We start from the raw sequence: 57,671 nt of genomic DNA, 5'->3' as shown, positions 1-57,671 counted from the left end.
CGTGAACGCCACGTCCGGCTGCGGTCCGTCGCGAAACCACACCTGCCGGATCGTGTCGGCCAGTTGCGCCTGCGCCAGCAACGTGGCGCTTCCATGGGCGCCGTCGCGGAAGGTCCAGTTCGCACCGCCGGTGTCCACGGACTTCGCGAGCGTCTGCCGGAAGAACGCGTCGAAGCGGCCGCCAGGGCCGAACAGACGGCTGAAATCCTGCAAGGGCACGTCGTTGCGGCTTCCCGCCGTGAAGGGATAGCGCCCCTGCACGACCATCGCGCAATCGTTGCCCGCCGCCTGACGGAAACCGTCGTTCAGGGCACCGCTGGCGTCCTTGTCCACCAGCGACTGACTGCTGCCGACCAGGCCACCGAGCCACTCCGAGAAGGGCGCCGGCAGTTGCGCGGCTTCCTGCCGGGCCGACATGAGCGACGGGTCGCCCTGCCCGGGCCCGTCGGTGCCCGGTCGCTGGGCGAGCAGCGCCTTGCTGACCTGGTCCAGCGACGCCAGCACGCGATCCAGCGGCGTGGCACCGGCCGTGCCGTCGGTGAGCTGGTTGATCGGCGCGAAGTGCTCGACGATCGGCGCATCCGGTCGATCGGTCGATGGGCGTTTCGCCGTCGGCCCCGCGGCCTCGGCGGCGATGCGCGCGACTTCGCTGCGCCGCTTCACGTCGTCGACGGCGCGTTTTTCCGCGTTCGCCGCCACGCGATCGCCCACGTCGGTCGCGTTCTGGCGCAGCAGGTCGGTCGTGTTGTCGCGGATGAGCATCAGCAACGCCTTCAGCGGCGAGCCGGGCCCGGACAGGCGTGACGCCATGCCACTGGCCTGCTGCACGTTGGCCACGGGCTGCAAGGCCAGGTCGCCGATGAGGTCGTCCCACGCGCGGATGTAATCGGCCACGTAAAGCGTGCGCACCTGTGCCGCCAGCGAGGCGCGGCGCAACGGGTCGTCCGCTTTCGCGCCGAATACCCAGTCGTCCTTGACGAAGCGCGACACGGCCGCGGCGATCCCGCCGCCGTGACCGATGCCCGACACCGGCGCATCGCTGACCATCTCGGCGAATACCGGACGCGTGTAAAGGGCCGGCAAGGGACGCGACAGCGGCGCGCCGCTGCGACGGCGAAACACGTCGCCGAGCAGGCCCAGCGTGCGATCCAGGCGCACGGGTGCGTCCTGCCGGGTTTCCGCGGTGAGCTTCAACCCGCCGTAGATCAACGTGGCCAGGTCCGCCGCGCGCAACGAGGCGCGGGCGGCGTCCACCAGCGACGCGTCCATCGGCAACGCGCGCAAGTGGTCGCCACCGTCGAACAGCATGCGGACGTGGCCCTGCAATGCATCGACCAGCGCGTCTTCGTGGGGAAACACCTCGCGCCAGCGCTCGGCGGCCAGCAGCACGAGCTCGTCCACGTCGCGATGTTCCGGCTCGCCGAGCATCAGGTAACCCTTGAGCACGTCGTAGAGGCGCTGCGGTGCGTCGGCCGACGCACGCAGGCCGTCGCGGAACTGCATGGACAGGCCCGGTATCACGCTCGCGTTGATCTCGCGTTCGTAGGCGCCGCGCACCTGCGCTTCCACGGCGTCGCCCTGGAACAGGCCGAAGCGCATCGACAGCGGCCGTTCGTCGCGTACGCCGGCCGCCGCCAGGTCCGCGCGCGCCAGCACGTCCAGGCGCTGCAAGGCCTGGGCGTAATACGGACGCAACGCCGCGGGTTGGCCCGGCTCGCCGGGGAAATCGCGCAGCACCTGGTCGACGCGGGCGACGAAGTCCGCGTTGCGCCCGTAGCTGGTCGCCATGCCCACGAGCAACGCGGCCGTCAGCGTACCGACGCCGGCGATGGCCGCCGCCTCCAGTATCCGGCGACGACGAAGGGCGCCCGGATCGGCACCGACGAACCCGGCTTCGGGCAGGATCGTTTCGCGGAACAGGCGCTCCACGAAATACGTGCGACGCGGCGTGCGCTCGATGGTCGAGGCACCGGGCCGCACGCCGAAGGCTTGGCCCACCACCGACAGCACGCGGTCGATGGGCGTGCCCTCCTGCGTGCCCGAGGTGAGGTACACACCGCGCAGCACCGGCGAACGGCCATAGGCATGGCGGGCGAACACTCCGCCGACGAGGGGCCGCGTCGCATCGCGCAAGGCACGCAACTGCTGCGGGAACGAAAGGATGCGTGTGCGCCGGCGCACGTCGCGCTCGGCGTGCATGCGTTCGATGAGCCGCGCGTCGACGCGCTCCAGCAATGCGTCGAACTCGTCGCCGAACCGCGACGGCGCGCTGCCGTCGACGCTCTGCGAGGCGTCGAAGGTCATGCCCCACACCTGCGAGCGCGACGAGGGGTCCAACGCGTCGAAGAACTCGCCGAACCCCGAGGCGAGGTCGACCTTGGTCAGCACGAGGTAGACCGGCACCGCGATGCCCAGCCGGGTGCCGATCTCGTCGAGGCGCTCGCGTAGCGTGCGGGCATGCCGGTCCCGTTCGCGGTCATCCATCGCCAACAGTTCGGCCACGCTCATCGTCAGCAACACGCCGTTGACCGGCCGACGGCGGCGATGGCGGCGCAGCAGGTCGAGAAAGGCGTCCCAGGCCTTCGCGTCGGCCAACGGATCGGAATCCTGCGTCGCGTAGCGCCCCGCGGTGTCGAGGAAGACGGCCTGGTCGGTAAACCACCAGTCGCAGTGGCGCGTACCACCGATACCGCCCACCGAGCGTTTGCCGGTGCCCTGCATCAATGGAAAGTCGAAGCCGGAATGTTCCAGCAGCGTGCTCTTGCCCGAACCCGGCGCACCGATCACGAGATACCACGGCAGGTCTTCGAGGGTGCCCCCGCCGTCGCGCCGCTTGCGCAGCAAGGCAAGCGCCTCGGCGAAGCGCTTACGCAACGCCTCGCGCTCGGCGTGGGCCCGCGCGTCCGCATCGGCGCGCACCGGATCGGCCTGCGAAGCCAGTTCGTCTTCCATGCGACGCGCGCGGCGGCGGGCCAGCGCATGGCGCAAGGCCAGCACGCCCAGCCAGACGGCGGCGATGAACACGATCGCGGCGATGCGCGCGCCGACGCCCGCCAGCGGCTGGCTGTCGCCGAGGCCGAGCCAGGGGCCGCCGAACCAGACGATCAGGCCGCAGAGCACGATGCCCAGCGCCGCATGGAACCAGGGATTGCGAAACACGCTCTTCATCCCGCCTCCGGAACGAACAGGATGTCCACGCGACGGTTGCGCGCGCGGTTCGCGGGAAGTCCAGGGGGCGTCGCCACCGGTTGTGAATCGCCCGCGCCGCTGGTCTCGACGCGTCGCGGATCGTCGAGCTGCTTCACCAGGATCGCGCCGACGTTGCGCGCACGCGCCGTGGACAGCTCGAAATTGTCCTTGAAGCGCAGCGAACGGATCGGCTGGTCGTCGGTATGCCCCACCACCACGATGCGGCCGCGCACCCGGTTCAACGCCTTGCCCACGCGCTCGATCAACGCCGCCTGCACGGGCGCCACGTCGGCACCGCCGGAGGGGAACATCTCGGTGGCCGCCAGCCGCAGCACCGTCTGGCCATCGGGCCGCTCGTCGATCGCCAACGCGCCGTTGCGCGCGTCGTCGCCGAGCAGGTCGCGCAGGCTCACTGGGGCCGGCTTCGCCACGACCGCCGCCGCGGGCAGCGGCACGCCACGCAAGCCGATGGCGGCAAGACGCGCATTCACCGGCTCGCCGATGCCGTTGAGCCTTTCGTGCAGGTAGATCCAGGTCCCGAGCAGGATCATCGCGGCGGCGAGTCCCGCGATCCATACCGGCAAGCCACGGCGCGGCCGCAGCGGCCGGTCGAGTCCGCGCCAGCGGAGCGACAACTCCGCCGGTGCGGCCGAGCGATACGCGGCGATGCGGCGGTAAAGGTCTTCGCGACGGTCGGCCAGCCTGGCCAACCCACCCGACTCCACGAGGTAGCGGCCGCCGAAACCCAGCGCGAGGCACAGGTACATCATCTCGACCAGGTCGATGTGCCGGACCATGTCCTGGCACAGGCGATCGAGGATCACGAAGAATTTTTCGCCGCCGTAGGTCTCGTCGTGGAACGTCACCAGAAGCGTCTGCCGTTGCCAGCCGGTGTGTTCGCCCCACGGCGAATCGAGCACCGCCTCGTCGAGCATGGTGCACAGCACGTAGCGCGCGGCGACGCCGGTCTGCGCATCGACGCCGGCCTGCGAGGCCATGGCGTCGAAACGCCGGATGCCGGCGACGGCACGCTCGCGCAGCAACGCCATGTCCGGCATCTCCGCGCTGGTGCGCAACTGCGCGGCCAGCAGGAGCAACGGATTGGCGGCACGCACCAGCGGATTGCCGCCGGCGGCCGGCAACTCGCGCGCGGGTTCGGGGATCGACGGCGCGGTTTCCCGCGTCGCGCGCGGCATGCTCTCGCCGGGCGTCGGCGCGGCCGCGCGCACTACCGTGGCGTCATCGTCGCGAGGGAGCCTGGGTTCGATGGACATCGTCAGTTCCTCACCGCCCACAGTTCCAGCGCCAGCCCGTCGAAGCCGTTGCCGAAGTGCAGGGCCACGCCGCCCGACGTGCGCAGCGTCTTCCACATGGGTGAGCGGGTATCGAGTTCGAAATACTGGTAACCGGACTGGTACGGAATCTGTCGCGGCGCCACGGGCAGCGAGGCCACGGCGATACCCGGCAGTTGCAAGTTGACCAGGTCGCGAATCTTCTCCACCGGTCCGATCTTCGACTGCGTCGGCAAGCGTCGGCGCATGTCCGCCGCCGGGATATCGGCCTTGGCCGCGAGTACGAACGACGCGCCATCGAGCAGGGTCGGATCGGGCACGGTACCGACCCACACGCCGAACTTGCGCTGCTGCAACGGCACGGAAATGGCCGTCTGTTCGAGCACCGCGCTGAGGCTCGCGCGCAGCGAGGCGAACACCGGCTCGAAGCTCTCGCGCAGGCGCTCGTGGCGGTACGGCGGAAAGCTCTCCGCGCGCTTGCCGGGCGCGGTGAACGTCGCCAGTTCGCCCGCCATGCCGAGCAACAGGCGATACAGCTCCTCCGGGTGCAGCAGGGGCGCTTCGGCCAGGTGCGCGAGTACGGGCTGATGACGGTTGATCAGTTGCAGCATCAGGAAATCGGCCAGCTCCGCCGTGCTCGTGCGATCGGTGCCGGCCACGCGCCCGGCGAGCGCTTCGCCACGCTGGTGCAGCAGGCCGAGCAGTTCGGTGAGGAACAGCGTGAGCCGCTGCGACGCCCGGCTCGACAGGGCGCTGGGCATGAAGCCTTCGTCGAGCACCACGCGCCGGTCGGCGCGGCATTCGACCAGATGGGCCAGCGGCAGTTCGACCAGGCCTTCGCGCGGCTGCGACGCCACGATCAGGCGCGCCGCCAGCCCGCCCACTTCGAGTACGACCGTGCCGCTCGTGCTGCCGGAGGCATCGTTGACTTCGGCTTCGCGCACGGCGAAACGCGAGAGCTGGCCCGGGGTCGCCTGTTCCGGCCAGAGGCTTTCGGCCTGCGTCGGCGAGCGCAACGGCAGGGTGAGGTAGACGACCTGGTCGCGCCAGTTGCCGTCGATGTCCAGCGGCGGCGGCAATGGATCGCGATCGGGCATCGAGAACGGGGTGCCGTCGGGAAAGACGCCACGCGCGCTGCGGATACCGAGCTTGCCGATCGCCAGCAGGTCGCGTTCCAGCTCCAGCTCGTCGAAACCCCAGGGATGGGCGCGCAGCGTCGCCGCGCGCAACTCCACGTAGCGTTCGACATAGCGATCCTGCTGCTGCATGTGCTGGGGACGCAGGAACAGGCCTTCGCTCCACACCACCTTGTTGAATGCACTCATCGTCCGTCGTCCATCGGCTTGCCGCCGCGCTTGTGGCTGGCGAGCTGGTCTTCATAGGCCCGTGCGAATTCGTCGCCGAACAGGCGGCGGAAGCGTTCGTCGGGATCACCGGCAAGGCCGTCGAAGTGCGCCCGGTAGCGCTCCCACGCGCCCTTCCCCGTGCCGAAACCGAAGCGCGATCGCTTCGCGCCGTCCTCGAAGCGGTCCGGGTCGAACTGCGCCACGAGGTCGTCGAATGCCGCGCGCACCCCGGCCAGCAAGGCCACCTGGTGCAGGCGGATGTCGTCCATCGCATCGACGATGGCGGCCTCGCCGGACAGGAAGGCATCGCCCGGCGGGGCAAGCAGGCGGGACATCGCCTCCCGCGCGCTGGGCGCGAACTTCAGCGGATTGTTCTCGGTGCGGCGGATCAGCGTCGCGGGCATGCGGAAGCCGTTCTTCAGTTCCGCACGTGCGCGCAGCACGTCCATCACGCCGTCGAGCATGCGCAGGAAAAGGGGCTCCAAAGCATGGGCCTCCGTCGTCGGCCGAACCGGTTCGGCCACCGGCGCGGGTGCGGCCACGGGTGCCGCCACGGGTGCCGCCACGGGCGGTTCCATGACGGGAAGCGGCTCGGGGGCCGACGGCTCGACCGTCTCTTGCGCGGCAGGCATGGCGAAGAGGCTGCGCGTGCGATCCCAGTTTTCCGGCAACACCGCCGCCACGGGCCTGGCGCGCGCGTCCACGGCGGGCGGCTCGAAGTGCTCCGCCATCGGCGAGGCATGGTTCCAGCCCGGCGAAGGCTCCTCCCCTCCCGACGATTCATTGGACAGGAGGGGCGTCGAGGCGGACAGCCAGGCCAGCGGATCGAGCGACCGCGCGTCGCCCGCGGCGACGGGCATCGACGCCGGGCCGACCGGTTCGGACGCGCGCGCGGCCTCGAAGGCGACGGGTGCGATGGTATTCGCCGTGACGTCGTCCGCGGCGCGTGCGCGCGGCGCGGTCGCCGGTGCCGTCCGGTCGGCGGGGACCTGGATCGCGACCTCGATGTCGAAGGTGTCGATGCGCAGGCGATCGCCATGGCGCAACATGGCGGGCTCGCCGTTGCGCATGGGCGCGCCGTTGAAAAGCATGCCGTTGGTGCTGCGGTCCTCCACGAAATACATGCCGTTGAGGTAGCGCACCTGGGCGTGCAGGCGCGAGACGCCGCGTGCCTGCAACACCCAGTCGCACTGCTCGGCGCGGCCGATCGACAGATCGCGTCCCTCCACGCGCATGCTGGCGTCGGCACCGGGTACACCCGCCGCGTCGGCGGGCACGGTCAGGACCAGGATCGGTCCGGCATCACGATTCATGCGGTTTCCTCCAGGGGAAGCAGGTCGAGCGCGGCGGAGGCATAGGCCCGGCAGCGTGCGTCGAAGTCGTCGGCCATGGCAGCGATAAGCAGCAGCGCGGCCGCGGCGGTGCGTGCCATGAGCGCGACGGGCACGGGACCGATGGGCTGGCCTTCGCCGTCGAGCATCCGGCCCTCGGCCCACGCGGCGCTGGCCGCGACGAGGGCCCCCACGCCGTTGAAGTCGCGCGCCATGGCGTGCGCGAGCGCGTCGCGGCGCCGCGGTTCGTCGCGTTCGCGCATCCAGGCTTCGGCCACGGCGATGCCGGCGAGTTCGCGCTCGTCGTCCACCGTCGAGCGAACGCACTGGCAGAGCCACGGCACCACGTAGCCGCGTGGCATCAACCGCACCGCCAGGCGAAGGGCCGCCGCGGCCAGGTCCGCGTCGAGCAGCGCATGCACCGCCCGGCGCGGCGACATGCCGTCGCGGAGCACGGCCTGTTCGGCATCCGCCAGGGCCATGTCGCGCGCGGCCAGCACGGGAGCGATCGGCGTATTCACAGGAGCAGCGGCGGCGTGCCCTTCAGCACGGCCGGCCCCAGGGTGGATTGCAACATCAGCGCCGCGCCCGCCGTCACCGTCACGGCGGCGGTGGCCGTCATCGTGACGGCCGCGCCGGAGGTCAGGGTGAGCGCCGCGCCGGACACCAGGTTGATGGTGGCGGCCGCGTTCACCCGCAGCATGCTGCCGGTGATCTGGATCTGCCCGTCGCGGCGCATGACGATGCGCGCCATGCCGGTCACCAGCTCGATTTCCTCGCCGGCTTCGATGCGCAGGCGGCGGCCGACGTGCAACGTGTCGTCACGGCCCACGTCATGCGTGCGGTCCCGCTTGACCTCTTCGGTCTCGTCGCGGTCGATGGTGCTGAAGTGGTCGTTTTCGGCCTCGTGGCGCAGGTCGCGTTGCGCGTGGAAGTACAGTTCTTCCGCGCCCTTGCGGTCTTCGAAGCGGATCTCGTTCGCCTCGCCGGGGCCGCCGAGCAGGCTGCGGCTGACCACGCCGCTGCGCGTGCGTTCGTCGGGCAACGGGTACGGCGGCATGTGTTCCTGGTTGTAGACGCTGCCGATGATGAGCGGCCGGTCGGGGTCGCCCTCGAGGAAGCTCACCACCACCTCCTGTCCCACGCGAGGGATCTGCACCGCGCCCCAGCGCTTGCCCGCCCAGTGCGAGGCCACGCGCACGGGGCACGACTGGTCGGCCTTCGGCTTGGACGGCGGATTCCAGAAGAACTGCACCTGCACGCGGCCGTACTTGTCCACGGCGATGTCCTCGTCGGTGGCGCCATGCACCACCGCGGTCTGCAGGCCGTGGATGCGCGGCCGGGGCGTAAGCTGTGCCGCACGGAAGGCCTGGCGACTGCGTATGGCCTCGAAGTCGCACGTGAACGGTTCTTCGCCCGCATCGGGCTCGATGCCACCGGCCTGGTAGTCCACCTCGACGAGACGGATGCGGCTGGCGATCACGAGGTATTCGTCGTTGGCCGCGCCCAGCGGAAAATCGGTGAGCCGGAACAGGTTGCCGGTGGCCATGCCTACCGCGTCGGTGACACCCGACGACGTGGCCTGCGCCACGTTGGCCGCTTCGATGCGCGTGCGCGCGAAACGCCTGCCGTCTTCCGTGCGTTGGGCGTGGTCGGGGCCGACGTAGGGGTAGTCGTAGATGTCGAGGTCGCCCGCGGCGGGCGCGGACGCGTCCGCCACGGGTTCATCGGCGAGCAGGGACGCGCGTGGCCGCAGGTAGTCGTAGTCGTCCAGGCGCACGCGGGTGGATTGCACCGAGCGCGCCACCGTCCATTCCGCCACCGAGGCCCGCATGCGGTTGCCACGCTCCGTGGGCGGCACATAAGGCACGGTCTCGAAACCCGGTTCGGCACGGTGCGCGCCCAGCGAATCGCACAGCACCATGGTGTGCACGCCGTCGGCATGGGTGAAGTAGTAGTAGATCCCCTCCTGTTCCATCAACCGGCTGATGAAGTCGAAGTGCGTCTCCCGGTACTGCACGCAGTACTCGCGCGGGGGATAGTTGCCCGTCAGGGCCAGCCGCACGTCGCCGTACCCCGCTTCGGAAAGCACCGTGCGGACGATGTCGGGAACGGAACGGTTCTTGTGGATGCGACAGTCCACCGTGCGACGCAGCAGCCACGGACGCGGTACCAGCTGGAACCGGTACACGGCGTAGCGCACGTTTTCGACCATGACGAAGCCGGCCTGCTCGGCCTCGGCGACGATGCCGTCGAAGTAGCGCACGTAGCCCTGTGGCGTGGTGACCTTCACCGTCATCCGCGTGGCCAGCACCGCACGCAGGTCGATCGAGACCTCCTTGCTGACCGCTTCCACGCGAAAGGAGAACAGGCGGCCCAGGGCTTCCTCGGCCGTCATGTTGGCGAAGCGGAGCGCATCGCCCCGCGTGCTGGTGAGCGTGATCGCGTGAGCCATCGCGCTATGCCCGGTCCGGCCCGCTGGCCCTGAACCGGTCCAGGACATGCACCGCCTCGTTCATGCCGAAGCGGAAGGGATCGCCGGGCAGGTCATCGAGAAGCCTCATGCGCCGATCTCCACCGCATCGTCGAACCGATAGACGAAGCCGGCGTCGGCCACGTCGACGTCCACGCGCTCCATCGAGGCACCCGTCATCGTGCGTGTGAGAAACGCGCGGCTCACGTCGGGCAGCATGGTGTTGGTGAGGATGGCGCCGATCATGCGACCGCCGGACTCGCTCTCCGTGCAACGGGACACGACGTGGTCCACCACCGCCTCGGTGTACGCGAAGGTCACGCCATAGCGGGACTCCACGCGCCGACGGATGCGCTCGAGCTGCAGCCGCACGATGCGGCCGAGCATCGGGCCGCTCAACGGGTAGTACGGCACGGTGACGAGGCGACCCAGCAAGGCCGGGGGAAAGACGTCGAGCAACGGCGCGCGCAGCGCGGCGGCCATGGTGTCCGGGTCGGGCTGGGTGGCGCTCCCCGCGCACAGGTGCGCGATCGCCTCCGTACCCGCATTGGTCGTAAGGATGATCAGCGTGTTGCGGAAGTCGATGGAACGACCTTCGCCGTCTTCCATCACGCCCTTGTCGAACACCTGGAAGAAGATCTCGTGGACATCGGGATGCGCCTTCTCCACTTCGTCGAGCAAGACCACCGAGTACGGCCGGCGGCGCACCGCCTCGGTCAGCACGCCGCCCTCGCCGTAGCCCACGTAGCCGGGAGGCGCGCCCTTGAGCGTGGAAACGGTATGCGCTTCCTGGAATTCGCTCATGTTGATGGTGATGAGGTTCTGCTCGCCGCCGTACAGCGCCTCGGCGAGCGCCAGCGCAGTCTCCGTCTTGCCCACGCCCGACGTGCCCGCGAGCAGGAACACGCCGACCGGTTTCGATGGGTCGTCCAGCCCCGCGCGCGAGGTCTGCACGCGGCGGGCGATGGCCTGCATCGCATGATCCTGTCCGATCACCCGCTTGCCGAGGGTATCGGCCAGGTGCAGCACGGCATCCACTTCGCTGTGCAACATGCGGCCCACCGGAATGCCGGTCCAGTCGGCGAGCACGGCCGCCACCGCCTGCGCGTCGACCCAGGGATGGATCAGCGGACGTTCGCCCTGCAGGTCGGCGAGGTTGGCCTGGAGCGTCCCCAGTTCGATGCGCACGGCATCGGCGTCGAAGGCGTCGCCTTCGTCGTCGCCGGCGGCGACCGTGGCGACGCTCGCCTCGCGCAGCTTGGCCCGCAGGCCGAGGATGGATTCGACCAGGCCCTTTTCGTCGTGCCAGGCCTGTTCCAGCTCCGCCAACGCCGCCACTTCGAGGGCCGTGGCGGACTCGACCGCGGCGGCGCGTGACGACGTATCCATGCCCACCGCCGATTCCCGGCGAATGATCGAGGCCTCCACTTCCAGCGCCTCGATGCGGCGGCGCGTATCGGCCACGGCGGCAGGCACCGCATGATGGCTTACCGCCACGCGCGCGCAGGCCGTGTCGAGCAGGCTCACCGCCTTGTCCGGCAACTGGCGCGCGGGAATGTAACGATGCGACAGCTTCACCGCCGCCTCGATCGCCTCGTCGAGCACCTGCACGCCGTGGTGCGATTCCATGACGCCCGCCACCGTGCGCAGCATCAGCACGCCACGGTCTTCGTCGGGCTCGCCGACCTGCACGGTCTGGAAGCGGCGGGTGAGCGCGGGGTCCTTCTCGATGTGCTTCTTGTATTCGGCCCAGGTGGTGGCGCCGATGGTGCGCAGCGTGCCCCGGGCGAGCGCGGGTTTGAGCAGGTTGGCCGCATCGCCGGTACCGGCCGCGCCACCGGCGCCGACCAGCGTATGCGCCTCGTCGATGAACAGGATCACCGGCTTGGGCGAGGCCTGCACTTCGTCGATCACCTGGCGCAGGCGGCTTTCGAATTCGCCCTTCATGCTCGCGCCCGCCTGCAACAGGCCCACGTCGAGCACGCGCAGTTCCACCTCGCGCAACGCGGGCGGTACGTCGCCGGCGACGATGCGACGCGCGAAACCTTCGACCACGGCGGTCTTGCCCACGCCGGCCTCGCCGACCAGCATCGGGTTGTTCTGGCGGCGGCGCATGAGGATGTCGACCACCTGGCGGATCTCGTCGTCGCGGCCGACCACCGGGTCGATGGCGCCGTCGCGAGCCTGCGCGGTGAGGTCCACGGTGAAGCGCTGCAAGGCCTCGCGCTTGCCGAGCGCGGCCGGTGCCGTATCGCCCGGCGTGCCTTCGCCCGCGCGGAAGCCGTCGCTCGCGGCGAGGCGATCTTCCGGCGAGCCCGCGACGATCCCCGGCAGTTCGTCGACGAGGCGCTCGGCCTGGAAGGTGCCGAACTCGGCGGAGATGTCGAGCAGCACGTGGCGCAGGCGCCGGGTGCGCAGCATGGCCACCAGGAGGTAACCCGTGCGCACCTGCGATTCGCCGAAGGTGAGCGTGGCATACACCCACGCGCGCTCCACCGCCTCTTCGATGTCGGCCGACAGATCGCTCACCGACGAGGCACCGCCCGGCAGCCGCTCGAGCGCGGCGGTGACGTCGCGTGCCAGTCGCGACGGGTCCAGTCCCGCGTGGCGAACGAGGCGATGCAGGTCGGAGTCGGCCAGTTCGAGGATCTGCTGCAGCCAGTGCGCGAGTTCCACCTCGCGATGACCGCGCAGGCGGCAGGACACGGTGGCTCCCTCGATGGCCTTGTAGGCCACGGCGTTGAGTTTTCCGAACAGGGCGGTACGGCGGATGTCGCTCACGATGGCGTCCTCGATCGATTCGGTGCGATGGCGGAAAAAGCGTTCAGGACCAGGTCCTCGGCGTCGCCGGGCCCGGGATAGCGCCCCATCCAGGTGGACAGCCCCATGCGCGCGCCGCGCCCGAGGTGCGCGGACGGCACCTCGTCGCGCAGCAGCACCACCTGGAGATCCCAGTCGATCTGGTCGGAGGCGTAGAAACGGACGATGGCGCCGAGTACGTCGAGCGCGTCACCGCCAGGCAGGAAGCGGCGATAGTCGGCGTACCCGACCGGACCGACGCGGATGCGGATGCGATGCTGCGCGTCGCGAACGGCCTCGCCCAGGACGGCGGTGGTGCCCAGCCCCGCCATGCCGCCACCCATGCGCAGGCGGCCTTCGTCGGGCAAGGGCAACCAGCCCGGCGAGAATTCGTCGAGCCGCACCGGCAGGCCGAAGTAGGCCGAGACCATGGCGCGCAAGCCCTCCGCGGGACGGGCCTGCGCGACGAGGCGCCCGGCCATGAAGCGGCGGAAATCGTCCGGCAGCGCATCGCGATCGCGCAGGGCCGCGGCGTGGATGCCGACGAAGGCGCCGAGGTATCCCTCAAAGGCATCGTCGTGCGGCCGGTCCATCTGCACCGTGGGCTGGGACTCGGCCCACGCGCGGTAGAACAACGCCAGCATGCGGTGGTGGAAGGTGTCGGCGAAGGCCGTGAAGGTGCGATCCTGCGCGCTGCGCTCGCGCTCGAGCGTGTATTCGGTCAGATGCAGCGGCAAGGCGCCATGAGGTCCCCACAGTCCCAGCATCAGGCTGTGCACACGTGGCGTGTCGCCGACGCGATCCACGCGGTCGATGGTGCGCGACGCGAAACCGAGCGAAGGCGTATGCGCCAGGCGCACGGCATCGTCGACAGGGCGCAGCGACCGGCCGATGCGCGGATGCCGCGGATACGCGCACTCCGCCCGGCGCAGCGCGTCGTACCAGTCGTACGCGCCCGGGTCGGCCTGCACCGCCTCGAACAGCGCTAGAGGATCGGGCGCGTGCCGGATCGTGCCGTCCACCGGGCCACCTCGTTGCGTTCAAGGGTATGCAACACCGTCTCGGCGAACGAATTCAGCGAGACGTAGCGTGCGAAGAAATGGCGCATCACCGCGCCGAACAGGTAGGCGCCGGTGCCTTCGAAGGCGCGGTCCTCGCAAGTCAGGGCGATCTCCAGCCCGCGTCCGTAGGTCACCGGTCCGCTCAAAGGCAGCCGTCGCACGATGGGCGTGGAGCGCACCTCGCGCACGCCTTCCACCAGGCGGCGTGCCGTCGCGTCGAATTCGTCGCTGTATAGCGACAGCATCTCGCGGATCGCCGCGGCGCCGTCGGCATGGTCGAGCAGCGACAGGTAATTCAGTTGGAGGTGGCTGATGAGCTTCCACGCGCCTTGCGTGTCGGCCATGGCGTCGCGCGGCCGCGTGGGGCCGGCCAGGCAGCGGATGGCGCGTACGGGCGCATCGGTATCCAGATGGAAATCGGTGGCGCCCTTGCCGACCGGCATGTGCAGCGGCAGGTCGCGGTTGCTGCAGGTGAGCTGCATCCCGAGCTGGCGGAGCTGGCTGGCATACGGCGCCTGCGCACCGTCGACCAGCGCGATGAACACCTCGCCACCCACGTAGCTCGAACGCGGGCCGTCGTCGCGCTGTCGCTGCGACAGCACGCGCGGCTCGCGCCGCACCGTGTAATAGGCCGAGGCTTTTCGGTGCCAGGTGCGTGCATCGCCGCCATAGAACGGGAAGAAGGCCTGCTCGGGTTCCTGCCGGTCACCGAAGCCCTGCACGTCGGCAACGTCGAAGACCTCGAAATCCATCGGACGCGTGCGGTCGGCCAGCACGTGGTAGTCGGCCAGGCCATCGCGCAGGTGGATGCGGTCGGAGCGGCGCGTGAACAGGTTGATCGCAGGCGTGCAATGCAGGCGGAAGTGGCTCGCGTCCACCGTATTCTCGAGCCGGGGCACGGCACGGTCGAGCCAGACCACCAGGTCGAATTCGCGACGCGGCGTGCGCGGCAACGCGCGGGCCAGGCCGGCGAACGTCACGAAGAGGAATCGTTGCGGACAGGCGAAGTATTCCTGCAACAGCCGGTAACCGCTGAACGTGCGATCGCTGACGGGCAGCAAGGCCTCGTCGTCACCGAAGCCGGCCTCGCGGATGGCCGAGCGATCCAGGTGCGCCACGTGCTCGCCCGCCAGCAACGACACGCCCAATCCGTTGCCCAGCACCTGTTCGTGCAACTGGCTCGGCAGGCCATCGGCGCCGCCGAAGAACACTTCGAGGGAATCGGTGGAGAACGCATCGAGCTGCGCGCCGCCGGTGAGCACGACGCGCAGGCGCAATGCGGCCCGGGGACGCGTATGGGCGGGCACCGGCAACGATGCCGCGGCGATGGCGGCGGGACTGGCGAAGTAGCGCGCCTCGCCGATCGCCAGTGGCCGCAACGTCACGTCGTGGGCGGTGCGGTATTCGCAGGCGGTGCGGTCGCCGAAGCCGATCTGCCCACGCAGGCTGCTGCCACGCGGCACGCGATGGCCTTCCACCGGAAGGCTTTCCGCATCGTCCACCGTCAGCTCCACCACCGCCATCGACGGCACGGGCTTGAGGAACGCGGGATACAGCATGTTCAACAGGTGCCCGGTGAACACCGGATGCTGCGCGTCGAGCTTCATCTGCACGCGTGCCGCCATGAAGGCGAACCCTTCGAGCAGCCGTTCCACGTAGGGGTCCGCGCACTCGATGCCCTCCATGCCCAGGCGGCCGGCGATCTTCGGATAGGCCGCGGCGAACTCCGCCCCCATCTCGCGGACGTGCTGGAGTTCCTGGCTGTAGTAGCGGAGAAGTCGGGGATCCATGGCGCTCAGCCGAGGCCCTCGAAGACGCTGAAGCGCGCCGTCTGCAGGTCGACCTCGGTTTTCAGGTAAAGGCCCAGCGGGAGCGGTTGCGCCCACAGGGTGGATTCGATGCGGAAGGACATCGTCAGGTGGTCCATGCGCGCGGCATCCACGTCGACGCTCACGCGTAACGAGTCCGGTTCGAGGCGCGGTTCGAAGCGGACGATCGCCGCGCGCAGGCCCTGGCGGAACGCCTCCATGTCCATACCAGCGACGATGCCGCCGGCCAGGTCGGGGATGCCGTAGCCCAGCGTGGAATCCTCGACGTACGGCAGCCCGGACGCCGCCGCATGCGGCGGCCGGGTGCAGTTGAACAGCCAGCCGAGGTCGCGTGCCACGTACTCGCGCAAGCGGGCCGACGTCATCACCCGTTGCTCCCTGCCCTCCTGCGCGACGTGCGGTTCGTCGTCGCGCAGGCGGTCGAGCAGCGAGGGTTGCAGTCGCTCCTGGGTGCTGAGGTCGGCCATGCGGAACTCAGGCCGTACCCTTGACTTCCTGCATGTTGAAGGTGAAGTCCTTCGTGCCGCCGGACTTCTTGCCTTCGTCGTCCTGCGGCTGGAACGAGTACTTGAACTTGCCGAAGTGCAGGGTGATGTTCTCGGTGAGGCGCTCGTCGCCGCCCGAACCGCCGGTGGACACCGAGGTGACCATCACGCCCTCGGAAAGCTCGATGGTGACGAAGTCGGTCTGCTCGCCCGTGGCGTTGGTGACGTACAGCGTGGCGGTGTCCACGCGGGCACCGGTGCAGCAGGCGTTGAGCAGCGCGTTGGAGCAGGAGTCGACGAACTTGGTGATGGTGATGTCCTGCACGTTGGCCTTGCCGCCCGAGGCGTAGCCCGCGCCGGTGTGCAGGTTGCCGGTGTTGCTGGCACCCCACGACCACGCGATGATCGGCACCTCGCCCTTGTGCTTGGAATGGTTCGAAGCGCCCTCGATCTTCACCTGACCGGGGCCGAACTTGATGTGCATGTCGAAAGCCATGGAGCTTTTTCCTTAACGTGTAGGGGGAAAGGGATCAGGCGGCCTTGCCGGACGGCAGGCGGGCGACCAGGCGCAGCGAGACCGTGAGGCCTTCGAGCTGGTAATGCGGCTTGAGGTAGAACTTGGAGGTGTAGTAGCCGGGATTGCCCTCCACCTCCTCCACCACCACCTGCGCGGCGGCGAGCGGCTTGCGCGCCTTGCTCTCTTCGCTGGAGTTCTGCGGATCGCCGTCGACGTAGTTGAGGATCCAGTTGCTGAGCCAGCTTTCCATCTGTTCGCGGGTGCTGAACGAGCCGATCTTGTCCCGCACGATGCACTTGAGGTAATGCGCGAAGCGCGAGCAGGCGAACATGTACGGCAGACGGGCGCTCAGCGCGGCGTTGGCCGTGGCGTCCGGATCGTCGTATTCCTCCGGCCGTGCCAGCGACTGGGCGCCGATGAAGGCGGCCACGTCGGAGTTCTTGCGATGCACCAGCGGCATCAGGCCCATCTTGTCGAGTTCGGCCGAGCGGCGGTCGGTAATGGCGATTTCCGTCGGGCACTTCATGTCCACGCCGCCGTCGTCGGTGGGGAACGTGTGCGCCGGCAGGTTTTCGACCGCGCCGCCAGACTCCACGCCACGGATGCGCGTGCACCAGCCGTACTGCTTGAACGAGCGGTTGATGTTCACGCCCAGCGCGTAGGCCGCGTTCTGCCAGGTGTACTTCGACGAATCCGCACCGGAGGTGTCTTCCTCGAAGTCGAACTCCTCCACCGGATCGGTCTTGGCACCGTACGGCAGGCGCGACAGCGTGCGCGGCATGGCGAGCGCGACGTACTTGGCGTCGTCGCTGTCCCTCAGGGATCGCCAGCCGGCGTAGTCGGGCGTGGTGTAGATCTTGGCGAGGTCGCGGGGGTTGGACAGCTCGTCCCAGTTGTCCATGCCCAGCAGGTGCGGTGCGGCGGCGGCGATGAACGGCGCGTGCGCGGCGGCGGCGATCTGCGACATGCCGCGCAGCAGTTCGACGTCCTGCGGACTGTGGTCGAAGTAATAGTCGCCCACCAGGCAACCGTAGGGTTCACCGCCGAGCTGGCCGTATTCCTCTTCGTAGATCTTCTTGAAGATGGGGCTCTGGTCCCACGCCGTGCCCTTGTAACGCTTGAGCGTACGGCCCAGCTCGTTCTTGGACAGGTTCATCACCCGGATCTTGAGCTGGTTGTCGGTTTCGGTATTCGTCACCAGGTGATGCAGGCCGCGCCACGCGCCTTCCAGTTGCTGGAACTGCGGGTGGTGCATGATGAGGTTGATCTGTTCGGACAGCTTGCGGTCGATCTCGGCGATATAGGCGTTGATCGTCTGCGTGACGTCGTCGGAGACGATGTCCGAACGGTCGAGCACCTGCTCGGCCAACGTGCGCACGGCCGATTCCACTTCCTCGCGGGCGCGCTCGCTCTTGGGACGGAACTCTTTCGAAAGCAGCGCGGCGAAGTCGTTGCCTTCGCCGAGCTCGACGGCCGCCTGGGCGGCCTGGGTCTGGGTCGTGGCCATCGATCAGCCCTCCTTGCCGTCGGTGGAGGGATGGCGCGCCGCCGTCAGGGAGGCCAGCAGCGCCGGGTCCTTGATGGCCTGGCCGATCAGCTTTTCCGCGCCGGCCTTGCCGTCGAGGTAGGTGCCGAGGTTGGCCAACTGCATGCGTGCCTCGAGCAGCTTGGCCAGCGGCTCGACGCTGCGCGCCACGGCGGCGGGCGAGAAATCGTCCATCTGCCGGAACGACATCTCGACCATCAGGTTGCCCTCGCCCGACAAAGTGTTGGGCACGTCGAAGGACACCGACGGGGCGATGGACGCCATGCGCGCGTCGAAGTTGTCCACGTCGAATTCCGTCGCCTTGCGCTCTTCCACCGAGGGCAGGTCGTCTTTGTTGGCGCCGGAAAGGTCGGCCATCACGCCCATGGTGAAGGGGATGCTGACCTTCTTCTGGGCGCCGTAGAGCTCGACGTCGTATTCGATCTGCACCCGAGGGGCGCGATTGCGCGCGATGAACTTCTGGCCGTTGCTGTTCGCCATCGTTTTTTCCTGAGGTTACGATAGATTCAGTAAATCGATGTGACAGCAATATTTCATGCCATCAATCGAGGCGACATTGTCGGCCAGCCCCAGAAACACCTGAAATCGTTGCTCGATATAGGAGGTATAACGACGCGTGATACCCGGAGGTGCAACTTTTGGCCGCGTCAGGACGACTTACGCGCGAGAGCCCGGCCCGGGAGCACAAGACCTTGCGAATCGCCCGGTGCGCATTGCCGCGTGATGGCGGCCCCGTCATGATTCGGCCCATGACTTCCCTGCCGCTTATCCCCGAGCCCACGCCCGCCCCGCCCGCGAACGGCATGATCGTCAACTGCGTGGCCTACCGCAGCAACGGCAAGCGCATCGGCGACATCACCCTCGACGCCATCAGCGACGTGTTGCAAGAGCCCGACACCTTCGTGTGGGTGGGCCTGCACGAGCCCGACGAGGCCCTGCTGCTCAAGCTCCAGGAAGAATTCGACCTCCACGACCTCGCCATCGAGGACGCGCAGCACGCGCACCAGCGCACCAAGATCGAAGCCTACGGCGACTCGCTGTTCATCGTGGCGCAGACCGCGCAACTGGTCGGCGGCAACATCGCCTTCGGCGAAACGCAGATCTTCGTCGGCCGCCGCTATTTCGTGACGGTGCGCCACGGTGCATCGCTCTCCTACGCCCCCGCCCGGCGCAGCTGCGAACTCACCCCCGAATTGCTCGCCATGGGGCCCAGCTACGCGCTCTACGCCGTGCTCGACTTCATCGTCGACAACTTCCTGCCGATCGTGCGCGATTTCAGGGAAGAACTGCACGAGCTGGAAAACGACATCTTCGCCGAGACGTATAACCGGCAGACCATCAAGCGGCTGTACGACATGCAGCGCGAGCTGATGACGCTGCGCCTGGCGGTGGCCCCGCTGCAGGACATCGTGGCGCAACTCACGCGACTGCATCCGCACCTGATCCACGACGAGCTTCGCGCGTATTTCCGCGACATCTACGACCACGTGTTCCGCGTGAACGAATCGACCTCGGCCATGCGCGAAATGCTCGGCGCGGCGATCAGCGTCAACCTGTCGCTGGTCACCTTCGGCCAGAACGAGGTGATGAAAAAACTCGCGGGCTGGGCGGCCATGCTCGCCGCGCCCACGCTCATCACCAGCTGGTACGGCATGAATTTCACCCACATGCCGGAACTGAACCAACCCTGGGCCTACCCCGCCATCACCTGCGTGGTGGCCTGTATCGTCGGCGGCATCTTCATCGCCCTGAAGAAGAACCGCTGGTTCTAACCCACTTTTAGAGACCGCCCCATGAAGAAGCTGATCAACGATCCCCGCCACGTGGTCCGCGAGATGCTCGAAGGGGCCGTCGCGCGCACGCCGGGACAGGTGCTGCTGTCCGACGAGAACGTGGTGGCGCAAAGGGATGCCGACGGTGCGCGGTTCGTCGCGCCGATCTCCGGCGGTGGCGCGGGGCACGAGCCCGCGCACGCGGGCTACGTGGGGGCCGGCATGCTCGCCGCCGCGGTGGCGGGCGACGTGTTCACCTCGCCCAGTGTCGATGCCGTGCTGGCCGCGCTGCGCGCCGTGGGCGGCGACGCGGGTGCCGTCCTCATCGTGAAGAACTACACGGGCGACCGGCTCAATTTCGGCCTCGCCGCCGAGATCGCCCGTGCCGAGGGCATTCCCGTGGAGATCGTCACCGTGGCCGACGATGTGGCCCTGCGCGATACGGTGCCGCGCGACCGGCGCCGCGGCATCGCGGGCACGGTGCTCGTGCACAAGGTAGCCGGTGCGGCGGCCGCCGCGGGCAAGCACGTGGCCGACGTGGCCGCTCTCGCCCGTCGCGCCGTGGAAGGGCTGGGCTCAATGGGCGTGGCGCTGGGCTCGTGCACCGTCCCCGCCGTGGGCCATCCCGGCTTCGAGCTCGGCCACGACGAGATCGAATACGGCCTGGGCATCCATGGCGAACCCGGCGTGCGGCGTGGGCGCATCGATACCTGCGACGTGCTGGTGGCAGGCATGCTCGAACCCATCGTCGCCGACCTCCACCTGGCGCGCGGCCAGCGCGTGGCCTTGCTGGTCAACGGCCTCGGCGCCACGCCGCCGATGGAACTGGACATCGTGCTGCGCTCGGCGCTCGGCTGGTTGCGCGAGCGGGGCATCGACGTGGTGCGCGCATGGAGCGGCTCGCAACTCACGGCGCTGGACATGCCCGGCTGTTCGCTGTCGGTGATGAAAGTGGACGACGAGCTGCTCGCACTGCTCGATGCCCCCACCGACGCGCCGTCGTGGCCACGCGGTGGCGCCGTCAATACGGACCCCATCCGTCACATGCCGCCTAAGGCCGTGACCGACGAGCCGGATGGCGTGCCCTCCCCCGTCGGCTTACGCATGCGCGATGCCGCCGCGGCCGCGGCGAACGCACTCGTCGCGGCCGAAGACGAACTCACCGAACTCGATGGCAAGGCCGGTGACGGCGACCTCGGCGCGAGCATGCGCCGCGGTTCGGAGGCCGTGCTCGCGCTGGGCGACGGGGCATGGCGTTCGCCGGAACATGCGCTGCGTGCGATGGCCGATGCGATGCGCCGGGCCATCGGCGGCAGCTCGGGACCGTTCTATGCGACGGCGTTGACGCGCGCCGCGCGTGAACTGGCGGGCAAGGACGAGCCCTCGGCACGCGACTGGCACACCGCCTTCGTCGCGGCGATCCAGGCCATCGGCGAACTCGGCGGGGCGAAGCCGGGGGATCGCACGATGCTCGACGCGTTGCATCCCGCGGCGCAGGCGCTGGGCCGTGAGCTGGAAGCCGGACGGCCGCTGTCCCTGATGCTCGCCGCCATGGTCGAGGCGGCGTCCGAGGGTGCCGAGGCGACGGCGGCCATGGAGGCCCGCGCCGGTCGGGCGAGTTATCTCGGGGAACGCGCGGCGGGGATTCCCGATGGGGGCGCGGTGGCGGTGACGGTGTGGCTGGGAGCGATCGCATCCAGCTTTTGAACAAACACCATCAAATCCCGATGTAACGCATCGCCCGCCTGAACGCCATGCGCTCGTCGTGCGGGCATCGTCCTCCACAAAAAAGGCGGCCTGGAGGCCGCCCTTCTTTGCAGCGAAACTAACGAATCACTTCGCCGTCCACTGCTTCAACCAAGCATTCACCGTCTCATGCCACTGCACGCTGTTCTGCGGCTTCAGCACCCAGTGGTTCTCGTCGGGGAAGTGCAGCAGCTTGCTCGGGATGCCGCGACGCTGCAGCGCCGTGAAGGCGCCCAGGCCCTGCGTATCCGGAATACGGAAATCATGGCCGCTGTGGATCACCAGCATCGGCACGCGCCAGTCCTTCACGTGGTTGACCGGATTGAAGCGCTCGTAGTTCTCCGGATGCTCGAACTGCGTGCCGCCGTTTTCCTTTTCCTCGAACCAGAGTTCCTCTGTGTCGTAGTACATGGCGCGTGCGTCGAACACGCCGTCGTGGTCCACGAAGCACTTCCACGGCTGGTTCCACACGCCGGCCATCCAGTAGACCATGTAGCCGCCGTAGCTCGCGCCGAGCGCGCACGCGCGATCGCCATCGAGGAACTTGTACTTCGTCAGCGCCGCGTTCCAGCCCTGCTTCAGGTCCTGCAACGGCTTGCCGCCCCAATCGCCCGAGATGGATTCGGTGAAGGCCTGGCCGTAGCCGGTGGAACCGTGGAAGTTCACCGTGACCACCGCGAAGCCCTGGCCCGCGTAGGTCTGCGCATTCCAGCGATAGCTCCAGCTGTTCGTCATCGCGCCCTGCGGGCCACCGTGGATGATGAAGGCCACGGGGTAGGTCTGGCCCTTCTTGAAGCCCACCGGCTTCACCACGTAGCCCTGCACGGTTTCGTTGTTCCATCCCCTGAAGGTAAAGAACTCGAAATCGCCGACCTGGGCGTTCTTCAGGCGCTTGGCGTTGTAGTGCGTGACCTGCTTGAGGCCCTTGCCCTTCAGGTCGGCCGTATACAGATCAGCGGGACGCTTCAGGTCGTCGCGCGAGAGCAGGACTTTGGAACCGCTCATCGAGAAGCTGCCCACGGCACCGTCGGTGACCAGCGTGGTGGCCTTGCCGGTGGCGACGTCGATGGCGACCAGCGGATGCTGGCCGTTGTCATCGGTGGTGGTGTAAAGCGTCTTGCCGTCGGCCGACCGTTGGAGCGCGCCCGCCGAGCGGTCCCACGAGGGGGCCACTTCGCGGCGCGTGCCCGAGGCCAGATCGAGGGCCATGATGCCGAAGCGATCGGCCTCCGAGCCCGGCTCCTTCATGGCCGTGTAGAACAGGGTCTTGCCATCGGGCGACACCAGTGGATTAGCGTCCCAGGCGAGGTTGTCGGCGGTGAGGTTCACCGGCGTGGCCGAGCCATCGGCCGGCACGCTGTACACGTCGAAATTGGTCGACCAGGGTTCGGTTTTCCCGGCGATGCGGGCGTCGAAATAGACCGTCTTGCCGTCCGGCGAGAAGGAGAACTCGTCGTCGCCGCCGAAGGGTTTGCTGGGCACGTCACCGTCGATGCCGCGACTGAGCAGCACCGGCGACGAGGGTGCGTTGGCGTCGGCGATGTAGAGCTGCGAGCGGCGGCCGTCGGCCCAGGTATCCCAGTGGCGCACGAAGAGCTTGTCGTAGACGGTGCCGGTGGACTTGTCCTTCTCGCGGCCGTCGAGGCGCTCCTTGGTGCAGGCCAGGTCGGGGCAATCGGTGAACACCTCGTAGCTCAGCAGCAGCTTCGAACCGTCGGGCGAGAGCTTGAAGGCGTTCACGTCCAGGGGGGCATCGGTCACGGCCTCGCCGTCGGCAGCCGTCAGCGCCAGGCCCTTGCCGCCCTTGCCGGCATCGAAGGTCCGGTGAAACACCTGCGAAACACCGTCTTTCGCGGCCGCGTAGTAGATGGACTTGCCGTCCGGCGCCCAGCGCGGCGAGGAGCCCTTCTCCACCACCTTCACCGGCTGCGCGGAGCCGGACAGGTCGAGCACGTAGAGCGCCGTGGAGCCCTTGTTCGCCGCATAATCCGTCGAACGGACGGAATACAGCGCATAGCGGCCATCCGGCGATAGCTGCGGATCGCCGACGCGATCCAGCATCACGAGATCGCGGATGGAGAAGGGATGCTTGCTGCCTTCATCCGCGTCCGCGGCCAGGACGGGGCCGGTGGCCAGCGCGAGGGCCAGCGCGGCGAATAGGGGTTTCATGGGGCGTAACTCCTTGCGGGAACTGGCGGGCACGGTACGGGGCGGGGGCGTCGGGTGCAAGCATGGGACGGCCGTCGCGGTCCGGAAACGACCATTGGCGCTAGACTCCGGCCCTTTCACGTCTGGGGAAAGGGATGATCACGGGAAACGGGCCATGGTTTCGTCGGCTCAACATGCAGCACGCCACACTGGGCGCGATTGCCTTATTTGCTCTCCTATTGCGGCTCTACTACGTGCACACCGCCGTGGTGATCCAACCCATCCGCGGCGACGCGGTGCAGTACTACTCCTACGCCTGGAACCTGTTGCACCACGGCATCTTTTCCAGCGCTTTTCCCAATACGGCCGTCGTCGTACCGGATAGCTTCCGCGATCCTGGGTATCCCGCGTTCCTCGCGTTCCTGCTGGGCACGAGTGGCTCGCCCGAGGCATTCATCCGGCACGTGAGTGACGTGCAATGCGTGCTTTCCGCGGCGACCGTATGGATGTTCGCCGTGCTCGCTCGTCGTTGGGCCGGATTCGCGGCGGCCATTGCCACGGGCGTGCTGCTCGCCCTTTGGCCACATACGATCACGCTGGCCAGTTACGTATTGAGCGAGACCCTGCTGGGCTTCCTCGTCGCGCTGGCCCTGCTCGCGACCGATGAAACCTTGCGGCACGGCGGTAAGTCTCGCCCTCTCGCGGCGGGCTTCTGCTTCGCGCTGGCGGGGCTCACCAACGCCGTGATGGCGCCCTTCGCGCCCTTGGTCGCCCTAGTGGGCCTGTGGCGCGACCGCAAGCGCAGGCGCACCTGGGCGCTCATCCTGATAGCCGCCGTGCTGCCGCTCGCCGCCTGGTCTCTGCGCTCGACGACGCTACCGGCAGGCCAGGAGTCTTCCTCGGAACGCGCGAAGATGAATCTCGTCCAGGGAGCCTGGCCGGAGTATCACGCTGCCTACCTGTATTCGCACGACAACGCGAACGCGGCCGCCGTAATGAAGGCCATCGACGCCGAATACGATGCCTTGCGTACCAACACCGTCGGAGGCCTCGGACTGATCGGCCAGCGCCTGGGCGCGGAACCTGGCCGCTACGCAGTCTGGTACCTATCCAAACCTCTCGAGTTATGGGGTTGGGAGATCGGGATCGGGGCCGGTGACGTGTACGTCTATCCGACCTTCCGCTCGCCATTGTTGATGCAGCCCGTTCTGGCAGGCGTCGTCGGTGCCCTGTTCTTCCTGGCGCCCTTCGTGTTGATCTTCGCCGCAATCGGCGGCGTGCTGTCCCTGTTGCCCTCCAGCGGCACCCCGACGGCCATGAAGGTCGCCGTGGCCCTGGCCGCGTGGGTGACCGCGGTCTACGGGGTGCTGCAGTCCGACGCCCGCTACTCCACCCCATTTCGCGGGCTGGAAGTGCTGCTGGCCGCCTTCGCCGTTCACGCCGTCGTGGCCATGCTGCGACGCCGCCGACCCGGATTTGCCAATGGACGCATTACGTCATAGTGTGACGCACAGGGTCAAAAGGGGCATATCGGCTGTGATCGACTCTGCAATTGTGAATGGTCGCAGCTTGTCAATTTTCTGGGTCCATGCAAAATCAGCTCGCCCACCGTGTGGGCTGGCCGACTTTCACTGAATGGCACAGTCCGTGCTTTTGGTGGATCGAGCGTCCTGGTCAGTCCTCGTACTCGTGATGAGGGGGCCGGATCCGGCAGTAGGAAGCGATCCGGCAGTACAGCTCAGGGGCATCACACACATGCGGTTAGCCAATACCAAATAACGAGGAAGCTTCATGAAGACCATCCAGAAGGGTTTCACGCTCATCGAACTGATGATCGTGGTCGCGATCATCGCCATCCTGGCGGCCATTGCCATTCCGCAGTATCAGAACTATGTGAAGCGCGCCAAGGTGTCGGAAGGCCTCGTGCTGGCCGATGCGGCCAAGCTGGCGGTCGCCGAGACCTTCCAGTCCACGGGCTCGATGCCGGCCAATGCCAGCGCCGCTGGCTATACGGCGACCAGCAGCACCTACGTGTCGGCCATCGCCCTTGGCGAAGGCGACGGCAAGATCACGGTCACCTACCAGCACATCGGTTCGGGCGTCGACGAGAAGACCGTTACGCTGACTCCCACCACGAGCACCGGTGTCATCACCTGGGTTTGCGGCGGCGACGTCGATAAGCAGTTCCTCCCGGCCAACTGCCGCGGTTAACCCACTAGGTTCAGACACAAAAAGCCCCGCCTAGCGGGGCTTTTTCTTTTTTCTGCAAAAGGCTCTATGAACACGCTCCTCGAGTATAAGCGCGCAGCACGATGCATTGCCCTCCTGGTCATCATGGCCGTGACAATCGTCGTCTACGCCGGCGGCCTCCACGGCCCCTTCCTACTCGACGACACCCCAAATCTCGACACCATCCAGCGTTGGCTGCAGGGGAGGCTCGATTGGCATTCCGCCATCGACAATCGCTCGGGACCGCTCGGACGCCCGGTGTCGATGCTGACGTTTCTCATGGATGCCGCACGCAGCGGCACCATGGATCCTGCCCCGTTCAAAACCACTAATCTGGCAATCCATCTCATCTGCGGCATGCTCGTATACGCGCTATGTCGCCGACTGTTCCATTGCATGCAAGCAATGCATGGCATTGCCACATCTGCAGCCTTGGTCGTCGCTGCATGGTGGCTCTTCCTGCCACTTCATGTAAGCACCGTGCTCTATGTTGTCCAACGTATGGCGCAACTGAGCGCAATGTTCATCTTGCTGTCATTGATTACCTACGTCGCCGTCCGGCAGCGAATGGACCACGGCAAGGGATTTCTCCCTTATCTCGCCCTTTGGATCGGCTTTCCCCTACTCGTGGGCATCGGCGCTCTCGCGAAGGAAAACGCGATCTTGGCCTTTCCCCTGGCGTTACTTATCGAAGTTGTCTGTTTCGCGCCCTCTGCGGCACGCCCGCGCCCCAAAGGGGTTACGTTGTTCTTCGTTCTAACCCTGGTCATTCCTGCCCTAGTTATTGTCGGCAAGTTAGCTCTTCATCCGAATCTAGTCACAGGAGGCTATCGTATACGCTCGTTCACGTTGGGCGAGCGCTTGCTGACGGAACCCCGGGTATTGTGGTCTTACGTCAAGACCACACTACTGCCTGTCGGCGAAGACATGGGTCTCTTCCACGACAATTATGTGATTTCGACGGGCTGGCTCACCCCTTGGACCACAGCAGCGGCGATCCTGGCATGGGGCGGCATGATCGCCTTAGCCGTTGCATACCGTCGGCGTTATCCGTTGATCACCCTTGGCATCGGTTTCTTCCTTACCGGGCACTTGCTTGAGTCGACCGTAGTTCCACTCGAAATCTACTTCGAGCATCGAAATTACCTACCTGACCTTGGTATTCTACTCACCGTTGTCGGCGCGGCGCGCGCACTCTGGCTGCACCGGACGACCTCGACTGCTGCATTCAGGCGTACGGTCACGGTTGTCCCCGTACTCGCCCTGGGGATCTATGCGATCGCCACCTGGGTGCAAGCCAGCAGCTGGGCCGACACCGATACGCTCTTCGAAATGCAAGCATCCTACAATCCTACGTCTCCACGCCTGCAAGCCACCCTTGGTGCACGGGCCATCGCTTTAGGAGATACGCGTTCAGCACTGACCCATATCGCTCTTGCAGAGAAGCTTGGCCCCTCCCGGGAAGGAATGACAGCGACACTTTGGCGTTTTATCGCCTACTGCGACGGAGGACACCCGATCCCCGAAGCGCTATATGCGGAATTTGAGCAGCGGAACACACTTCCGATCACACTCGATGGCATGAGATATTGGGAAGAGCTTGCGGCACGTGCGGAGAAAAAGTGCGGGGGCATGGATACAAGGCGTTTGGCTGAAGCCGGCCGTCACTGGATCGAACACGACTCGGCACTTCCCACCGAACAGACGCGGTGGCGATCCATGTTCAACCTGTCACGAATGGATGCCATATCCGGAAACCTGTGGCTCGCCGAAGCCGACGCCCGCAGGGCCTGGATTGACAGCGACCACAACAACGGCATCGGCGTATTGCTCTTCCAGCTCAACGCCACTCTAGGCAGAAGGGAAGCGTGCGAAGCCGTGCTGGCCGAGCTTCGACGCAGGAGCGATCCTGGAAACGCCGACCTCACTGAGGCCATCGCGATCTTTTCGAAAGCCTTGGCCGACGGCACGATTAGGCCCGCCGCAAAACCAAGTAGGCGTTGATTCAGGGCAAGCATGACGTCAAAACGGTTCCGAAAACTACCGTCCCGAGCGGATAGCGGTGGCACGGTAAATGCTTACGAATTCGGCGGCGACGAGCTTTAGATGATGGCCGCCGTCACCAAATTCAGGGGAATTATGAAGCAGCGCCACCAAGGCTTTACACTCATAGAGCTGATGATTGTCGTGGCCATCATCGCGATACTCGCGGCCATCGCTATTCCGCAGTACCAGACGTACATCAAACGCGCCAAGGTCGCCGAAGGCCTCATTCTCGCCGATGCGGCGAAACTCGCCGTGACAGAATCGCTTCAGGCCAACGGGACGTATCCCAAGGGCAATAGCGAAGCGGGGTACGTGACGGCATCGAGCACCTATGTCAAGCAGGTATCCATAGATACCGACGGCTCCGGTATCGTAAGGGTCGTCTATCAGAACATCGATGCTTCCGCCATCGATGGAAAATCGATCACCCTTACCCCCACTACTCACTCGGCTGCGCAGGTCTTCAAGTGGGATTGCGGCGTGGGACCCGGCGGCGTGGATCCGCAATTCGTACCGGCCGTTTGCCGCAAGTGACGAGTCCCGGGAGCGGTCTACCACCGCCCCGGTGGTAGGATTCCGGCACTATACGAACGCCTGAATCGCCTTGATCGCCCATAAGCCAGTCCAACCTTCCCTTCCCGGCCACACCTTTTCTCCGTGCGAACCGGCAAGGAGGTTCCAGGTAACTTGGATCGTGGCGTTGTTGGGAGTGCTCGCGCTCATCTCGATCGCCCTCTATGTCCCTGGGCTCAGCGGCGGCTTCGTCTTCGACGACTACCCCAATATCGTCGATAATACGCTCGTCCAGCCGGCCCACGGCTCGATTTCCGAGCTGGTCGCGGCCGCACTTTCATCCCCCTCCAGCGAACTCAAGCGCCCCCTGGCATCCCTGTCTTTCGCGTTGAATTACCTGGCCTCCGGGCTGGACGCGCCTGCAATGAAGGCCACTAATCTCTCCATCCATGTCGCCTGCGGATGGCTGCTCTTCGCGCTGATGCTCCGCGTATTCGCCATAGCCCGCCGCTTATCGCCGCCGAGGACACGCATGCTGGCGGCCGCCGGCCTCGCGCTAGCCTGGCTTGTCCTTCCCATTAACCTTACCGCGGTGCTCTACGTAGTCCAGCGCATGGAATCGACTGCGCAGCTCTGCGTCCTCGCCGGGCTGCTCGGATACGTCACTTTCCGCCAACGCCAGTTGCGCGGGGAAAGCGGCACTTTTGCACTCACAGTCGTGCTCCTACTGGCGACGGTCATCGGCGTGGCGTTCAAGGAAACGGCCATCCTTCTCCCGCTATACGCCTGCGCCATGGAATGGATCCTTTTCCGCTTCAGGAATGGCAACGGAAAGACCGAACGCGGGATCGTGGCGCTGTTCGTCTTGGTGCTGCTGCTGCCGATGCTCGTCGGCCTAGCCGTAATCCTTCCACGCGTGCTCTCCCCGGGCGCGTGGGCAACGCGCGACTTCACCCTCGAGACACGCCTACTATCCGAACCCCGGGTCATTCTCGATTACGTGGTGTGGACCCTCGTCCCTTCAAGGCAAGGACTTTCGTTCTACCACGACGACTTCCTACAGAGCACCGGTCTGCTGACACCGTGGACCACTCTCGCCTCGATCTGCACGATCTTCGGCGCGCTGGTTTTCGCGATCGCCGTCCGGCGACGACGCCCCCTAATGGCGCTAGGTCTCCTCTGGTTCTTCGCATGCCACACGCTCACCGCCACGATCGTCCCTCTGGAGCTGATCTACGAGCACCGCAACTATCCCGCGAGCATCGGCCTGCTCATGGCGCTATGTGATGTCTGGTTCGTCGGCGTCGACTCGCCGAGGCGCCCCGTGCGCGCCGCTGTCGTAGCCGCGGGCTGCCTCCTGGTCGCCTATTGGAGCATCTTCACGGCACGGACGGCCTACGCCTGGCGAGCCGCCCTCCCCCTCGCCGCCGAACTTGCCGAGCGCGCACCTACGTCTCCCAGGGCACAGTACGAATATGGAAGAGCCCTGATCATCGCATCCCATTACAAGCCGGAATCGTCCCTGGTCGAACAGGCCAGGGTCGCGCTCCAGCGCTCGGCTTCCCTGCCCGGCTCGTCGGTCCTTCCCGAACAGGCTCTCATCTTCCTGAATGCAAGGATGTCGGCACCCATCAAGGACGCCTGGTGGGAAAGTATGTACCGCAAGCTCGCAACGCAACGCGCTACCGTGCAGGACGACAGCTCCCTTCTGGCTCTCGATGCCTGCGTTCGCTCGGGAGCATGCTTGCTGCCGGCGGACAAGCTCACGCACGCCTTCGAACTCGCTTCGAGGGACGGCAATGGGAGTGCCCGGCTGGTCGGCGCCTTCGCGCAGTATGCATGGTCCGTACTGGGCGACAGGGAGCGCGCCCTGACCCTGAGCGCCGAAGCAGTGCAAAAGGCCCCCGATGAGCCGGCCTATCGCATCAATTACGCCAACCTGCTCATATCAGCCGGCCGCCCGGACCAGGCCCGGAATGAAGTCGAGGCCCTGCGTCGGCTCAACCTCGCCGGACGCCTGGATGCCGACCTCGCAACACTGGATTCCCGACTTTCCCGACGAACAACTGGCGACGGCTCATCCGAAAGGCGGTAGTGGACCGCCTATAATGGCCTGACCGACCGGGAGGACATTCCAACGATGAAAGCAGTGTTACTCACGGGAGACTTCGGCACCCGCATCGGCGAGGAGACTATGCTGCGCCCCAAGCCGGTGATCGAGCTCAGCGTCCCGCTTGGTGCTGACATCACGCCGCTCAACCGGTCGGTAGATATGACGCCGTCGGGCCGCGAACGGTGAAATGGCTACGCCACCTGCCACGTGGACGTCTCGCACTCAATACGTCCTTCGCCCTGTTGTGGCAGGTAGTCCGTGTGGGCGCCCAGTCCCTGTGGCTTCTAGTCATCGCACGCAAGCTAGGAGCAACGGGCTACGGCACATTCGCCGGCATCGCCGGCCTTGCGACGTTCCTCGGTGCGTTCAGCGGCCTGGGCCTTGGCCTTCTACTTCTGCGTGCCGTGGCACGCGATCACTCACGGCTTGGAGCATATTGGCATAAAGGGCTTCGCTGGACGATCGTAAGCGGAGCCCTGATAGCCATTTTTTTCGTGGCGACAGCCAGTTTCACCATGGGCGCCCAAACAGATATCGTGGCGTTAGTTGCCATCGGGATCGCCGAAACGCTGCTCTTTCCCATCGTTTCGTTTTGCGCTTTCGCCTTCAATGCATTCGAGCGCGCAGGTTATGCCGCGGCGCTGCCTGCGCTGGCGGCCACCTCACGACTGCTGGGTGCAGTGGTATTTTTCATCGTCCCGCTTGCCGCCACGCTCACCACATACAGCCTTATTCATCTAGTCGCCACGCTCTTAGCTGCATGGGCGACGATAGTCGTCACCCGCGCGAACCTGAGCCCACCCCGCGAACGTGAAAGCCTCACTCGGGCGGAGTTCGTCGATGGGATGGGCTATTCGTCGGTATGGGCGGTGACCAATGCGCTTACGTCATTGGACAAAACCCTCGTCCTTCATCTTTCGAGCGGAACGGTGGCCGGACTATATGCATCGGCTTACCGGTTGACCATGATATTCACCCTTCCGGTTGACGCGCTCGCCATGTCGGCACTCCCACGCGTATTCCGCCATGATAAAGATTCAAGGTCAGGACGCAGGCTCATCACAACAATGTTCGCTGCAAGCCTGCTTTTCAGCTCTGTTGCCGCTGCAGCCCTCTATTTCGCGGCGAACATCATTCCATGGCTTCTCGGCCCATCGTTCGACGATGCCGTCCAAGCCGCGCGAATGCTCGTCTGGCTTATGCCTGCCTACGCGCTTCGCATGTTAGGCGGAAACATCCTGCTTGGTCTTGACGGACAATGGCTTCGCTTAGCAATCGAGTCGTGCGGCATCGGTATGCTTTGCCTGTTTGCCTGGCTCTTCGTGCCCCATTACGGCTTGGTGGGCGCCACGCGTATGATCGTGTGCACTGAGGCCTGCCTCACCTTACTCACCTGGACCTTTATTGCATGGCGCCTTCGCCGTGACATGCACCCCTCCCCCTGAACCATGGAGCCATCTGACTGATGTGCGGCATCGCCGGCCTCATCGACCCTTCCGGCTTTGGCACGGATACGGTCGAACGCATGCTCAACCGACTACGCCATCGGGGTCCCGATGGCGAGGGCATTCTCGCACTACCCGGAGGGGTGACCCTAGGGCACCGTCGTCTCGCCATCCTCGGTCGTGGCGAAACGGGCAGCCAGCCCATGCGATACGGTCCATGGGTAGTGACCTATAACGGCGAAATCTATAACCACCTCAAACTACGCTCCAGCCTCCTTAAGGAAAGAAACGATCTTCCCGCGTGGAGAGGTGCATCTGACACGGAAACCCTGCTCGCCGCCATTTCTACATGGGGGCTCGAGACAACGCTGAAAAAGATCGATGGGATGTTCGCATTCGCCCTGTGGAATGACGATGAGCGCAGCCTCACCCTTGTGCGCGACCGCATGGGCGAAAAACCCCTCTATTTCGGCTGGATCGAAGGACGATTCGCCTTTGCTTCCGAGCTGACGGCGTTCGCTCCGATACCCGGCTGGCACCCGACCCTGAACGAGATGGCTACTGACACGTTTCTCCGTCACGGTTTCGTGGCCGGGGAGCAATCTCTGGTAAATGGGGTATATCGCCTGCCACCAGGAGCCTTCATGCGGCTTAGCGAAGCCCAGTTCCGCCAGTCATCACCGCACCCTCCATTGAGCCGGATGCAACGTCGCTACTGGAGTCTGGAAGACGTCGCAGCCGTCGGGTTAAGATCACCTATAAAAGCGAGCGACGCCTCGGACGAACTCGAATCGCTTCTCCTGCGATCGGTGGCGGATCGCACTCTGGCCGAGGTACCTGTCGGGGCCTTCCTTTCCGGCGGAGTTGATTCCAGTTTGGTTGCCGCCCTGATGCAGGCATCTTCGCATAACCGCGTACATACCTTCAGCATAGGTTTCGACGATACCAAGCTCGACGAATCGATACATGCTCGCGCCGTCGCAAAGCACTTGGGGACCGAACATACTGAATTTCGTGCGACAGCCGCCGATGCGCTGGAAATCGCCAGCACCCTGCCTTCACTGCTCGACGAGCCCATCGCTGATGCATCGCAGTTGCCGACCATGCTTCTGGCTAGGCTTGCGAGCAAAAAAGTGACGGTAGCCCTTTCCGGAGATGGTGCAGACGAGCTTTTCGCGGGATACGGCCGCTACGGTGCCATCGTCGGCACATGGAAACGCGTGGTCAAGTGGCATCCCATGGCGCGGCGTGGTCTCACCACCGTGGCCAGGGTCACCTCGCAACGTTCAGGCGTCGTCGGGCGCTTCTCCCGATGGACTGCACGCGCGGCAGCTCCTTCGCTAGAACAAATGCGGATGGCGTTCATCGGCGGTGGCAACCATGCCCACCTCGGATGGCGAGACCAACGAACTAACGTGACGAAAGGTGGTCTGTCCCCGATCCGTCGCATCATGCTTGCCGATCAATCGGATTTTCTTCCCGACGATATTCTCCAGAAAGTCGACCGCGCCACCATGCGCTTCGGATTGGAGTCACGCTCGCCATTCCTGGACCACCGTGTCGTGGCGTTTTCGTGGCGCTTGCAGGATGCGGCATTACCTCTGCATTTCCCTCAGAAACCCATATTGCGCCAGTTGCTTCGCAAATACGTTCCCGATCACCTGATGGACCGTCCTAAACAAGGCTTCGATCCGCCCATGCGTGATTGGTTGCGGGGTCCACTGGCCCCCTGGGTTGACAATGCGCTGGAAAAGAAGCGGCTGGAAGCCATCGGGAATATCGACGTACGGCAGGTTCATGACATGTGGCATTCGCACCGAAACGGCCGCATCGACGCAACCCGCGAGCTATGGCCAATCGCCATGCTATCCATGTGGTCGGCTGCGAATGGAATATCCCGTTGATGCGCATCCTGGTTGTTTCCGACCTCCCTCAGTACGTAACAGGCGGTGCTGAGATGCAGGCCTACCGGCTCGTCTGCGCATGGACGGCAGCGGGCCATGAAGTCATCGTTGCAGGTCGAAGGATGCGGGGCGGGAGCATTCGACTCGACGACGGATCGATGGTTCGGGTACTCAGGATTTCCACGTGGCAACAATTCGGCAGGACCTTGAGGGCTCTGACCTATGCATTTTCATTGGCATCAATCCTGATCCGGCACCGCAACCGCGTAGATCTGGTCTATACCCGTTTTCTTCACGAAGGCGCAGCAGTCACGGCGCTGTTAAAACGCTGGGGCGTGCTTCGCCAGCCCCTCGTCGCCGTTCCCGCAAATGTTCGTGGATCGGGCGACATTCACTCTTTGATGAGCATCCCAGGCTCTGCCCGGATCGTCCGCCTGCTTCGCCGCGAATGCAACGCCATCAATCTCATCGCCGGTGCCATGACTGATGAGCTGACCGACGCTGGATTCGATCCTCGTCGATTCATCCGCATACCCAACGGAATTCCCGTAAAACCGCTGCGTGGCAAATCGCCCTCTAGCCCACCAACTTTCCTGACCGTCGGTAGACTGGCGCCACAAAAAGGCCTCAATGTATTGATCCATGCACTATCCCGCCTGGGCGCCTCACTCGCACCGGGACAATTTCGCATCGCTGGGGACGGTCCGGAGCGGCGGAAGCTGCAAGCAATGGCGCGGGATATGGGGGTCGATCACGCGATCACCTGGCTAGGCGAATTGTCGCCCGATGCTGTTGCAGCGGAGCTTGATAGCGCGGATATCTTCCTACTGCCATCGCTCTACGAAGGCATGTCCAACGCGGGACTGGAGGCAATGGAACGTGGCAGGGCCATGTTGCTTACGCGTTGCGGGGGATTGGACGAATTTGTTTCCTCTCGTCAGGGCTGGGTCGTGGAACCCGGAGACATTGACGCCCTCGCCCAGGCGATCTCGCAGGCGTTATCCGCCGACACGGAAACCCTTGCGTTGATGGGCGCATCGAATCGGTCGACCGTGGAAGATCAATTCGACATGAACCTGGTTGCAATGCGATACCTCGATCTTTTCCGACATCTGCTCGATACCCGCAGCGAACCCAACTATGGCAAGGCATGATCGAACCGTCAGCGTTATCGTCCCAACGTTCGAGGATGCCGCACGTGCCGTCGAAGCTGTCGGTGCCTTGTTGGCACAATCCGCAAACGATTTCACACTCGAAGTCGTAGTGATCGACGACGGATCACGCGCCGCAGAGACGAAGGCCCTCGAAGTCCTACGGGAGAAATCCGACGTGCGCGTCATCGCGCTTGGCGAAAATCGAGGGCGGTCCGCGGCCCGTAACCGGGGAGCTATGGAAGCGCGAGGCGAATACCTCTTCTTCATGGATTGCGATTGCGTACCAGAAAATCCACACGTCATCGAACGACACTTCGCTGTTCTGGATAGTGGATACGTTGCCAGTTGCGGCGACGTACTGGGGCCAGACCGTTCATTCTGGTCGCGCTATCAGGAAAGCGCATCATCACGGCGGCGACAAGCATTCGCGCGCGGCCTTACGTTTATGGGCACTTCGCAGAACCTCGCAGTACGCAAGGCTGCGTTCGTCCAGATTCAGGGTTTCGATGCCAGCTATAATCGATATGGCTTCGAGGATCGCGACTTGCTCATACGTCTAGCGGCTACGGGGCGAGTCGGGTGGGCTGAAAAAGCCGAAGTCGTTCATCGGGATGTCATCCGATTACCCACGGTATTGAGGAAGCTTCACGAAGCCGGGCGCTTGGGTGCATCCCGCTTTCGCCAGACGCACCCTGTAGCCTATAGGGCCCTAGGCTACGGTCATCTCGATGTCCACGACAAGCCTCTGGCAAAACCATTCGCCAGCGCAGCCGGACGATTGGCCATCGCAATGGCCCCTGCCTTGGAACGAATGGTATCCAGCGGATATCTGCCCTTTATTCTAGCCGCGATACTGGTCAAGCTATCTACGGGAGCGGCTTACGCAGGGGGAACCGCAGAGCAGCCTGTGGAATAATATGGCGCCTACTTAGGCACCCTTCAGTCGTATAGATTCCAATATACCGGCATAACGTGCCGCGACCCGCCTCCAGTCGAACCGCTCAAAAAGTTCACTCCTGGATACGCAATTTCGGTCTTCCGTTGAATCATCCAGCAAAGCAGCCACAGAGGTAGCTATCTCATCCGCGTTGCCGGCAGCGACCCGAAATACGCCGGAAATGCCCTCGGTGACATCGGATGTGGCGGGAACATCTGTCGTCACGACGCGACATCCAGAACCTAGGGCTTCGACCAATACGAGACCCAGTCCTTCCTGGTCACCGGACGATGCTGCCCGGAAGGGCGCGACGAACACGGAGGCTCGCCGATAAAAGTCCGGTAGCGCAGAAGACGGGACCGGTCCGACGAAGTCTACGGAATCTTCAATACTCAGGTTCTTCGCCAATTGTCGCAGCGCTACTTCTAGCGGCCCATGACCAACGATCGCGAGCCTCGCACCAGGACGCCGCATGAGGATCTTGGGCATGGCCTGGAGCAGCATGTCCACGCCTTTCTTTTCCACCAGCCTCCCCACATAGAGCAGTTGATCGGGATCACGTGGCGTTGCCGATGAAGGAGTGAAGCGTTCAGTCAAATCGACGCCCATGGGAGCAACCACAGGATCTTTCCCATTCCGAAGATATGCTGTCGCGGCCACCATCGCTCGGCTAACCACGGTAACTTCGCTAGCGTTGCGCAATACCCACCGTTTCAATCGCATGGCTATGCGACCTTTTAATGCGAATAGATCGGCACCATGCGAGGTCACGAGATACGGCTGCCCAAGCAACCGTGCGACGATTCCCGGCAATACGATCCAATGCGCATGCACCACGCTCCCCTTCGTGGCGAATCGTCGTGCGGTCAACCACTGCATCGCAAAGAAGCCGGGCACCAGCAACCATTTCCACGGCGATCGCCGCAGGTGCGTCGTAATCCCGCCATCCTGCACCAGCGTTTCCAGCGATGTCGGCGCATAGCGATAACGCACCACTGTGACGCCATCGAGCACTTCGCGAGGCAAGGCGCCTCGCGCATGTGGCACCACGGCGACCACGTCGAAGCGATCCGTCAAGCGCCGCGCCAGTTCATGGACGAAACCAGGTTCGTGGTCGCCCTGCCAACGCGGATAGGTGGTTGCCAGCACCACCAATCGCGGACGAGGCGCCTCAATCATCGCGACGATAGGTGAGCGAGGTGATCTGCTCGGAAACCAGGCCGATCAGGAACACGATCGCCGCCGCACTCCACATGAGCGTGCTGCCGTTGGTCAGGCGTCCTTGGGTAATGAAGGTCCAAGCGTAATTCGTGCAGCCCAGCAGGAAGAACACCGCACTGATGGGGACAAACAACTTCAACGGCGAATAGAGCGTGGCGATCTTGAAGATGATCAGTAGGAAACGCACACCGTCCTTGAGTGGTTTGATGTGACTCTTCCCCACCCGCTGCGCGGCCTTGATCGGCTCATACGCCACGCCGTAAGCACTTCGGAAAAAAGCCATGGTGCTCGTGGTGGGATACGAAAAGCCGTTCGGCAGCAGATGCAGGAACTCACGAAAGCGATTCGCCCGGACTACGCGGAAACCGGACGTGAGATCCGCCACAACGTGCCCCGTCATCCGGCTAGCCAGCCAGTTATAAAGCGTATTGGCCAACCCACGCCCCACCCCCGCCTGGCTCTCCCAGTCCCGAGCCCCCACCACCATGTCGTACCCCTGCCCCAACCGCGCGACCATGCGATCGATATCGGCGGGATCATGCTGGCCATCCCCGTCCATGAACACCAGGATCTCGCCCCGGGCGGCGCGCGCCCCGCGCTTGATCGCCGCCCCGTTGCCCATGGAATAGGGCGAGGAAAGACAAACCACCCCCTGCTCCGCGCACAGCGCGGGCGTGCCGTCGGTGGAGCCGTCGTCGACGACGATCACCTCGGCGCCGGGCTGGGCGACCTTGAGGCGCGGCAGGAGGTCGCGCAGCGCGGCGGCCTCGTTCTTGGCGGGAAGGATGATGCTGATCTGGCTCAAGAGGGGTTCCCCAGTGGAACGCCGATGATAAGGGAAAGGCCGCCCACGCGCCGGATCGGACGGGGCTTGCCGCGGCCTTCACGCTCCCATGGCGTGACCGGTCACACGTTCTGGAGTAGATTTCCGCACGAATCTCGGGGTTAACGGAAGCCATCATGGTTTCAAACATGCAGCAACCCATGCTCGCCGGCCTGACGGGCATGGCACGGCGATTGGTGACCGAGGGCGTACTGCCCGAGGCCGACGTGCGCAAGGCGGTGCAGGACGCCGCCGAGAAGCGCGTGTCCCTGTCGGCCTGGCTGGTCGACCACAACCTCGTGGACAGCGGCCGCCTCTCCCAGGTGGCCTCGGCCGAATTCGGCATGCCCCTGATGGACCTCGGTGCCATGGCCCCCGCCGGCATGCCGCTGGACCTCGTCACCGAGGCCTTGATCTCCAAGCACCAGGCGCTGCCCCTGTTCAAGCGCGGCAAGCGCCTGTTCGTGGGCATCGCCGATCCCATGCAGTCCCACGCGCTGGACGAGATCAAGTTCCACTCCAACCACATGGTGGAGCCGGTGCTAGTGGAGCGCGCGCAGCTGCGCCGGGTGATCGATTCGGCCCTGTCCACCATGAGCAGCAACGTGCCGGGCTTCGGCGACGACGGTGGCCTGGAAGAACTCTCGCTGGAAAGCGGCGACGACGATGCCGACGGCGGCGCCAGCACGGGCATCGACGCCAACGCCAACGACGACGCCCCGGTCGTCAAGTTCGTCAACAAGATCCTGGTCGACGCCATCAAGCGCGGCGCCTCCGACATCCATTTCGAGCCGTTCGAGTCCGTCTACCGCGTGCGCCTGCGCATGGACGGCATCCTGCGCATCGTGGCCAACGCCCCCATCAAGCTCGGCACGCGCATCGCCTCGCGCCTGAAGGTGATGAGCGGCCTGGACATCGCCGAGCGCCGCGTGCCGCAGGACGGCCGCATCAAGCTCAACCTCACCAAGACCCGCGCCATCGACTTCCGCGTGAGCACCTTGCCCACGCTGTTCGGCGAGAAGATCGTGCTGCGTATCCTCGACGGCTCGTCGGCCAAGCTGGGCATCGACAAGCTCGGCTACGAGGAGGAGCAGAAGAAGCTCTACCTCGACGCCATCGAAAAACCCTACGGCATGGTGCTGGTCACCGGCCCCACGGGCTCGGGCAAGACCGTCTCGCTCTACACCGCCCTCAACATCCTCAACGTCGAGGGGCGCAACATCTCCACGGTGGAAGACCCCGTGGAAATCCGCGTCGAGGGCATCAACCAGGTGCAGCAGAACACCAAGCGCGGCATGACCTTCGCGGCCGCCCTGCGCTCCTTCCTGCGCCAGGATCCGGACGTGATCATGGTCGGCGAAATCCGCGACCTGGAGACCGCCGAGATCGCCATCAAGGCCGCGCAGACCGGCCACATGGTGCTGTCCACCCTGCACACCAACGACGCGCCGCAGACCATCGCCCGACTGATGAACATGGGCATCGCGCCCTACAACATTACCTCGTCGGTCACCCTGATCATCGCCCAGCGCCTGGCCCGCCGCCTCCACGACTGCAAGCGGCAGGTGCACCTGCCGCCCGCCGCCCTGCTCGCCGAGGGCTTCACCCAGGAGGAGATCGACGCCGGCATGACGGTCTACGAGCCGGTGGGCTGCGACGGCTGCAACGAGGGCTACAAGGGCCGCGTGGGCATCTACCAGGTGATGCCGATGGTCGAGGACATCCAGAAGATCGTGCTGGAGGGCGGCAACGCTCTGCAGATCGCCGAGGTGGCCAGCCGGGCCGGCATCAACGACCTGCGCGCCTCGGCCCTGCTCAAGGTCCGCAACGGTGTGACCAGCCTGGCCGAGATCAACCGCGTCACCAAGGATTGATGTTGCGTCGCGGCCCCGTCAGGATGTGCGCCATATGGCAGAAAAATAAGCGGAAAGTCGTTCAGACTATCCGCCGGTGCGGGGCGCCACAGGGCGCCTTCGTGACAGATTGACAGGGGGAATACCGCGAATGGCTCTCGCCACCGCCAAACAGAACACCCGGGCCGTGGGCGCCGCGCGAGCGGACGTGTCCAAGCTCACCATGTACGACTGGAGCGCCCTGGACAAGCGCGGCAAGCGCATGACCGGCGAGATGCAGGCCAAGAACGCCGCACTGGTGAAGGCCGAGCTGCGCCGCCAGGGAATGAACCCGCAGACGGTCCGCGAGAAGTCCAAGCCACTGTTCGGATCCAGCGGCTCGAAGGTGAAGCCGCGCGACGTGGCGATCTTCAGCCGGCAGATCGCCACGATGATGGCCTCGGGCGTGCCCATGGTGCAGGCCTTCGACATCATCGCCAGCGGCCAGAAGAACGTCCGCTTCAAGAAGATCCTCACCGACGTCAAGACCAACATCGAGGGCGGCGCCTCGCTGCACGAGGCCCTGGGCCAGTACCCGGTGCAGTTCGACGAGCTGTACCGCAACCTCGTCCACGCCGGCGAATCGGCCGGTGTGCTCGATACCATCCTCGATACCGTGGCCACCTACAAGGAACGTACCGAGGCGATCAAGGGCAAGATCAAGAAGGCCCTGTTCTACCCGGCCATGGTGATGGTCGTGGCCTTCCTGGTCACGATGATCCTGCTGCTTTTCGTGGTGCCGGTGTTCCAGCAGACCTTCAAGGACGCCGGCGCCGACCTGCCGGTGCCTACCCTCGTCGTGGTGAAGGCCTCGGAGTTCGCGCAGTCGTACTGGTGGCTGATGCTCGCGGTGATCGTCGGTGCCGGCGTGGCCTTCGTCATGGCGAAGAACCGTTCGCCGAAATTCGCCCATTTCCTCGATCGCCTGTCGCTGCGCATTCCGGTCATCGGCAACGTGCTGCGCCAGTCGGCCCTGGCCCGCTTCGCCCGTACGCTGGGCGTGACCTTCCAAGCCGGCGTGCCCCTGGTGGAAGCCCTGGAGGCCGTCTCGGGCGCCACCGGCAGCATCGTCTACGGCGAGGCCGTGCTGCGCATGCGTGACGACGTTTCGGTGGGCCACCAGCTCCAGCTCGCGATGCGCCAGACCGACCTCTTCCCGAACATGGTGGTGCAGATGACGGCCATCGGCGAGGAGTCCGGCTCGCTCGACTCGATGCTGTTCAAGGTGGCGGAGTTCTACGAGGAAGAGGTCAACAACGCGGTGGACACGCTCAGCAGCCTGCTCGAGCCGTTCATCATGGTGATCCTCGGCGGCCTCGTGGGCGGCATGGTCATCTCGCTCTACCTGCCGATCTTCAAGATCGCCGGCACGACGTAAGCCGCCCTCGCAAAGGGCACAATAACGGGCCCTCCCCGGACAGGCGGAGGGCCCTCTCATATCCACGGACGCCTCATGCCGGATTTACCGCTTCCCCTCTGGATCGCCTTCGCCACCGTCTTCGGGCTGATCGTGGGCAGCTTCCTCAATGTCGTGATCCTGCGCACCCCGCTGCGCATGCAGTGGGAATGGCGCCGCCAGGCCCGCGAGGTGCTCGAGCTGCCCGAGGTCGACGAGCCGAAGCCGCCCGGCGTGGCGCTCGAGCCGTCGCACTGCCCGCACTGCAAACACCGGCTATCGGTGCGCGACAATATCCCCCTGTTCGGCTGGCTGTTCCTCCGTGGACGCTGCCGGTACTGCGGCGAACGCATCTCGGCGCAATACCCGCTCGTGGAAGCGATCGCGGGCGTGGCCAGCGCGCTGGTGGTGTGGCGCTTCGGCATCGGCGCCGGCACGCTCGCCGCCCTGCTGTTTACCTACCTGCTGATCGCGCTGTCGGGCATCGATGCCCGCACGCAGCTGCTGCCCGACGAACTCAACTATCCCCTGCTGTGGATCGGCCTGGGCCTTACGCTCGTTCCCGCGTGGCAGCCCCTGCCGGTGGAGCCGTCCTCGGCGATCCTGGCCGCGCTCGTCGGCTACCTCAGCCTGTGGAGCATCTATTGGCTGTTCAAGCTGCTCACGGGCAAGGAAGGCATGGGCCACGGCGATTTCAAGCTGCTGGCCGCCCTGGGCGCATGGATGGGGCCGACCGCCCTGCTCCCTATCGTGTTGCTGTCGTCGTTGATCGGGGCGATCGTGGGCGGCACGCTGATGGTTCTGCACCGCCATGACCGCGACGTGCCGATGCCCTTCGGCCCGTATATCGCCGCGGCAGGCTGGGTCTGGCTGATGTGCGGAGACACCCTGCTGAACGGCTACCTGCGGCTGACGGGGATGCAATGAGCCGCGTGATCGCCCTCACCGGCGGCATCGCCTCGGGCAAGAGCGCGGTGGAACGCCGCTTCGAGGCGCTGGCCGTGCATGCTTACGACGCCGACGTGGCGGCGCGTGCCGTGGTCGAGCCCGGTTCGCCTGCGTTGGCGGAAGTCGCCCGCCTGTTCGGCGCGGAGGCGCTGGACGCCGAAGGCCGCCTCGATCGCGCGGCCATGCGCCAGCGCGTGTTCGACGATCCCTCGGCGCGGGCCCGGCTGGAGGGCATCCTGCATCCGCGCATCCGCGAGTGGCTGCGCGCGGCGGTCGAAGCCGATCGCGGCCCGTATTGCATCCTGTCGATCCCGCTGCTGGCGGAGAACCATGCGCAGTACGCATGGGTGGATCGCGTACTGGTGGTGGATGCGCCGGAGGACGTGCGCGTGGCGCGGCTGGTGAAGCGCGACGGCATCGACGAGGCGCTGGCGCGGAAGATGATCGCGGCGCAGGCGTCGCGGGAACAGAGGCTGGCGATCGCGGATGACGTGATCGTCAACGATGGGGATGAGGCGGCGTTGGATCGGCAGGTGGGCGAGCTGCACGATCGGTACGTCCTGCTGGCGAGAAAATCGTAGCGATACGGCGGCTTTTTCGCCGATACGATCGGCGAACTCCCGGCGTCTCAGGTCAGCGACGCCGCCGCCAGCCTCTCGGCCACGAATTCTTCCGCCGGTACGGGCCGTCCGATGTGGTAACCCTGCACCACGTCGCAATCCATCTCCACCAGCCTCAGCAGCGTTTCCTCGTTCTCCACGCCTTCGGCCACGGCTTCCATCCCGAGGCGATGCGCTACCTCCACCATCGCGCGCACGAGTTGCTCGGTGCGCACGTCGGTGGTCATGGCGCTCACGAACGAGCGGTCGATCTTCAGTTCCGTGGCCGGGAAATGGCGCAGGTAGGCGAACGAGGCGTAACCGGTGCCGAAATCGTCGATGGCCACGCGCACGCCACGGTCGCGCAGGCGGCGCAAGCCACGCACGCTCACGTCGAGGTCGGTGAGCAACGCCGTTTCGGTGATCTCCACGATGGTGGACTCGGCCGGTACGCCCCAGATGTCGAGCGCGCCGAGGATGTGCTCGGCGAAGCCATGCTCCACGAACACGCGCGGGGAAAGGTTGATCGCCACGTCGAGCGGGCACTGGCCCCGATGCAGCGAGGCCACGTGGCGCAGCGAGGCGTTGAGGCTCCAGCGGGTGAGCGGCACGATCAGGTCGCTGCGCTCGGCGAAGGGGATGAAATCGCCCGGCGCCACGTCGCCGTGCATGGGCGTGCTCCATCGCGCCAGCGATTCCACCCGCACCATCTCGCCGCTGCGCAGGTCGCGCAGCGGCTGGAAAGCCACGTGCAGGCGATTGCCCTCGATGTCTTCGCGCAGCTCGCCGTAGAGGATCTCCACCGGCGTCACGTCGGGCTCGTAGATGGCGAATGGCTCGCCCAGTCGCACCGCGTCGTCGTGAGCCATCTCGGCGCGACGGTAGAGCCACTCGGCGGAGTTGCCGTGGTCGGGGTGCATCGCCACGCCGATGGTGATCCGCCCGTGCCAGGGACGCTCGGGATGCGGCAGCGGGGTGTCGAAGGCGCCCACGATGCGGGTGGCCGCGAGCATCGCGTGCGTGCGATTGCGCACGGCCGGCAGCACGATCACGAAATTGTCGTCCCCGGCGACGAACACCTTGTCGACGTGGCGCAGGGCGTCGACGATGCGTTCGCGCGCGGCGAGCATGATGTCGTTGCCGAAACCGTAGCCGAAGCGCAGTTGCAGTTCGCGCATGCCCTTCAGGCGCACCACCAGCACGGCGCACAGGCCCGTATCGGGTACCGCGCGGTCCAGCATGACCTGTACCGCGGGAAGGATGTGGGACCGCTCGCTCATGACCTGATGATTCCCCTCGGATCGATGCCGTGACTGCCGAACGGAAGGGTACGCTGGATCTCCCTGCGCACGCCGCCCTCCTGTTGCATGAGGTCGACGACGACCGGCTCGCCGATTGCCTGCTTGTCCGCGCGGCTGAGCAATGCTACCCGTGGCTGCAGGCGCCGTGCAGGGTTCTGCATCACCACCACCGCCACCTCGCCCGTGTTGAGCTCCACCAGCGACCCCGTGGGATAGACGCCGATGCAGGCCTGGAACTGCTCCACCAGCTCCCCCTGGAACTCGCGGTCGCGCCCGGCGTACATGTGCCGGACGGCGTTGTGCTGCGACACCGGGGCGCGGTACGGCCGGTCGGCCGACATCGCCTGGTAGGTGTCGATGATGGCCGCGATGCGGCCGGCCAGGGGAATGGCCGTACCGACGAGGCCGTTCGGGTAGCCGGTGCCGTCGAAGCGCTCGTGGTGGGTGGCGACCATGTCGCGCACCTCGGCGTCGGTGACGCCGGCTCGGTCGAGGATGGCCATGCCCTCCTCCACGTGCTGCCGGGCCTGCGCCCACTCCGCGTCGTTGAGCGGACCGTCGCGCTCGAGCACCTCCGGCGGCAGGCGGCACATGCCGACGTCGAGCAGGAGGCCACCCTTGGCCAGGCTGACGATGGCCTCCTCGTCGAACCCCATGTGGCGTCCGAAGGCGGCCGCGAGGCTTCCGCAGCCCACCGCCCGGCGGTAGGCGTAACCGTCGCGGCGACGCAGGCTTTCCACCCAGAGGAAGGCGTCGGCGCTGCGCAGCACACTGCTGACCATGGGCCGGACGGCGGCGTCGAGCGCCTCCCGGTCGAAGCCGCCCTCGTTGCGCACGTCGCGCATGAGGCGGCCGGTGAAACCATGCATCGCCTCGAAGGCTTCCTCCGCTCGAGGCAGTTCCTCGGCGTGGGTGGCCGTGTCGGCATAGGTCTGTCGCGAGACCAGGCGCAGGTTGAGCGCCGGGCGCGGGGCCGCGGCGGTGACGACGCGCGCCGGCATGACGCGGCGCTGCATGTCGACGAACACGTACTTGCAGAAGCGGCTGAGCCTCTCGATGTCGTCCCGCGAAGTGATCGGCACGCCCGCTATCGGAAACGGGGTGTCGGACCACTCGCAATCGAGGCGGCTGACGTACATGCCGACTTCCAGGTCGGACACGAACACGCGCCTCTCCACCAGATCGTACGCCACTTGCCACTGCTCCTTCGGTTCGAACGATGACGCACCTGACCGCCGCGACGCATCCCCTCCCGGTGCGTCGCATTCAGCTGAACAGCATGCCGAATTTGCCTCCCCCGGGGCTACCCACGGTCGACCCGGGCCTTATCGGCCGGTTCAGGGGAAACTGAAGACCCTCGGGAACATGTCAGGAAAAAGGGCGATACCCGGTCTTCTGGGGCAAGCCCATCCAGGCATCGTCCCAAGGAGACGCCCCATGAACCGCCTGATTCCCGTGCTCCTGCTCGCCCTGACCGCCTGCACCGCCTCGGCCCGCGACGAGGGCGTGCGCCTGCCTCCCCCCTCGCTCGATGCCGCGACAGCCACCGGCGACGCCACGGCCGTCTTCGCCGGCGGCTGCTTCTGGGGCGTCGAGGGCGTGTTCCAGCACGTTCGCGGGGTGAAAAGCGTGCGCACCGGCTACGCCGGCGGCGACGCGGCCCATGCCAACTACGACGACGTCAGCGATGGCGACACCGGCCACGCCGAGTCGGTGAAAGTCGTCTACGACCCCGCCCAGGTCACCTACGGCCAGCTGCTGCAGGTGTTCTTCTCGGTGGTGCAGGACCCCACCCTGCTCAACCGCCAGGGGCCCGACAGTGGCACCCAGTACCGGTCCGCGATTTTTTACGGAACGCCGGAACAGAAGAAGGTCGCCGACGCCTATATCGGCCAGCTCACCGCCGCGCATGCGTTTTCCGGGCCGATCGTGACCCAGGTGGTACCGCTGAAGGGCTTCTATCTTGCCGAAAACGAGCATCAGGACTACATGCGGCTGAACCCGGATACGCCGTACATCGCGATCAACGACAGGCCGAAGGTGCTGGCGCTGGAGAGGATCTATCCGGAGCGGTATACGCCTGCCTGGGCTAACGGCCGGTAAGCCGCTTCGCCGATGCGATCGGCTCCCACCCCTCCGGTAGGAAGCTCGCTACCGAAGGGTGGGAGCCGACCGTGTCGGCGAATCAAGGGTGCAACACCGTTACCCGATCATAGGCAGGTTCAACCCCTGCTCCTTCGCGCAGGCCACGGCGTCGTCATACCCCGCGTCCGCGTGCCGCATCACGCCCGTGCCCGGATCGTTCCACAGCACGCGGGCGATGCGCTTGTCCGCCGCCTCGCTGCCGTCGCAGACGATCACCACGCCGCTGTGCTGGCTGTAACCCATCCCGACGCCGCCGCCGTGATGCAGGCTCACCCAGGTGGCGCCGCCGGCCACGTTGAGCATCGCGTTCAACAGCGGCCAGTCGCTCACCGCGTCGCTGCCGTCGCGCATGGCCTCGGTCTCCCGGTTGGGGCTGGCGACCGAGCCCGAATCCAGGTGGTCACGGCCGATCACCACCGGCGCCTTGAGTTCGCCGTTGCGTACCATCTCGTTGAAGGCCAACCCCAGGCGGTGGCGCTGACCCAGGCCCACCCAGCAGATGCGCGCGGGCAATCCCTGGAAACGGATGCGCTCGCGGGCCATGTCGAGCCAGCGATGCAGGTGCGGATCGTCGGGGATCAGCTCCTTCACCTTGGCGTCGGTCTTGTAGATGTCTTCCGGATCGCCCGACAGCGCCACCCAGCGGAACGGACCCACGCCGCGGCAGAACAGCGGACGCACGAAGGCGGGCACGAAGCCGGGGAAGGCGAAGGCATCGCCCAGGCCCTCGTCCTTCGCCATCTGGCGGATGTTGTTGCCGTAATCGAAAGTGGGCACGCCCTGCGCATGGAAGGCGAGCATCGCCTCGACGTGGCGACGCATCGAGGCCTTGGCCGCGCGCGACGTACCGGCCGGGTCGCTCTTGCGACGCTCGAACCATTCCTCCACCGTCCAGCCCGACGGCAAATAGCCGTTGACCGGGTCGTGGGCGCTGGTCTGGTCGGTAACCGCGTCGGGCCGCACGCCACGGCGCACCAGTTCGGGCAGCACGTCGGCCGCGTTGCCCAGCAGGGCCACGGACACCGCGCGGCCTTCCTTCGCGTAACGCTCGAGCCTCGCCAGCGCATCGTCGAGGTCGCTGGCCTGTTCGTCGACGTAACGCGTCTTCAGGCGGAAATCGATGCGGCTCTGCTGGCATTCCACCGTGAGCGACGACGCGCCGGCGAGGCTCGCCGCCAGCGGCTGCGCGCCACCCATGCCACCCAGGCCGGCGGTGAGGATCCACCGCCCGGCGAGACGGCCGCCGTAGTGCTGACGCCCCATTTCCACGAAGGTTTCGTAGGTACCCTGCACGATGCCCTGCGACCCGATGTAGATCCACGAGCCGGCCGTCATCTGGCCGTACATCATGAGTCCCTTGCGATCGAGTTCGTTGAAGTGCTCCCAGTTGGCCCAGGCGGGCACGAGATTGGAATTGGCGATGAGCACGCGCGGCGCGTCCGGGTGCGACGGGAAGACACCCACCGGCTTGCCTGACTGCACCAGCAGGGTTTCGTCGTCGCGCAATTCGCGCAGGGAGCGCAGGATCGCGTCGAAGCATTCCCAGTTGCGCGCCGCGCGGCCGATGCCGCCATACACCACCAGTTCGGCCGGATTTTCCGCCACCTCGGGATCGAGGTTGTTCTGCAACATGCGGAACGGGGCTTCGGTCAGCCAGCTCTTGCAGGTGAGTTCCGAGCCGCGCGGCGCGCGGACGGTTCGGGTGGTGTCGATGCGCGTCACGGCCGTCATCGGGTGCTCCGTCAAGGCGGGAAAGCGCCGATTATGGGCGGCGGCCTTCACGGGCCGCCATACGCGATGCAGCAATCAGCGGCCGGTGCTCGACGTGCCGGCCGGCGGTGGCGGCTGGCCCGGGTGGCGGTCGTTGTACCGCTTGACCTCGTCGTCCTGCTTGGAGCGGTAGAGGTTCTGCTGGGTGCGGTTGGCGTTGTCGAGCTGGCTGCGCAGCGCCGGATCAGTGGTGGCGTTCATCTGCCGGTTGACGTTGTCCTGCTGCAACTGCTGCTGCACCGCGTTCTGGCGTTGCTGGCTCTGCACCCGGGATCGATCCACCGCGCGCTGCCAGTCCTGCTGCGCCGAGGAGGGCGCCCTGTAGACCGGCCGCTGGGGCTGCCCGGCGGGGCGGGAGGGTTGCTGGGGCTGCGTCTGCGCGAGCGCCAGGGCGGGAAGCGCGGCGGCGAGCAGGAACAGAAATTTCTTGCGTGATGAATTGGTCATCGTCCTGGTCCATCATTTCGGGGACTGTTTCCAGACTACGTTCCCCTACATGAATCCTGCGTTTTCCTTTCGGTGGCGCCTCGCCGCCGTATGGCTGTTCGGCCTGATCACCGGCTGCGCCCAGCAACTGCCCCGCCCCGCCGCCCCGCCGCATCCCGTGCTGCTCGTCTCGATCGATGCCTTCCGGTCCGATTACCGCGAGCGCGGCCTCACGCCCAACCTCGATGCCCTGGCCGACGACGGCGCCCACGCGCCCTACATGCTGCCGTCGTTTCCCTCGCTGACCTTTCCCAACCACTACACGCTGGTCACGGGCCGCGTCCCCGACCGCAACGGCATCGTGAACAACACGATGCGCGACCCGGTGCTGGGCAAATTCAGCCTTTCCCGGCACGACGCCACCAGCGACGGCCGCTGGTGGGCCGATGCCGAGCCGATCTGGGTGACGGTGCAGAAACACGGCCTGCACACGGCCACGATGTTCTGGCCGGGCACCGAAGCGAAGATCCACGGCGTCCGGCCGGATCACTGGATTCCGTTCGACGATTCGCTCACCTCGCGCCAGCGCGTGGACAAGCTGCTCGCCTGGATCGACGAACCCGGCGCCGCGCCCGTCTTCGACACGCTGTATTTCGACGCCGTGGACCACGCCGGGCACGAGCACGGCCCGGATTCGCCGGAAGTGAACGCGGCACTGCGGGAGGTGGACGATGCCCTGGGCTACCTGGTGGCCGGGCTTCGCCGCCGGGGGCTCTACGACCGGATGAACATCGTGGTGCTGTCCGACCACGGCATGGCCTACGTGCCCAAGGGCAACATCGTATTCGCCGACCAGGAGACCGACCTGGACGACCTCGAGCCGGTGTCCTACGGCGTCATGGCCACGTTCGATCCCAAGCCCGGCCACGACGACACCCGTGCCGTGGCCCGCCTGCTCGGCCCGCATGAGCACATGACGTGCTATCGCCGCGAAGACCTGCCCAAGCGGCTCGACTACGGCACCCACCGCCGCGTGCCGGCGTTCCTGTGCCTGGCCGACACTGGTTGGGCGATCACCAGCCACGAGGTGCTCGCCCGGCGCAAGGACCCGATGTCGCTCGGCGAGCACGGCTACGACAACCTCGATCCGACCATGCGGGCGCTGTTCGTGGCGCACGGGCCGGACATCGCCCGGGGTGTCACCGTGGCGCCGTTTCCCAACGTCGACGTCTATCCCTTGCTCATGCACCTGCTGGGCATCCCAGCCCTGCCCAACGACGGGCACCTGGACGACGTGAAGGGCGTGCTGGCGCCCCGGGACCGGGGAATCCCGTAGAATTGGGGGCATGCGCCAGATCTATACCTCGCCCCGCCATGACAACATCGACCGGATCGTGGCCCTCCTCGCCGAGCACGACGTGGAGACCACGGTCACCAACCGGTCGAACTGGAACCGCTCGTCGTACCAACGGTTCAGCTACTCGCAGCGCAACGACAACCGCGAGTCGTGGCCCCAGGTCTGGGTCAAGAGCGCCGACGACTTCCCGAAGGCCCGCGCCCTGCTGAAGGACATCGGCATCGAGCCGGTGGTGCGCTTCCAGGAAGAACTCCGCGTCCACCGCAATCCGGGCTTGCAGCCGCCCGCGCAGCGCACCGCATCGCGCGTGCGGCTGATGGTGCTCGCGATCGTCGCCGGCGTGGCGGTGGTGGCGGTGCTGAAGGCCACCCAGGTCCTCTGAATGGACGGCGCTGCCGCGTCCACGCCTGCCCACCGGATCCTCCGCGAACGCACGCGCGACGCGCACGAGGCGGTGGAAGCCGCCGAGGGTATGCGGCGGTTGATGGATGGGCGGATGGACCAGGCCGGCTATGAGGTGTTGCTGGCGGCGCAGTTGAAGTTGTTTCGGGAGTGGGAGGCGGAGCGTGGGAAGTGGCTTGCGGGTATCTCTCCGCATTGGCTCTATCTTTCCCGTATTGCTGCCCTCGAGACCGACACCCGCTTCTGCGGTGGCCAGGTTGCGACACGGTCAGGGATCGCCGATGAATCGGCTCCTACCGAGCAAGGGCCGGCACCGTACCGCACCCCGCTCGGTAGGAGCCGCTTCAGCGGCGATAGCCAGGACGCGACGAACTGGGGCGAACTCTACGTCATCGAAGGCTCCACCCTCGGCGCCCGTCTCATCGTCAAGCATCTGCGCGAACGCTTCCCCGCGCACCCTCACCGCTACTACGCCATGGGCGAAACCACACCTGCCCGCTGGCGCCGTTTCCAGTCCCTCCTCGACGCCGAACTGACGGACGACGATGCCCGGCATCATGCCGTGGAAGGTGCCCACCACATGTTCGCGCGCTTTCGACAAGCGCTACAGGATCCTGCCGCCCATGTCTGAGCTGCCCGACCTCACCGCCTGCGATCGCGAACCGATCCACATCCCCGGCTCGATCCAACCCCATGGGGTGTTGCTGGTCGTGGACACGGCGACGCGGTCGATCATCCAGGCCAGCGAAAACGCCCCCGAACTCTTCGGCACGAACATCGGCGCCCTGCTCGACGCCCCCCTGGACGACGTGCTGACCTTACCGGCAGACCTGTTCGACGACGACGAACGGCCCGCGCACAGCGCCTGGGTGCGGGTGGGGTTTCCCACCTGCGCGCACGATGCCGACTGGTATGCCTGCGTGCACGCCTACGACACGCGATGGATGATCGAGATCGAGCCGCGCGAGGCGTATTTCGAGGACGACCCGATCCGCGTCGCTTACGAACTGGCGCGTAAGCTTGAGAACGATCCCACCATCGAGCGCGCCGCGGCCCGCATGGCTCGCAACCTGCGCAACGTGCTCGGTTACGACCGGATCATGGTCTACCGCTTCGACCACGAGTGGAACGGCGAAGTCGTGGCCGAGGCGCGCCGCGAGGATCTCGAGGCCTATCTCGGCCTGCACTACCCGCATACCGATATCCCCGCGCAGGCCCGCGCCCTCTACCTACGCAACCGCGTGCGGCAGATCAGCGACTGCAAGTACGTGCCGTCGCGCATCCTGCCCGCCTACGATCCACAGACGGGCGAAGCCACCGATCTCTCCGACGTGTCGTTGCGCAGCGTGTCGCCGGTGCACCTGGAATACCTCGGCAACATGGGCGTCACCGGCACGCTGGTGGCCTCGATCATTACCGGCGGTCGCCTGTGGGGCCTGATCTCCTGCCACCACTACAGCCCCTTCTTCGCCGACCACCAGATGCGCGAGGTCGCCGATGCCATGGCGCGCTCGTTCGCCGCGCGCGTGGCCGCCATCGAGGAACTCGATCACATCGAGATCGAAAGCACTTTGCTCACGGTGCGTGAGAAGCTCATCACCGCGTTCAACGAGAGCGAGCGCGTGGATCCGGACCTGCTCGCTTCGCTGGCACCGGAATTGCTCGACGTGGTGGACGCCGACGGCGTGGCGGTGTTCATCGGCCCACGCGTGATCCGGCACGGCATCCTGCCCGACGAAGCCACCTTGCTGCGCATCCGTCGCGCGGCCGGCGACGAAGAACTCAGCGGCAACGACGGCGTGGTGGGTGTGCTGCATACCGACGCCCTCGGCGCGCGATTCCCCACGTTGGACGAACCCGCCGCCACCGGAACCGCCGCCGGGATCATCTACATGCCGCTGGAATCGGGCGCGTCCACGGCAGCGCTCATGTGGACGCGCACGGAGCAGGTTCGCCAGGTGCGCTGGGGCGGCAATCCGTCGCTCTCCAAGCTGGAGACCATACCCGGCGCGCGCCTGTCGCCGAGGCAGAGCTTCGCCACGTGGCAGGAAACCGTGCGCGGGCGTTCACGCCCCTGGTCTCGCCAGCACCTGGATTCGGCGCGGGGCCTGCGTGTGCTCATCGAGCTGATGTCCGCGCGTAATCCGGCCGCCTGAGGCCCGCGCCGCGGTGACATCGGCTTTCGCGGAGCGCTATAAGATGACTCCATGACCGACCGCGTCCGCCTCTTCCAGACCCTGCCGCACACCTGCGGCTACTACGCCGAGCGGACGGCGCAGAACCTCGTCGTCGATCCCGGCGCGCCGAATCTCGACCGTCTGTACGGCCCCGCCCTGTCCAAGGGCTTCCGCCGCGCGGGAGGGCACCTCTACCTGCCGCAATGCAACGGCTGCCAGGCCTGCGTACCCTGCCGCATCGACGTTGAGCGATTCGAGCCCAATCGCACGCAACAGCGCTGCCTGAAGCGCAACGCCGACCTGACGGTGATCGAGGCGATGCCGGGTTTCACGCACGAACGGCATGCGTTGTACCAACGTTATCTCCAGGCGCGGCACAGCGGCGGCGGCATGGATTCGGCCGACGCCGACGATTTCCAGCGATTCCTGAGCGCACCGTGGAGCCCGACGCTGTTCCTGGAATTCCGCCGGGACGATCGCCTGCTGGGCGTGGCCGTCACCGACGTGCTGCTGGCCGGCGTCTCGGCGGTCTATACCTTCTTCGATCCCGACGAATCGTCGCGCAGCATCGGCACCTTCGGCGTTCTCCAGCAGGTGGACCTCGCCAGGCGTCGCGGCATTCCCTACCTCTACCTTGGTTTCTGGATCGCCAACCATCCCAAGATGGATTACAAGCGCCGTTTCCACGCACTCGAAGTGCGCCGCCACGGCCGCTGGATCGCGATGCCCGATTAGGGCGAACGGATGGCGTCGCTGCCTCGAACACAAGGCGCTGGGTTCCTGCGTGCGCAGGAACGACGACCCGCAAGATTCGACCCACATACGAAACAACCTCACGTCGTTCCTGCGCACGCAGGAACCCAGCGCCGTGAGCCCGGTTATCGCCGATGGGTCGGCGGGCTCTCGGCACGCGCCAGCGCCCAGCGCGAGATCACCCGGTGGATTTCCTCCACCCCGTCGAACAACGCCGCCGGCCCCGGCTGGAGAATCAGGGGCGACTTGATCTCGTGCAGTTCGCCGTCGCGCACGGCAGGCACGTCGGCCCAACCCGGACGCGCCGCCACGTGTTCCGGCCGAAAGCGCTTGCCGCACCACGAACCCAGCACGATGTCGGGCGAGCGCCGCACCACTTCCAGCGGATCGGCGAGGATGCGCTGCTTCGCCAGCGGCTCCTCGAGCAGTTCGGGAAACACGTCGTCCCCGCCGGCGATGCGCACCAGTTCGCCGACCCACCGGATGCCGGTGATGAGCGGCTCGTCCCATTCCTCGAAATACACGCGCGGACGGCTCGTCAGCGTCGCGGCGAGTGTCGCGATGCGGGCAAGGTTCGCTTCGGCCAGATCGGCCAGCGCATGCGCTTTCGGCGCTGCGCCCACCATCGCACCCAGCCGACGGATGTAGGCGACGATGCCTTCGACGCTTCGGTGGTTGCTGATCCACACCTCGACGCCCGCCCGGATGAGATCACGCGCGATGTCGGCCTGGATGTCCGAAAAACCGATGACGAGGTCGGGTTTCAGGTCGAGGATCGGGCCGATCTTCGCGCTGGTGAACGCGGATACCTTCGGCTTTTCCTTGCGCGCGCGGGGTGGCCGCACGGTGAACCCGGAGATGCCGACGATGCGGTGCTCCTCGCCGATCGCGTAGAGGACTTCCGTCGGCTCTTCGGTGAGGCAGACGATGCGTTGCGGATAGGCGTCCGGCATCAGTGCCCCGAAACGGTGATGGTGATTTTTCGCTGGTGGGCTTCGTGGCGGTGCTCGTAGAGGAACAGGCCCTGCCAGGTACCGAGCAACGGGCGGCCGTTATGCACGGGCACGGACACCGATACGCCGGTGAGCACCGATCGCACGTGAGCGGGCATGTCGTCGGGGCCTTCGTCGCGGTGGCGGAACAAGGGATCGCCATCGGGCACCAGGCGGGCGAAGAACCGCTCCAGGTCGGCCACCACGGTGGGATCGGCGTTCTCGCCGATCAGCAGCGATGCGCTCGTATGCTGCACGAAGACGTGCGCGATGCCCGTGCCCACGCCGCTGGCGGCGACGGCTTCGGCCAGGCGGTCGGTAACCTCGACGAGCGACCGGCCGCGCGTATGCACGGTAACGGTGGACTGTGCGACGTGCTGGACGGGCTGGGCGCGGCTCATGGCGACCTCACGGATAGAGCAGGCGGGAGGTCCAGCTTGTACCGTCACCGGTGTGCACGATGCGTTCGTGCAGGCGGAAGGTGGCGCCGTACCAGAATTCGACGCGATCGGGCTCCACGAGGTAACCGCCCCAGTGCGGCGGACGGGGGACGTCGCGGCCCTCGAACTCCTTCTCGAAATGGGCCACGCGATCGTCGAACGTCTGCCGGTCGGGAAGCGCCTGGCTCTGCTTCGAGGCCCAGGCGCCGATCTGGCTGCCCCGCGGGCGCCTGGCGAAGTACGCATCGGATTCGTCCGCGCCGGTCTTGGTGGCGCGACCCTCGAAACGCACCTGGATGCCCTCGCGGATCTGCTTCCAGTGGAAGCACAGCGCGACCTGCGCGTGCGAGGCGATCTGGTTCGCCTTGTCGCTTTCGTAGTTCGTGAAGAAGCGCAGGCCTTTTTCGTCGAAGCGCTTGAGCAGCACGATGCGCGAATGCACGCGACCGTCCCGGAACGTGGCCAGGTTCATCGCCGTGGGTTCGCGGTCGCCGCTGGCCTTCGCTTCATCGAGCAGGCCGCGAAAGGTGTCGAGGATCTCGGGAGTGAGCATGACGGGCTATGCTTGACGGCCATGGAAGCCCACGATGCTAGCACGCTGGCCGATGCCGTCCTCGCACGTTTTGTCGCGCCGGGCGGACGGGCCCGTACGCCGTTCGTGCTGGGCGTGTCGGGCTTGCAGGGCAGTGGCAAGAGCACGCTGGCGGCCGGCCTCGTGGCGCGGGCCGGGGAACTCGGCTGGGGTGCCGTGGCCCTGTCGCTGGACGACGTCTACCTCACGCGCGCCGAGCGCGACACGCTGGGCCGGGAGGTCCATCCGCTGCTGCGCACGCGCGGCGTGCCCGGCACCCACGACCTCGCCCTGCTCGGTTCCACGCTCGATGCGCTGGGCAAGGCATCCGTCGAGGCCCCCGTCGCCGTGCCGCGCTTCGACAAGGGCCACGACGATCGTTACGACGCGCACCGGTGGCCGGTGGTGGCCGAGCCGCCCTCCCTGGTGGTGCTGGAAGGATGGTGCCTCGGGCTGGATCCGCAGGACGCCGCCGCGCTGGCCGAGCCGGTGAACGCGCTGGAACGCGACGAGGACGCCGATGGCACGTGGCGGCGCTGGGTCAATGCGCGCCTGGCAGGATACGCGTCGATCTGGCGAAGACTCGATGCGCTGGTGGTATTGCAGGCACCGTCGTGGGAGGTGGTGGCGCGTTGGCGCGACGAAGCCGAGCGGCCGTTACGCGAACGCGGTGAGCCGCGGGCGATGGATGCCGATGCGTTGTCGCGGTTCCTGCAGCATTACGAGCGGCTGAGCCGGCATGCGTTGGCGACGCTGGGGGCGAAGGCCGACTTATTGCTCGTTTTGGATGAGGACCGTCGCGTCACCGCTCCATTGGCTTTTCGCCGATACGATCGGCTCCCACCCCTCCGGTAGGTAGCTTGAGGGAGACCAGCTACCGAAGGGGTGGGAGCCGATCGTATCGGCGAATCCAGGTCGCGATATCACCGCAACAGCGCGGCGTAGCCTTCCCGCGCATCCGGCCACCGGCACCGAAACCCGCTCGCCCGCAGCAAGGCGTTCGACAACCGCTTGCTGCCGACGCCCGCCGGCGCCGGGCCATCCGGCGGCGCGGGCACGCCCAGGAGCCCGGCCACGTGGTCGTAGAGCACGTCGATCGGCAATGGCGTGTCGTCCACCCCGACGTAGACGGGCGCCGGCGATTCCAAGGTGAGCACATGGGCCAACGCCGCGGCCGCGTCGTCCACGTGGATGCGGTTGGCGTACGCACGCGTTCCACGCGGCACCGCCGCCTTGCCCTCACGCAGGCGGTCGAACAACTGCGTACGCCCCGGGCCATACAGACCAGCCAACCGTACCGCCAGCCCATCGGGGCCGAGCAGGCTTTCGGCCTCCCGCAATACGCGTCCGTTGAAACCCGGCGGGTCGGTCGGCGTGCGCTCGTCGACCCAGCCGTCGCCATGCTCGCCGTAGACCGCCGAGGAAGACACGAACACGGTCCGCTTCGGCGGCCCGGGCAACGCCGCGACCAGATGCCTCAGGCCGTCGACGAACAGGGCGCGGTAGGCCGCCTCCTCGCGCCGGTCCGGCGCCGGGGCGAACACCAGCGCATCCACGGCGGGCAAGCCACGCAGGGTCTCCGGCCGGGTCAGGTCGCCGCGCACCCAGCGCAAGCCATCGCCCGCATCCGCGACCTCGCTGCGTCGCAGGGCATGCACACGATGTCCGCGGTCGGCGAGCAGGCGCGCGGTGCGCAGGCCGACGTCGCCGGCCCCGGCGACGAGGACGGTGTGATATCTCGGAGGCGGGCTTGTTGCTAGCATGGGAGCGATGAATCCTTCGCCCAACCTGTTTCTCGTCGGCCCCACGGGGGCCGGCAAGACCACGATCGGACAGCGCCTCGCGGCGCATTACGGCTTGCCGTTCGTCGATCTCGACGTGGAGATCGAGAACCGTTACGGCGATACGGTGGCGACGATCTTCGAACGCGAGGGCGAAGCCGGCTTCCGTTCGCGCGAGCGCGCGCACCTGGACGAGTTCAGCCGTCGTCCGGGCATCGTACTCGCCACGGGTGCCGGCGCGGTACTCGACCCCGCCAATCGCGACGCGCTGGTGTCCCGCGGTACCGTGCTGATGCTCGGCGTGGAAGTCGACGAACAACTCGACCGGCTGCGCCACGACGGCACCCGTCCGATGATCGCCGGCGACGACCGCCGCGGCCGCCTCGCATCGCTGGCCGAAGCCCGCAACCACCTCTACGAGGAGATCGCGGACCTGATCTTCCGCGGGCGGCACGAAGGCGTGGACGACGCCGTTCCGCGCGCCATCGCCCTCCTCGACCGCCACTGGAAACGCTCGTGATGCAAACCGTCGACGTCGAACTGGCCGGACGCGGCTACCCCGTATGGATCGGTCCCGGTCTGCTGGCGGACGGTGAACGCTGGCGCGCACGCATCCGCGGCCGCCACGTGCTGGTGGTGAGCAACACCACCGTCGCGCCGCTGTACCTCGCCGCGCTGGCGAAAGGACTCGACGGCCTGCACTGGTCGTCGTATCTGCTCGACGACGGCGAAACGCACAAGACCTTCGCCAACGTCGGCAAGGTGCTCGACGCGCTCGGCCAGCTCGGTGCCACGCGCGACG

Annotated in this window: 49 protein-coding genes (2 of these 49 only partly in view); 25 read left to right on the top strand and 24 right to left on the bottom strand. The window is 66.2% G+C overall.

What is annotated here, in order from left to right:
• From tssM to tssB, 13 genes are all read right to left on the bottom strand, one after another.
• Positions 1-3,168: the 5' portion of a type VI secretion system membrane subunit TssM gene (tssM, locus tag JNG39_RS13445; RefSeq protein WP_368312097.1), read on the bottom strand. 366 nt of this gene lie to the left of the window's left edge; the window shows 3,168 of its 3,534 coding nt (coding positions 1-3,168); its start codon is at positions 3,166-3,168; the stop codon falls past the left edge of the window.
• The gene (gene icmH / locus JNG39_RS13440; RefSeq protein ID WP_368312095.1) at positions 3,165-4,463 is read right to left on the bottom strand and encodes a type IVB secretion system protein IcmH/DotU; all 1,299 of its coding nucleotides are present in this window, start codon (positions 4,461-4,463) and stop codon (positions 3,165-3,167) included. Before icmH ends, tssM begins: the two co-directional genes overlap by 4 nt.
• Before the next feature lie 2 nt (positions 4,464-4,465).
• Entirely contained in the window at positions 4,466-5,806 is a 1,341-nt protein-coding gene (gene tssK, locus JNG39_RS13435; protein WP_368312093.1) for a type VI secretion system baseplate subunit TssK, read from the bottom strand.
• Positions 5,803-7,140, bottom strand: a complete 1,338-nt coding sequence (tagH, locus tag JNG39_RS13430) for a type VI secretion system-associated FHA domain protein TagH (protein WP_368312091.1) — start codon at positions 7,138-7,140, stop codon at positions 5,803-5,805. The genes tssK and tagH overlap by 4 nt, the downstream gene beginning before the upstream one ends.
• Positions 7,137-7,679, bottom strand: coding sequence for a hypothetical protein (locus tag JNG39_RS13425; RefSeq protein WP_368312089.1), 543 nt, complete (start codon positions 7,677-7,679; stop codon positions 7,137-7,139). Before JNG39_RS13425 ends, tagH begins: the two co-directional genes overlap by 4 nt.
• Positions 7,676-9,613, bottom strand: coding sequence for a type VI secretion system Vgr family protein (locus JNG39_RS13420; protein ID WP_368312087.1), 1,938 nt, complete (start codon positions 9,611-9,613; stop codon positions 7,676-7,678). Before JNG39_RS13420 ends, JNG39_RS13425 begins: the two co-directional genes overlap by 4 nt.
• A 105-nt stretch (positions 9,614-9,718) precedes the next feature.
• A complete protein-coding gene (gene tssH / locus JNG39_RS13415; protein WP_368312085.1) occupies positions 9,719-12,412 on the bottom strand; it encodes a type VI secretion system ATPase TssH in 2,694 nt (897 codons plus the stop codon).
• Positions 12,409-13,452, bottom strand: coding sequence for a type VI secretion system baseplate subunit TssG (gene tssG, locus JNG39_RS13410; protein WP_368312083.1), 1,044 nt, complete (start codon positions 13,450-13,452; stop codon positions 12,409-12,411). Before tssG ends, tssH begins: the two co-directional genes overlap by 4 nt.
• Entirely contained in the window at positions 13,416-15,281 is a 1,866-nt protein-coding gene (tssF, locus tag JNG39_RS13405; protein ID WP_368312081.1) for a type VI secretion system baseplate subunit TssF, read from the bottom strand. Before tssF ends, tssG begins: the two co-directional genes overlap by 37 nt.
• A gap of 5 nt (positions 15,282-15,286) precedes the next feature.
• Entirely contained in the window at positions 15,287-15,787 is a 501-nt protein-coding gene (gene tssE, locus JNG39_RS13400) for a type VI secretion system baseplate subunit TssE (RefSeq protein ID WP_368312080.1), read from the bottom strand.
• A gap of 7 nt (positions 15,788-15,794) precedes the next feature.
• On the bottom strand, positions 15,795-16,301 hold the full coding sequence (locus JNG39_RS13395; RefSeq protein WP_144909673.1) for a type VI secretion system tube protein Hcp: 507 nt from the start codon (positions 16,299-16,301) through the stop codon (positions 15,795-15,797).
• Between the two features lie 34 nt (positions 16,302-16,335).
• Complete coding sequence (tssC, locus tag JNG39_RS13390) at positions 16,336-17,829, bottom strand: type VI secretion system contractile sheath large subunit (protein WP_368312077.1); 1,494 nt, start codon at positions 17,827-17,829, stop codon at positions 16,336-16,338.
• A gap of 3 nt (positions 17,830-17,832) precedes the next feature.
• On the bottom strand, positions 17,833-18,348 hold the full coding sequence (gene tssB, locus JNG39_RS13385; protein WP_144909669.1) for a type VI secretion system contractile sheath small subunit: 516 nt from the start codon (positions 18,346-18,348) through the stop codon (positions 17,833-17,835).
• Positions 18,349-18,617: 269 nt separating this feature from the next.
• On the opposite strand from tssB, the gene JNG39_RS13380 reads away from it, so the two are divergent.
• Positions 18,618-19,640, top strand: coding sequence for a magnesium and cobalt transport protein CorA (locus JNG39_RS13380; protein ID WP_368312074.1), 1,023 nt, complete (start codon positions 18,618-18,620; stop codon positions 19,638-19,640).
• Positions 19,641-19,661: 21 nt separating this feature from the next.
• On the top strand, positions 19,662-21,347 hold the full coding sequence (locus JNG39_RS13375; RefSeq protein ID WP_368312072.1) for a dihydroxyacetone kinase family protein: 1,686 nt from the start codon (positions 19,662-19,664) through the stop codon (positions 21,345-21,347).
• Positions 21,348-21,473: 126 nt separating this feature from the next.
• On the opposite strand, the gene JNG39_RS13370 is transcribed toward JNG39_RS13375, so the two are convergent.
• On the bottom strand, positions 21,474-23,555 hold the full coding sequence (locus tag JNG39_RS13370) for a prolyl oligopeptidase family serine peptidase (protein ID WP_368312070.1): 2,082 nt from the start codon (positions 23,553-23,555) through the stop codon (positions 21,474-21,476).
• 173 nt (positions 23,556-23,728) lie between these two features.
• On the opposite strand from JNG39_RS13370, the gene JNG39_RS13365 reads away from it, so the two are divergent.
• From JNG39_RS13365 to JNG39_RS13320, 10 genes are all read left to right on the top strand, one after another.
• Positions 23,729-25,036 (top strand): ArnT family glycosyltransferase, encoded by a 1,308-nt coding sequence (locus tag JNG39_RS13365; RefSeq protein WP_368312068.1) that lies wholly within the window; start codon positions 23,729-23,731, stop codon positions 25,034-25,036.
• A gap of 289 nt (positions 25,037-25,325) precedes the next feature.
• The gene (locus tag JNG39_RS13360; protein WP_368312067.1) at positions 25,326-25,745 is read left to right on the top strand and encodes a pilin; all 420 of its coding nucleotides are present in this window, start codon (positions 25,326-25,328) and stop codon (positions 25,743-25,745) included.
• Between the two features lie 66 nt (positions 25,746-25,811).
• A complete protein-coding gene (locus JNG39_RS13355) occupies positions 25,812-27,767 on the top strand; it encodes a hypothetical protein (RefSeq protein WP_368312065.1) in 1,956 nt (651 codons plus the stop codon).
• A 102-nt stretch (positions 27,768-27,869) separates the two neighbouring features.
• Positions 27,870-28,343 carry a pilin gene (locus JNG39_RS13350; RefSeq protein ID WP_368312064.1) on the top strand — a complete coding sequence of 158 codons (474 nt, stop codon included), beginning with the start codon at positions 27,870-27,872 and terminating at the stop codon, positions 28,341-28,343.
• 70 nt (positions 28,344-28,413) lie between these two features.
• Entirely contained in the window at positions 28,414-30,417 is a 2,004-nt protein-coding gene (locus tag JNG39_RS13345) for a tetratricopeptide repeat protein (RefSeq protein ID WP_368312063.1), read from the top strand.
• Positions 30,418-30,462: 45 nt separating this feature from the next.
• Positions 30,463-30,621, top strand: a complete 159-nt coding sequence (locus JNG39_RS13340; RefSeq protein WP_368312061.1) for a hypothetical protein — start codon at positions 30,463-30,465, stop codon at positions 30,619-30,621.
• Positions 30,618-31,880, top strand: coding sequence for an oligosaccharide flippase family protein (locus JNG39_RS13335; protein ID WP_368312059.1), 1,263 nt, complete (start codon positions 30,618-30,620; stop codon positions 31,878-31,880). Before JNG39_RS13340 ends, JNG39_RS13335 begins: the two co-directional genes overlap by 4 nt.
• A gap of 20 nt (positions 31,881-31,900) precedes the next feature.
• Positions 31,901-33,784: an asparagine synthase (glutamine-hydrolyzing) gene (gene asnB, locus JNG39_RS13330; RefSeq protein WP_368312058.1), complete on the top strand. Its 1,884-nt coding sequence runs from the start codon at positions 31,901-31,903 to the stop codon at positions 33,782-33,784.
• Positions 33,784-34,938 carry a glycosyltransferase family 4 protein gene (locus JNG39_RS13325; RefSeq protein ID WP_368312056.1) on the top strand — a complete coding sequence of 385 codons (1,155 nt, stop codon included), beginning with the start codon at positions 33,784-33,786 and terminating at the stop codon, positions 34,936-34,938. The genes asnB and JNG39_RS13325 overlap by 1 nt, the downstream gene beginning before the upstream one ends.
• Positions 34,925-35,854 carry a glycosyltransferase family 2 protein gene (locus tag JNG39_RS13320; RefSeq protein WP_368312055.1) on the top strand — a complete coding sequence of 310 codons (930 nt, stop codon included), beginning with the start codon at positions 34,925-34,927 and terminating at the stop codon, positions 35,852-35,854. Before JNG39_RS13325 ends, JNG39_RS13320 begins: the two co-directional genes overlap by 14 nt.
• 12 nt (positions 35,855-35,866) lie before the next feature.
• Here the strand turns inward: JNG39_RS13320 and JNG39_RS13315 are convergent, their stop codons facing one another.
• Positions 35,867-37,024 (bottom strand): glycosyltransferase, encoded by a 1,158-nt coding sequence (locus JNG39_RS13315; protein ID WP_368312054.1) that lies wholly within the window; start codon positions 37,022-37,024, stop codon positions 35,867-35,869.
• A 22-nt stretch (positions 37,025-37,046) separates the two neighbouring features.
• Positions 37,047-37,901, bottom strand: a complete 855-nt coding sequence (locus JNG39_RS13310) for a glycosyltransferase family 2 protein (protein WP_368312053.1) — start codon at positions 37,899-37,901, stop codon at positions 37,047-37,049.
• Between the two features lie 155 nt (positions 37,902-38,056).
• Between JNG39_RS13310 and pilB the strand changes: the two genes are divergently transcribed.
• The 4 genes from pilB to coaE all read left to right on the top strand — a co-directional run bounded on the left by pilB (position 38,057) and on the right by coaE (position 42,736).
• Positions 38,057-39,793: a type IV-A pilus assembly ATPase PilB gene (pilB, locus tag JNG39_RS13305; protein ID WP_368312051.1), complete on the top strand. Its 1,737-nt coding sequence runs from the start codon at positions 38,057-38,059 to the stop codon at positions 39,791-39,793.
• A gap of 130 nt (positions 39,794-39,923) precedes the next feature.
• The gene (locus JNG39_RS13300; RefSeq protein ID WP_368312049.1) at positions 39,924-41,189 is read left to right on the top strand and encodes a type II secretion system F family protein; all 1,266 of its coding nucleotides are present in this window, start codon (positions 39,924-39,926) and stop codon (positions 41,187-41,189) included.
• A gap of 75 nt (positions 41,190-41,264) precedes the next feature.
• On the top strand, positions 41,265-42,134 hold the full coding sequence (locus JNG39_RS13295) for an A24 family peptidase (RefSeq protein WP_368312047.1): 870 nt from the start codon (positions 41,265-41,267) through the stop codon (positions 42,132-42,134).
• The gene (gene coaE / locus JNG39_RS13290; protein ID WP_368312045.1) at positions 42,131-42,736 is read left to right on the top strand and encodes a dephospho-CoA kinase; all 606 of its coding nucleotides are present in this window, start codon (positions 42,131-42,133) and stop codon (positions 42,734-42,736) included. Before JNG39_RS13295 ends, coaE begins: the two co-directional genes overlap by 4 nt.
• 47 nt (positions 42,737-42,783) lie before the next feature.
• On the opposite strand, the gene JNG39_RS13285 is transcribed toward coaE, so the two are convergent.
• Together JNG39_RS13285 and JNG39_RS13280 are read right to left on the bottom strand one after the other, a co-directional pair.
• Entirely contained in the window at positions 42,784-44,034 is a 1,251-nt protein-coding gene (locus JNG39_RS13285; protein WP_368312044.1) for a putative bifunctional diguanylate cyclase/phosphodiesterase, read from the bottom strand.
• Positions 44,031-45,248 carry an HD-GYP domain-containing protein gene (locus JNG39_RS13280; protein WP_368312043.1) on the bottom strand — a complete coding sequence of 406 codons (1,218 nt, stop codon included), beginning with the start codon at positions 45,246-45,248 and terminating at the stop codon, positions 44,031-44,033. The genes JNG39_RS13285 and JNG39_RS13280 overlap by 4 nt, the downstream gene beginning before the upstream one ends.
• Positions 45,249-45,492: 244 nt before the next feature.
• Here JNG39_RS13280 and msrA point away from each other — a divergent pair, with 244 nt between their 5' ends.
• Positions 45,493-46,158 carry a peptide-methionine (S)-S-oxide reductase MsrA gene (gene msrA, locus JNG39_RS13275; protein ID WP_368312042.1) on the top strand — a complete coding sequence of 222 codons (666 nt, stop codon included), beginning with the start codon at positions 45,493-45,495 and terminating at the stop codon, positions 46,156-46,158.
• 99 nt (positions 46,159-46,257) lie between these two features.
• Here msrA and hutU read toward each other — a convergent pair whose 3' ends face one another.
• Together hutU and JNG39_RS13265 are read right to left on the bottom strand one after the other, a co-directional pair.
• Positions 46,258-47,931, bottom strand: a complete 1,674-nt coding sequence (hutU, locus tag JNG39_RS13270; RefSeq protein WP_368312041.1) for a urocanate hydratase — start codon at positions 47,929-47,931, stop codon at positions 46,258-46,260.
• Between the two features lie 75 nt (positions 47,932-48,006).
• The gene (locus JNG39_RS13265) at positions 48,007-48,417 is read right to left on the bottom strand and encodes a hypothetical protein (RefSeq protein ID WP_368312039.1); all 411 of its coding nucleotides are present in this window, start codon (positions 48,415-48,417) and stop codon (positions 48,007-48,009) included.
• Positions 48,418-48,466: 49 nt separating this feature from the next.
• Between JNG39_RS13265 and JNG39_RS13260 the strand changes: the two genes are divergently transcribed.
• From JNG39_RS13260 to JNG39_RS13240, 5 genes are read left to right on the top strand one after another with little or no spacing between them, the layout of a single operon-like run.
• Positions 48,467-49,732, top strand: a complete 1,266-nt coding sequence (locus JNG39_RS13260) for an ectonucleotide pyrophosphatase/phosphodiesterase (protein WP_368312036.1) — start codon at positions 48,467-48,469, stop codon at positions 49,730-49,732.
• A 10-nt stretch (positions 49,733-49,742) separates the two neighbouring features.
• Positions 49,743-50,135, top strand: coding sequence for a hypothetical protein (locus JNG39_RS13255; RefSeq protein WP_368312034.1), 393 nt, complete (start codon positions 49,743-49,745; stop codon positions 50,133-50,135).
• A complete protein-coding gene (locus tag JNG39_RS13250; protein WP_368312033.1) occupies positions 50,136-50,786 on the top strand; it encodes a biliverdin-producing heme oxygenase in 651 nt (216 codons plus the stop codon).
• Positions 50,779-52,311: a GAF domain-containing protein gene (locus JNG39_RS13245; RefSeq protein ID WP_368312031.1), complete on the top strand. Its 1,533-nt coding sequence runs from the start codon at positions 50,779-50,781 to the stop codon at positions 52,309-52,311. Before JNG39_RS13250 ends, JNG39_RS13245 begins: the two co-directional genes overlap by 8 nt.
• 51 nt (positions 52,312-52,362) lie before the next feature.
• Positions 52,363-53,067, top strand: coding sequence for an arginyltransferase (locus JNG39_RS13240; RefSeq protein ID WP_368312028.1), 705 nt, complete (start codon positions 52,363-52,365; stop codon positions 53,065-53,067).
• A gap of 143 nt (positions 53,068-53,210) precedes the next feature.
• Here JNG39_RS13240 and JNG39_RS13235 read toward each other — a convergent pair whose 3' ends face one another.
• Genes JNG39_RS13235 through pdxH form a run of 3 tightly spaced genes read right to left on the bottom strand, consistent with a single transcriptional unit; the run spans position 53,211 to position 55,070 of the window.
• Positions 53,211-54,038 (bottom strand): ABC transporter substrate-binding protein, encoded by an 828-nt coding sequence (locus JNG39_RS13235; protein ID WP_368312025.1) that lies wholly within the window; start codon positions 54,036-54,038, stop codon positions 53,211-53,213.
• Positions 54,038-54,478: a secondary thiamine-phosphate synthase enzyme YjbQ gene (locus JNG39_RS13230; protein ID WP_368312022.1), complete on the bottom strand. Its 441-nt coding sequence runs from the start codon at positions 54,476-54,478 to the stop codon at positions 54,038-54,040. Before JNG39_RS13230 ends, JNG39_RS13235 begins: the two co-directional genes overlap by 1 nt.
• A 7-nt stretch (positions 54,479-54,485) precedes the next feature.
• A complete protein-coding gene (gene pdxH / locus JNG39_RS13225; RefSeq protein WP_368312020.1) occupies positions 54,486-55,070 on the bottom strand; it encodes a pyridoxamine 5'-phosphate oxidase in 585 nt (194 codons plus the stop codon).
• A 21-nt stretch (positions 55,071-55,091) separates the two neighbouring features.
• On the opposite strand from pdxH, the gene JNG39_RS13220 reads away from it, so the two are divergent.
• Positions 55,092-55,943, top strand: a complete 852-nt coding sequence (locus JNG39_RS13220) for a kinase (protein WP_368312018.1) — start codon at positions 55,092-55,094, stop codon at positions 55,941-55,943.
• Positions 55,944-56,011: 68 nt separating this feature from the next.
• Here JNG39_RS13220 and JNG39_RS13215 read toward each other — a convergent pair whose 3' ends face one another.
• Positions 56,012-56,851, bottom strand: a complete 840-nt coding sequence (locus tag JNG39_RS13215) for an NAD-dependent epimerase/dehydratase family protein (RefSeq protein ID WP_368312016.1) — start codon at positions 56,849-56,851, stop codon at positions 56,012-56,014.
• Between the two features lie 7 nt (positions 56,852-56,858).
• Here JNG39_RS13215 and JNG39_RS13210 point away from each other — a divergent pair, with 7 nt between their 5' ends.
• On the top strand, positions 56,859-57,389 hold the full coding sequence (locus tag JNG39_RS13210) for a shikimate kinase (protein WP_368312015.1): 531 nt from the start codon (positions 56,859-56,861) through the stop codon (positions 57,387-57,389).
• Positions 57,389-57,671, top strand: the beginning of a protein-coding gene (aroB, locus tag JNG39_RS13205; protein WP_368312014.1) for a 3-dehydroquinate synthase. The gene runs 788 nt beyond the window's last position; only the first 283 of its 1,071 coding nucleotides appear in the window; the start codon lies at positions 57,389-57,391; the stop codon falls past the right edge of the window. The genes JNG39_RS13210 and aroB overlap by 1 nt, the downstream gene beginning before the upstream one ends.

The sequence above is a fragment of the Luteibacter sp. CQ10 genome (assembly GCF_040900725.1).
Taxonomy (GTDB): Bacteria; Pseudomonadota; Gammaproteobacteria; order Xanthomonadales; family Rhodanobacteraceae; genus Luteibacter.
This window is presented reverse-complemented; position numbering and strand designations above follow the sequence as displayed.

Coding starts and splice junctions, on each gene's coding strand:
- icmH (WP_368312095.1), bottom strand. CDS start 4,463: ATGTCCATCGAACCCAGGCTCCCTCGCGACGATGACGCCACGGTAGTG.
- tssK (WP_368312093.1), bottom strand. CDS start 5,806: ATGAGTGCATTCAACAAGGTGGTGTGGAGCGAAGGCCTGTTCCTGCGT.
- tagH (WP_368312091.1), bottom strand. CDS start 7,140: ATGAATCGTGATGCCGGACCGATCCTGGTCCTGACCGTGCCCGCCGAC.
- JNG39_RS13420 (WP_368312087.1), bottom strand. CDS start 9,613: ATGGCTCACGCGATCACGCTCACCAGCACGCGGGGCGATGCGCTCCGC.
- tssF (WP_368312081.1), bottom strand. CDS start 15,281: ATGGATCCCCGACTTCTCCGCTACTACAGCCAGGAACTCCAGCACGTC.
- tssE (WP_368312080.1), bottom strand. CDS start 15,787: ATGGCCGACCTCAGCACCCAGGAGCGACTGCAACCCTCGCTGCTCGAC.
- JNG39_RS13395 (WP_144909673.1), bottom strand. CDS start 16,301: ATGGCTTTCGACATGCACATCAAGTTCGGCCCCGGTCAGGTGAAGATC.
- tssC (WP_368312077.1), bottom strand. CDS start 17,829: ATGGCCACGACCCAGACCCAGGCCGCCCAGGCGGCCGTCGAGCTCGGC.
- tssB (WP_144909669.1), bottom strand. CDS start 18,348: ATGGCGAACAGCAACGGCCAGAAGTTCATCGCGCGCAATCGCGCCCCT.
- JNG39_RS13380 (WP_368312074.1), top strand. CDS start 18,618: ATGACTTCCCTGCCGCTTATCCCCGAGCCCACGCCCGCCCCGCCCGCG.
- JNG39_RS13375 (WP_368312072.1), top strand. CDS start 19,662: ATGAAGAAGCTGATCAACGATCCCCGCCACGTGGTCCGCGAGATGCTC.
- JNG39_RS13370 (WP_368312070.1), bottom strand. CDS start 23,555: ATGAAACCCCTATTCGCCGCGCTGGCCCTCGCGCTGGCCACCGGCCCC.
- JNG39_RS13365 (WP_368312068.1), top strand. CDS start 23,729: ATGCAGCACGCCACACTGGGCGCGATTGCCTTATTTGCTCTCCTATTG.
- JNG39_RS13360 (WP_368312067.1), top strand. CDS start 25,326: ATGAAGACCATCCAGAAGGGTTTCACGCTCATCGAACTGATGATCGTG.
- JNG39_RS13355 (WP_368312065.1), top strand. CDS start 25,812: ATGAACACGCTCCTCGAGTATAAGCGCGCAGCACGATGCATTGCCCTC.
- JNG39_RS13350 (WP_368312064.1), top strand. CDS start 27,870: ATGATGGCCGCCGTCACCAAATTCAGGGGAATTATGAAGCAGCGCCAC.
- JNG39_RS13340 (WP_368312061.1), top strand. CDS start 30,463: ATGAAAGCAGTGTTACTCACGGGAGACTTCGGCACCCGCATCGGCGAG.
- asnB (WP_368312058.1), top strand. CDS start 31,901: ATGTGCGGCATCGCCGGCCTCATCGACCCTTCCGGCTTTGGCACGGAT.
- JNG39_RS13325 (WP_368312056.1), top strand. CDS start 33,784: ATGCGCATCCTGGTTGTTTCCGACCTCCCTCAGTACGTAACAGGCGGT.
- JNG39_RS13320 (WP_368312055.1), top strand. CDS start 34,925: ATGGCAAGGCATGATCGAACCGTCAGCGTTATCGTCCCAACGTTCGAG.
- pilB (WP_368312051.1), top strand. CDS start 38,057: ATGGTTTCAAACATGCAGCAACCCATGCTCGCCGGCCTGACGGGCATG.
- JNG39_RS13300 (WP_368312049.1), top strand. CDS start 39,924: ATGGCTCTCGCCACCGCCAAACAGAACACCCGGGCCGTGGGCGCCGCG.
- JNG39_RS13295 (WP_368312047.1), top strand. CDS start 41,265: ATGCCGGATTTACCGCTTCCCCTCTGGATCGCCTTCGCCACCGTCTTC.
- coaE (WP_368312045.1), top strand. CDS start 42,131: ATGAGCCGCGTGATCGCCCTCACCGGCGGCATCGCCTCGGGCAAGAGC.
- JNG39_RS13285 (WP_368312044.1), bottom strand. CDS start 44,034: ATGAGCGAGCGGTCCCACATCCTTCCCGCGGTACAGGTCATGCTGGAC.
- msrA (WP_368312042.1), top strand. CDS start 45,493: ATGAACCGCCTGATTCCCGTGCTCCTGCTCGCCCTGACCGCCTGCACC.
- hutU (WP_368312041.1), bottom strand. CDS start 47,931: ATGACGGCCGTGACGCGCATCGACACCACCCGAACCGTCCGCGCGCCG.
- JNG39_RS13265 (WP_368312039.1), bottom strand. CDS start 48,417: ATGACCAATTCATCACGCAAGAAATTTCTGTTCCTGCTCGCCGCCGCG.
- JNG39_RS13260 (WP_368312036.1), top strand. CDS start 48,467: ATGAATCCTGCGTTTTCCTTTCGGTGGCGCCTCGCCGCCGTATGGCTG.
- JNG39_RS13255 (WP_368312034.1), top strand. CDS start 49,743: ATGCGCCAGATCTATACCTCGCCCCGCCATGACAACATCGACCGGATC.
- JNG39_RS13250 (WP_368312033.1), top strand. CDS start 50,136: ATGGACGGCGCTGCCGCGTCCACGCCTGCCCACCGGATCCTCCGCGAA.
- JNG39_RS13245 (WP_368312031.1), top strand. CDS start 50,779: ATGTCTGAGCTGCCCGACCTCACCGCCTGCGATCGCGAACCGATCCAC.
- JNG39_RS13240 (WP_368312028.1), top strand. CDS start 52,363: ATGACCGACCGCGTCCGCCTCTTCCAGACCCTGCCGCACACCTGCGGC.
- JNG39_RS13235 (WP_368312025.1), bottom strand. CDS start 54,038: ATGCCGGACGCCTATCCGCAACGCATCGTCTGCCTCACCGAAGAGCCG.
- JNG39_RS13230 (WP_368312022.1), bottom strand. CDS start 54,478: ATGAGCCGCGCCCAGCCCGTCCAGCACGTCGCACAGTCCACCGTTACC.
- pdxH (WP_368312020.1), bottom strand. CDS start 55,070: ATGCTCACTCCCGAGATCCTCGACACCTTTCGCGGCCTGCTCGATGAA.
- JNG39_RS13220 (WP_368312018.1), top strand. CDS start 55,092: ATGGAAGCCCACGATGCTAGCACGCTGGCCGATGCCGTCCTCGCACGT.
- JNG39_RS13215 (WP_368312016.1), bottom strand. CDS start 56,851: ATGCTAGCAACAAGCCCGCCTCCGAGATATCACACCGTCCTCGTCGCC.
- JNG39_RS13210 (WP_368312015.1), top strand. CDS start 56,859: ATGAATCCTTCGCCCAACCTGTTTCTCGTCGGCCCCACGGGGGCCGGC.